Raw genomic sequence first — 57,238 nt, forward strand, 5'->3', positions numbered from 1 at the left:
GGACACGACCACGCCGGCCGAGGTCAGCTCGGGGCGGTCCGATGCGGCAACCTTGTCTTCGACCCATTCGGACAGGCCGGGGTTGTCGGCAGCACCGATGGTTTCGACTGCGGCCGAGCCGCCTTCGCCAGCGGCATCAAAGGTCGAGGTGCGGAAGGTGATGACCTTGGTCGTATCCAAAGATTTGACGGTTTGCACGGCGTTGCCGGCATAGATAGGGCGTTCGAACGTGTCTGCATCGACAACGCCAGAGGCGTCCGAAATCACCATCACGTCCAGCAGCGCAGCAACGCGCGGCATGACGTTCTTGGCGTCGGTCGTGGCGGGTGCCACGATGTGCGAATAGTCACCGGCCAGCGACACGATCAGCGCGGCGGTGGGTTCCGCCATGCGGTGACCCAGCGACGCATCTTCAGCGACCAACACCTTGGCGACACCGTCGATCTTGGCGGCGGCTTCGCCAGCTGCGGCGGCGGAAGCACCCGCGGCCAGAACGGTCACGTCGCCCAGTGCCCGGGCGGCGGTGACGGCTTTGGCGGTGGCGTCCAGCGCCAGTTCACCATTGTTGACTTCGGCGAGTAGAAGAACAGCCATTACACAGCCCCCGCTTCTTTGAGTTTCGAAACCAGCTCGTCAACCGAGCCGACGATGATGCCGGCGGCACGTGTTGCCGGCTCGGTCGTTTTGACCACTTCAAGACGCGGCGAAGTGTCGACGCCGTAATCGGCGGCGGTTTTTTCGTCCAGCGGCTTCTTCTTGGCCTTCATGATGTTGGGCAGCGAAGCGTAACGCGGTTCGTTCAGGCGCAGGTCCACGGTGACGATTGCAGGCATGTTGACCTTGATGGTCTGCAAACCGCCGTCGACCTCGCGGGTCACCACGGCCTTGTCGCCGTCGATGTCCAGTTCCGAGGCGAAGGTGCCTTGCGACCACCCCAACAGCGCCGACAGCATCTGGCCGGTGGCGTTCATGTCGTTGTCGATGGCCTGTTTGCCCGCGATCACCAGACCGGGGTTCTCCTCGGCGATGACGGCCTTGAGGATCTTGGCGACGGCCAGCGGTTCGATGTCGGTGTGGACGTCATCAGCGGCGTTAACCAGAATGGCACGGTCGGCGCCCATGGCCAAAGCGGTGCGCAGGGTTTCCTGCGCCTGCTTGACGCCGATCGACACGACGACGACTTCTTCGACCTTGCCGGCCTCTTTCAGGCGGATCGCCTCTTCGACCGCGATTTCGTCGAACGGGTTCATCGACATTTTGACATTGGCGAGATCGACACCGCTTCCGTCCGCCTTGACGCGGACCTTCACGTTGTAGTCGATCACGCGTTTGACAGGCACAAGCACCTTCATCTACGTTCTCCTTTGGTTCTTCGATATGGTTTCCACCGACCTATCGGTCATTGAATTCGGGGTTTCTTTTCTCTGAGAACGCTTTCATGGCCTCTGGAAAATCATGCGCGCACAGCAGAACGCTTTGGGAATCGCGTTCGATGTCCAGAGCCTCCAGATAGCTGCACTCCGCCGTGGCGCGCATCACGCGCTTGGTTGTCTGGACACCGAACATCGGGTGTGGTGCGATCTCGCGGGCAATTTCCAGAGCGCGTTGCTCGACCTGGTCGGCGGGTACGCATTCTTCCACGACGCGCAGTTCCTTGGCGGTGCGCCCGTCTATTTCACGACCTGTGAGAACAAGCATCCGCGCCACGCCCGCGCCGGCACGTTGCTGAAGCAGCCAGCTCGAGCCGGTGTCGGGACAGCCGCCGATGCGGGCAAAAACCTCGCACAGCCGGGCATCTTCGGCCGCTACGACGATATCCGCCGACAGGGCCAGGCTGAGGCCGGCACCAAATGCTACTCCGCATACAGCAGAAATCAGAGGCTTGCGAAACAGATAGGCCGCGCGTCCGCCATCGTGAACCCGGTCGACCATTTCCGATGTCGCCCTTGCGCCTTTCGCGATTTCAGCCTGAAATCCAACGAGATCGCCGCCGCTGCTGAAATGATCGCCACCGGTCATGACAACGGCACGGATCGTATCGTCCCGTTCGGCTTCGCGCAGGAGTGTCACTAATTCCTCTACGAATGCAATGCTGTAAGGGTTGCGTTTAGTTGGCTGAAGAAAACGCAATATTCCGACATGGCCATCCCTGTCCAGACGAATAAGTTCAGTCATTCCAGTCTCCATCAGGTTCCAGTCCAGACCGGTGCGCGTTTTTCGGCGAATGCCCTGGGGCCCTCAATCGCGTCGTTGCTGGCGTATACAACCTCGTGCAGGCGCTTACCCTCTTCGAGGCCACCCGCACAGCCCAGGTCCATGGTCGCGCGAACGCCGCCCTTGGCAGCGATCACCGAAAGCGGGGCCCCGCTGGCTATGCGTTTGGCAAGGTCGAATGCCCGTGCGCGAACGGCATCGGGGGTGTCCTCGATATAGTTGGTGAACCCGTATTCGTGCAGACGCTCGATCGGCATCAAATCGCCGGTCAGAACGATTTCCATAAGGATGGGCTGCGGCAGCATGGACAGCGCCGGCGACGCCCAAGGCGATCCACGACCGATCTTTACCTCGGTAATGCCAACCTTGGTCCCCTTGAGACCGACCCGCAGATCGCAATTCAGCGTCAGCATCATGCCGCCCGCCATCAGCGACCCCGTCATCGCCGCGATGATCGGCTTCTTGCAGGCGCGCATGGTCTCGTGAAATGGATCGCGCATCTTTGACAGGATATCGACGCCTTCGTCGCGCGCGATTTGCGTGGCTTCCTTGAGGTCCAGCCCGGCGCTGAAAACACCGCAATCGGCCGAAGTCAGAATGGCCACACGAACGCTGTCATCCGCCTCAATCTTTTCCCAGGCATCCGTCAGCCCGTTCGTCGCGGCCACGGAAAGCGCATTCTTGCGTTCGGGCCGGTTGATACAGACGGTTGCAATGCCGTCTTCGATTTTCACATCAATAGGGCTCATGATACCTGCTTCGTTTTAACTGGGGAAATTCTGATGCGAAGCTTCCCCGCGACATGTTTGCCGCGGGGAAGTTCCTGCTTATTCGACAGAGAACGACTTGGAACTGTGCTTGATGACTTCCCACACAACGTCGAGATAGTCGGCGCTCCAGTCGGTCAGCGGAACCCAGGTTTCGCCATTCCACTGTTCGACTCGGGTCTTGCCGCCGCCGCCGTGGTCTTCACCGGTTACGGTCACCGGGGCCATGACGCCGTCGCCATCGAAGTTCTCGATCGATTCATAGGCAGCCTTCATGCTTTCCGGTGTGATCGGCCAACCGTTTTCGGTAATCGCGATACGTGCAGCTTCAAAGCCGACCGAGTAGATGGCCATGCCGGTGTTGTAGTACACGTCGCGAACAAGGCTCTCGGGACCGCTGCCCTTGCCATTGGCATAGTAGGTGTCCAGCATCGTCTTGACGATCGGAACTTCCTGGCCACCGGCCACGTTGGTCCCGCGCAGGATGCCTTTCGCCTCTTCGGCACCGATATTGGCGATGTCGACTTCGTTCAGCCAGTTGACCGACAGGTAACGGTCGATCGGGAACCGATTGCGGCGCATTTCCTTGGAGGCGACCACGTGTCCGCCAGCAAGCAGCCAGCTGATCACGTAATCTGGCTTATCACGGCGGATATTGCTCCATGCGCCGGCTTGATCCGACCCGGGGAGCGGCACAGGATAAAGCTCCAGCTCAAACCCTTCCCTTTCAGAAAGTGTTTTCAGGATCTCGATCGGTTCCTGACCGAAGGGATAGTCCAGATAGATGAACCCGATCTTTGCTTTGCTCAGATCACCGCCCATCTGGCCTTTGATGAAGGCAACATCATTTGCCGCCTGCTGCCAGTACGTCGGACCGACCGGGAAAACCCATTCGAACACGTCGCCGTCAACCGCGTCGCCGCGGCCAACGAAGGACTGCATCAGAACGTTTCCGTCCTTCATGGCCCGCGGCAGGACCGCGTTCGTGACGGGCGTGGAAAGAAAGTTGAAAAGGAAAACACCGTCACGCTTGAGCTGCTCATAGCATTCCACGCCACGTTGCGGTTCGTTGCCATGGTCGCGAATGATGATTTCAACCGGATGGCCTTCGATTCCACCGTTTTCGTTGGTGTACATCGCCAGGTCCTGGGCTGCCTGGGCCACCTGCGGTGAAATGAACGTGTACGATTTACTGAGGTCGAAGCAGAGTCCGAAGCGGATCGGCTCCTTGTCCTGCGCCGCAGCCACCGTCGCGCTTGTTGCCAATGCGGCAGTAAGGGCCACCGCCTTGATGTGCTGTTTGATTTTCATATTCTCTCTCCCGTTGGTTGAGTTTAGGGCGGCTAAACTGTTTTGTGAGCGCCGCCGCCCTGTACAGCGCCACCCTTCCTGCTATCAGTCTGTCACTGCTCGTATTTTGCGGAACTTTCCTTAACCACGTCCCAAACGACATCGCCGTATTCAGAAATCCATTCGGTTTGCGGCACCCAAGCCTCTCCGTCCCACATTTCGATGCGCGTCTGGCCACCGCCGCCATGGTCTTCGGCCGTTACCGTAATGGGGGCCATCAACCCGTTGGCGTCATAACCCTTCAACGACTCAAGTCCCGCCTTGTAGGATGTCGGAGTGATCGGCAGCCCTTCGAGTTCGACCGCGTTGCGCGCGGCTTCGAACATGATCGAATACATGGCCAGCCCCGTATTATAGAAAACGTCCTGCGTCTTCTCAATCGGGCCCGAGCCCTGTCCGTTGTCATAAAGCTCGGTCATGATCTCCTTGAACAGGGCGACATCCTGACCGCCCACGACATTGGTACCGCGCTTGATGCCCTTGGCCGCATCAGTGCCGATATTGGCAATATCGACCTCGTTCAGCCAGTTGACCGAAATGTATTTTTCCATCGGGATGCGATTGCGCTGCATCTCTTTCGATGCGACCACATGGGCACCGCCCAGCATCCAGACGATCACATGATCGGGCTTGTCGCGGCGCACCTTGGACCATACTCCGGCCTGGTCGCTGCCGGGCAGCGGAACGGGGTAAAGCTCAAGCTCGAAACCCTCTTTCTCGGACAAGGTTTCCAGAATCTCGATTGGCTCCTGTCCGAAGGGATAATCGAAGTAAACAAACCCCACCTTCACGTCCGACAAGTCGCCGTCGTGCAATTGCTTGATGTAGGCGACGTCGTTGGCGGCCTGCCCCCAATAGGTAGGCCCGATCGGATAGACCCAGTCAAAGACCGTGCCATCCACGGCATCGCCGCGGCCGACAAGCGATTGCATCAGAATGCGCCCATCTTCCATAGCCCGTGGCAGGATGGCCAGAGACACCGGGGTGGACAGTGTATCGAAGACGAACACACCCTCGCGGCTGAGCTTGGAGTAACACTCGATCCCGCGCTGCGGTTCGTTCCCATGATCGCGCACGATAACCTCGACCGGTTCTCCTCCGATACCGCCCTTCATATTGACCAGCTTGGCGAGATCTTGTGCCGCCTGGGCAACCTGCGGCGTGGCAAAGGTATAGGCTTTGCTGAGGTCGTAGCAGACGCCAATCTTGAATGGCTCAGCCAGCGCCTGGGTGCCGAACATCGCTCCGCCAACCATTGAAAACACGGCCAACGCTTTGGTAAGTTCCTTCATTTGATCCTCCCTGAACAATTTCTGAATAGTACCTCAGCTCAGCCAACGTTTGCGTCGGCTGTAGTGCTTGACGTTGTGGAAATCGGTTTCTTCTCCGCCGCCCAGATAAAATTCCTGAATGTCGGAGTTGGATTTGAGCGCCTCGGCCGTGCCGTGCATGACAACGCGGCCGTTCTCAATCAGATACCCTTGCGAAACAATCTCCAGAGCGGCCAGCGCGTTCTGCTCCACCAGCAGGACGGATACGCCCTCCTCCTGATTGATCTTTTGCAGGATGCCGAAGATTTCCTCGACCAGGAACGGGGCAAGGCCGAGACTTGGTTCGTCGAGCATCAACAGTTTCGGCTGCGTCACCAGCGCCCTGCCGATGGCCAGCATCTGTTGCTCGCCACCAGACAAATAGCCTGCTTGCGAATTGCGGCGTTCGGCAAGTCGTGGGAAATAGTCGTAAATCTTTTCTTTTTCCGCATTCAGCGCCGATCGGGACATTCCGCGCGGCGCAGCAGCGGTCAGGTTCTCGTCGGGGGTCAGGTGTTCAAAGACCCGCCGCCCTTCGATGACGTGACAGATACCCATCCCGACGCGGTTTTGCGCGAGCACTTCGGTTATTTCTGTTCCCTGGAAGGTTATTTCACCTCGGCTGATGCGTCCGCGCTCTGCCTTCAGAAGACCGCTGATCGCTTTCAACGTGGTGCTTTTGCCCGCGCCGTTCGAGCCCAAGAGCGCGATCATCTCGCCTTTTGGCACCTTGACCGAAACACCTTTGATCGCCAGCATTACATTGTCGTACAGCACCTCGACACTGTTCATGGACAGAATGTGCTCGGCTTCAACTTTTTCTTGCATCGGCATTTCCCTTATTTCTTGAACTGATCGAAGGGCCAGACCATCAGATAGTCTCTGATGTTGCCGTAGAGTTTTCCCAAACCGAGCGGTTCGATCAGAAGGATAATGACGATCAGTGCGCCATAGACCGCATTCGGGATGTGAGCGAGCGTTTCAACATTGATCTGCATACCAAGCCCCTCGCTCACCGTGACGACGAGACCGTTCACCAAACCGGGGACAAGAAGGATCAGAGCAACACCGAAATAGGATCCGATTACGCTGCCGAGGCCGCCAACGATCACCATCGCAAGAACCTGGATAGATACGGTGACCGAAAACTGCTCCGGCGCGGCAAGAAAGAAGAAGGTGGCGACAAGCAAAGCACCACTGACGCCCGCGATGAAAGACGAAGTCGCGAAGGCTAGGATCTTGTAATAGAAACTGTTCACACCCAGGATCGCGGCAGCAAAGTCTTTTTCGCGTACCGCGACCAGGGCACGACCAAGCCCAGTGCGTTTGAGATTCAGCATGAAGATCGTCACCAACACACACCATCCGAAGGCGACATAGTAAAAACCGGTATCAGAGGTAATATCCTGCCCAAGAAACGCCAAAGTTGGTGACTGGAGCGATGCGTGCGAGCCCCCTGAAATCGCCGGCGAGTGGGTCAGAACCCAGTCCATCACGAATTGCATCGCAAGAGTCGTGAGTGCGAGATAGAGACCCTTGACCCGCAATGCGGCAAAGGCGAACAGGCTGCCGATCACAGATGACGTCAACCCGCCAATGATCAGGGCGAATTCCCATGGCACGCCGAAACGCGCCGCGTGGATCGCCGAATACGCCCCGACGGCCATGACCGCAGCATAGCCCAAGTGAAGTTGGCCAGCCCAACCTGTCACCAGGTTAAGTCCAAGGGCGGCGGCCGTCCAGATCAGCCACGGAAGCATGTAACTGTTCAGGTAGAGCGACGGTATGATGAATGGCGCGGCAAGTCCAATCAGGAAGATGAATACAGCCAGGTTCCGGTCAGCAGGTACCTTGAAGATACGACTATCGGATACATAGTTGGCGTGATGGACGCCGGAAAGTCTATAAAACATCCCTTAGACCCTTTCGATGTCGTGACGGCCGAACAGCCCGTGCGGACGGATCATGACCGTAAGAATGAGCACGGCGGCGACGATAAGCTCGCGGCTTCCGCCTCCGACAAGCGGATCCAGAAGATCGGCACCAACGTTTTCGACGACGCCCAGAATGATGCCCGCGATCACTGCGCCGAGGATACTGTCGAGTCCACCAAGAACGGCCACCGTCAGACCCTTCAGAAGCAACAGCGACAGCGCCTGATCGACACCCTGAATCTCGCCCCAGATGACGCCTGCGGCGACGGCAACAACTGATGCCAGTGCCCAGGACAACCCTACGCCGCGCTCAACCGAAATGCCGACCGACCACGAAGCCATGTAATCATCCGCGATCGCCCGCAACTTGATCCCGGTCCGGGTTCGGAAGAACAGCATGAAGGCGACAAAGAGTGCGAGCGCAACACCGGCACCGACAAGATGGATGCGGCTGACGAAGATGTCGCCCAGGAACAGCGGTTCATAGCTGACCCCCAAATCAACCGAACGGGATGTCCCACCCCAGATTGCAAGTGTTGTCCCCCGCAGGAAGATGTCCAGGCCAAGTGTCAGCATCAGGATCATGACGACCGGACGGCCCGCGAGACGGCGCAGGGCAACACGCTCAATGCCAAATCCCAGGCCGAACATGATCACCGCAGCAAGCGGAATGGCCAGCCACAGCGGCAGACCCGCGTCATGTGAAAGGGCAAGAACCACATAGGCCCCGACCATTGTCAGCCCACCCTGCGACAGATTGGGCACCGAGGACGCTTTGTAGATCAGCACGAGGCCGATAGCGAAGAGCGAATACAAGAGACCCGTCAAGGCTCCATTGATCGCAAGTTCAGATAGAAAGACCCAATCCATTTATACCTCCCTGATGGGAAGGCTTCTTTCGACCTTCCCTATTTCCCCTGTCTCGTAAGTCACCTGCGCGCTTACGTGGACATCTTTTGAACCGTCGTAGAGCGCCGCGATCACGTCGGCATAGCGTTCCTGTACAACCTTGCGTCGCAGTTTTCGGGTCCGCGTGATCTCACCATCGTCCGGGTCGAATTCCTTCGGCAGGCTGACAAAGCGTTGCAGGCGCAACGGCTCTGTGACGGCCTTATTTACCCGTTCGAATGCCCCGTGCAGCAGCGCCGCGACCTCGTCACGTTGCGACAAATCGGAATAGGACACATAAGGCACGCCGTTCACTTCGGCCCAGTGTCCCACTGCCTCGAAATCCACGCAGACCATGGCGGTCAATTCATCCAGGCCGGCACCGATAACAGCCGCATCCTTGATATAGGGGCTGAACTTCAACCGGTTCTCAATGTAGTTTGGCACATAACGCTCGCCTCCGGCTGTATGCATGACCTCGGAGACACGGCCCAGAACAACCAGGTGTCCGTCATTCTCCAGATAACCGGCATCGCCGGTATGCAGCCACCCGTCCTCAAGCGCTTCGGCGGTCGCTTCGGGTTTGTTGAAGTACCCCTCAAACACGCTGTCCGAACGCACCAGGATCTCTCCGTCTTCGGCAATTTTCACCTCGACGCCAGGCGCGGGTTTGCCAACGGTATGGAGGCGCACCTCGCCCGGAGACTGAATCGCATTGATCGCGCTATTTTCGGTCTGGCCGTAGAGTTGGCGCAATTTGATTCCCAGGGCTCGGTAGAAAACAAACGTGTCTTCGCCGATTGCTTCGCCGCCAGTGAACGCGTTCTTCAGACGACTCATCCCGAACTGGTCCTTGATCGGACCAAAAACGATCGCCTCGCCCAAAAGTCGGCCCAAAGGCTCTAGTGCACCGCCGCTAATGCCATTCAGCTTGCGTGTCTCGGCGGCAATCGCCCGGTCCATGAAGAAATGGTACAGCCATTTTTTGACCGGGGTCGAGTTCTCGATACCCACTTGGATCGTCGTCAGCATCTGGTCCCAGCTTCTCGGCGCCGCCAGATAGAATGTCGGAGCGATTTCGCGCATGTCGCGAACGACGGTTTCCTGACGTTCAGGCACGTTCACGGTGAACCGGCAGAGCAGCGCCGCCGCGACGGTAATGGCGAAGTCGCCCACCCAGGCCATCGGCAGATAGGCGAGGATTTCCTCATTGTCGTCGAATGCACCCGCTGCATGCCCGTTCCTGGCCGCAGCAAGAACGTTCTTTTGACTCAGAACGATACCTTTCGGTTTTCCCGTGGTCCCTGACGAATGCATGAAAATGGCCGGATCGCCGGGCTTTGCCCGACCAAAGAGATCTTCGCGCAAGCCCGGGGTTTCATTAAGATCGTGCTGACCGACTTCGATCAGGTGATCCCAGGACATCAGCCCTTCAACCTCATAGAATCCGAGGCCTCGCGCTTCATCATAAATGATGTGGTCGATACCCTCGGCGCCCGCGTCCTTCAGTTCCAGGATCTTGTCTACCTGCTCCTGATCTTCGGCGATGGCCGCGACGATTTCGACTTCGCCAAGAAAGTGCCGAAGTTCTTCGATTGTCGCGCCCGGATAGGCAGGCATTGCATAGGCGCCCAGCAACGAAACAGCCAGCATGCCGCCGTACAACCGTGCACGGTTATCGCCCAGAATAAGTACTGCCTTGCCCGGCTTTACGCCGATTTTTTCAAGTCCGGCCGCGCAGGCAAGCACCTCTTCGGCGTATTCCGCCCAAGTGGTTTCTTTCCAGATCCCGCGTTCCTTTTCGCGAAGCGCGATATCCTTTCCGTGGCGCGACGCGTTTTGCGCCAGCAGTGCACCAATCGTATCGCCGCCCGAAGACTGTTTTTGCGTCAAATCAGTCATGCGACCCTCCGATATATGCCTCGATGACCCGCGGGTCTTTTACAACGTCCTTCGGGATGCCGCTGGCGATCATTTCGCCATAATTAAGCGCCAGCATCCGATCACAGATGCCGGTGATGACATCCATATGATGCTCGATCAGCAGAACGCTGACGCCGCGTTCGGCACGGGCATCCAGAATGAAGCGGGACATATACCCCTTCTCTTCCTGATTCATGCCTGCCATCGGCTCATCGAGTATCAACATTTGCGGCTCGGCCACCAATGCCCGCGCAAGTTCGACCCGTTTTTTCAGCCCGATCGGAAGACCATCGACCAACTCATGTCGGATGCTTTCAAGCTGTAGAAACTCGATCACCTCCTCGACGATCTTACGGTTCTCGATCTCTTCATGCCGCGCCGCCCACCAATAAAGCGCCGTGCGTAAGACGCCCGGTTTCATGTGGATGTGCCGCCCGAGCAGGATGTTGTCCAGAACGCTCATCCCGTTGAAAAGGGCAAGATTCTGGAACGTCCGCGCAACCCCGAGCTTGGCAACCTTATGAGGCGCTGTGCCCGTGATGTCTTTTCCCGCCAGCCGGACAGTGCCTACGTTTGGCGGATAAAACCCGGTAATTGCGTTCGTTAGCGTTGTCTTGCCGCTACCATTCGGTCCGACAAGCCCAAAGATTTCACCTTGCCGAATGACGAGATCAACTCCGGTGACAGCAACGATGCCGCCAAACCGTCGTTCGACCCCGTTGCACTCCAGAAGCGCCCCGCCATCGGTACCAACTGCTATTTTATTCTTCGTTGTCATCTGGATCTTATTGTCCCCATTAAGGTTCATGGCTTTCATCAGGAAATCAGGAAATGGTCCGGTCGACCCGTTGGCCATGGGTCCCCCCACAATTGCTGCCCACCGTCGATGTTCAGAACTTCACCGGTAACAAACTTTCCTGAGTTGGCCGCCATATAGACAACACCTTCAGCGACATCCCATTCGTCCCCGGCGTGCCGCATCGGATTGGAATCCTGGAAAGTTGCGGCACCCTCTGGAGGGTAGTTCCCGAAACCGTTGCTTTCGCAGCAACCCGGTGCCACGCAGTTCACGCGGATATCATGCGGCGCCCACTCCACCGCCACCGATTTGGACAGGTAAATCACCCCCGCCCGAGCTGCACAGGTATGAGCGATGCCAGGCATCCCGCGCCAGATATCCGCCACGATATTTACGATGGAACCCGGTTGCTTGTTCTCAACCCAGTGGCGCGTCGTGGATTGCATCATCCACCAGGTTCCGTTGAGGTTGGTGTCAATGACGGCGGTCCAGCCTTTCGGGGAAAAATCCAGCGCAGCCTGTGGAAACTGCCCCCCCGCATTGTTCACCAGAACGTCTATGGAGCCGAATTCCTGATTCGTCTTAGCGACAAAATCCTCGACCTGTTCAGGGTCACGGATGGTCATGGGCACGGCGAAAACTCTGCCCCCAAAACTCTCGAGGTACTCTTTGGCCGAGGCCAGCTTTTCCTCGTTGCGTCCATTGATCGCCAGATTGGCGCCCAGCCTGGCGAACAGAGCCGCAATCGCCAGCCCCAAACCTCCGCCTGCGCCGGTTACAACGACGGTTTTGCCCGCGAACAAATCATGTGCGTAAACGGTTGTGCGTTTTGACAGGTCTTCTCGCGAAGACCCGAACTGCGTCTCACTCATGACGCCTCCTCCCTTTTCCCCTATTGCGGGGCTTTGTCTGATAATCTAACGGACGTTAGAAAAATAATCAAGTAGGGAATACGCGCTATCCCAATCCGTGTCTCGCGGTCAGTAAGACTTTGGAAGTCCTAGCGCTTTTTCAGCAATGAATGATAACAACATCTGCGGCGTCACAGGTACAATGCGGAACAAGAGCGCTTCTCTGACCAGACGCTCCACGTGATATTCCTTTGCGTAACCGAATCCGCCAAAGGTGATCTGTGCGGCCTCGGTCGCCTCAACCGCGGCGTCGGCGGCCAATAGCTTGGCTGCGTTCGCCTCGATGCCGCAGGGCTCCCCCGCATCGTAAAGGGCGGCGGCGTGCATCACCATGAGATTGGCCGATTCCACCCGCGCCCAAGCCTGAGCGAGCGGATGCTGAACGCCCTGATTCTGACCGATGGGCCGGTCGAAAACCACTCGTTCATTGGCATATTGCGCCGCGCGGGTCAGAGCGTTGCGTGCGATGCCGATGCATTCGCCCGCCACAAGGATGCGTTCTGGATTCAGCCCATGCAGAATTTGCCGAAACCCTTTGCCCTCTTCTCCGATCAGGTCTTCGGCAGGTATCGGCAACCCGTCGATGAAGACCTCGTTCGAATCGACAGCCTTGCGCCCCATCTTTTCGATCTCTCGCACATCAACGAAATTACGGTTGAGATCGGTATAGAACAGGCTCAGCCCTTCGGTCGGGTTAGTCACATCCTCAAGCCGCGTTGTTCTGGCCAGAAGCAGCATCTTGTGGGCAACCTGCGCGGTCGAAATCCAGACCTTCTGACCATGCACGACATACCTGTCTCCCTGTCGCACCGCCATGGTCTTCAGCTTTGTGGTATCCAGCCCCGTCGTCGGTTCGGTGACGCCGAAACAAGCCTTTTCATCACCTGCGATCAGGGGGCTCAGCATGCGCGCGCGCTGTTCATCGGTCCCGAACTTCACCACCGGGTTGAGCCCGAAAATGTTCATGTGGATGGCCGAGGCCCCGCTCGCGCCAGCCCCTGACTCAGCAATCGCCTGCATCATGATCGTCGCTTCAGTGATCCCCAGGCCGGCGCCGCCGACCGCTTCAGGCATGGCGATGCCAAGCCAGCCGCCATCGGCCATTGCCCTGTGCAAATCATGGGGAAAACCACCGTTGCGATCCCGGTCCAGCCAGTAGTCATCGTCGAATTGTGCACAAATCCGCAGAATCTGGTCGCGGATTTCCTGTTGGTCGGTGGTCATTCTAAATGTCATGGCGTCCCCTTGCCTTCCAGTCTCACGAGTCCTGCCTCACAAAGGGCAGAGATTTGCTCATCGTCAAAACCAAGATCGCTTAGAATACTTCGGCTGTCTGCGCCGGGCGGTCGTCCCAGCCAGCGAAGTTCACCGGGCGTCGCGCTTAGATGCGGGATCGGACCGATGACCTGGGTCTGCTCGCCCTCGACCGATACGATGTCCCCGCGATGGCGTATCTGCTCATTGGTCGTGATCTCCTCGACGCTCAACACCCGAGAGGCAACCGCATCATGTCGTGCGAATACAGCCGCAACTTCTTCAGCGGTGTGCTGCGTGACGAAATCATTGATCGCGTCAAAGACCACCGCCATGTGCTGCGACATCTCGCCGAGTGTCTCGAACCGCGGGTCATCGGCCAAAGAGTCCCCTCCGACCGCGCGCAACAGGCGTTGCGCAGTTTCCGCGCTACCTGCCGAGACGGTCAGCCAAACCCCATCGGACGTGCGGAACATGCCCCCCGGCGCAAAGTCCATCGGCTGGCGCAGCCCGTTGCGCCGCGGTGAATGGTTCGCACCTGTCATTGCGGGAACAGGATAGTCCATCAATCGAAGCAGCGCTTCGAACACCGCAAGATCGACAACCTGACCCCGTACTATCCCCTTTTCGCGGGCAAACAGCGCAATCATGATTCCCAATGCGCCCATCAGGCCTGTCGTGCTGTCGGCCGCCGGAAATCCGGGGTGCATCGGCGGCCCGTCAGGGAAACCGGTCAGATGTGCTAAACCACTCATGGCTTCTGCCGCACGACCAAACGCAGGTACGTCCCGCATCGGACCTTCCTGTCCGTAACCCGAAACGCGCAGAACAATCAGATCTGGGTTCCACTCATGAAGGGTTTCCGGCCCGATACCAGCACGTTCAAGCACGCCCGGCCGGAAATTTTCGATAAGAACATCGGCACCTTCAACCAATTTGCGCAGGATGTCCCGGCCTTCGCCGGACTTCCAGTCTAGGCTCAGAATCTTCTTGTTGCGGCCCAGCGTCTTCCACCAAACGCCCGCTCCATCCTCTGCCTTGGGCCCGAGGTCGCGCATCATATCCGTTCGGTTGGGTGCCTCGATCTTGATGACATCTGCACCGAAATCCGAGAGCAAGGCTGCCGAAAAAGGTCCGGCAATTACGTGGCCAAGTTCGATGATTTTCAGGTGATCAAGGGGTCCAGGCATTCGTTCTCGCCGCCAGTAATCTAACATTTGTTAGAATAGTAGCCTCGTGGACGGCAAACCTCAAGACTTGAGATTGCGAAATGGGGGTCTGATGCCGCAGAGTGCAAAATAGTACGCTACAGCGCTTCGATCTAAGATTGAATAATTTGGTCTCTTTCTGCTCCCTTCGGTTGAGTGCGAGAAACGATAAGCCATGTATCAATCTAAAGTCGAAACGCTTCAGTTATCCAACGAGCGCTATTGAATTGCGCCGTTTGGACCATGGACTCTACTTCGAAACTCCGCACGAGCCGCCCTGGGATCGTCGGACTCCCGGAGCTTCGCGACGATTCTCTCCGGTTTTGTTTTTTCTGGGCCATCCCGCTATCCTCAAATTGGCTCGAAATCCTATTTTTGGGGAGGATCGTTGCGTCAGGCGGTCGCCGCTAGGCCGTCCGACTGTGCGTCCCGTTTCGGTGGCCGTATCCGGAACAGAAGCGCATAGAGCACCGGAACCGCGACGAGCGTCAGGACCGAAGCAAAGGCGAGGCCGCCCATGATCGTCACCGCCATCGAGGCAAAAAACGCATCGGGCAGAAGCGGAATCATGCCAAAGATCGTCGTGCCGGCGGCGAGCACCACAGGGCGAAGACGGCTGACTGAGCCGTCGATCACCGCCTTGTAATCGGGCACACCCTGTGCACGTAGAAAGTCGATCTCTTCGATGAGAACGATTGCGTTCTTCATCAACATTCCCGAAAGCGACAGGAAGCCGAGCAGGGCCGTAAATGTGAAGGGCAGACCGGTGAACAGCAACCCCAGGACCATGCCCGTCACGGACATTGGCACCACGAGCCACAGGATCAGCGGTTGGCGGACTTTGTTGAACATCAAAATCGAAATCGTCAACATGACCAGGAAGCCTAGGGGAAGCTGCTTGCCAAGCGACTCCTGAGCCATCTGCGCACTTTCGAATTCGCCACCCCATTCCATTGCATAACCGTCGGGAAGCGGGATGGATTCGATCTCGGTGCGGACGCTTCGGAAGGCCTCATCCGCGGTGAGATCGCTGCGGGCACCGCCGAGAGCGGTGATCGTCCGCTCCCGGTCGCGCCGGTGAATGAGTGCCTCGACAAGACGGGGGTCGAACCTTTCGACAAGGTTGGCCATGGGTACATAGGACCCTGCCCCATCGGACCACACCGATAGGTCACGAAGGCGGTCAACTCCGTCGCGTTCGCTCTCGGGAAGCCGGAGATGGATTGGAATCAACACGTCGTCCTCGCGTAGGTCGCCAACGCGCAGTCCGGACGTTCCATAGCGGATGGTATCCGCGATCGCTCCACGCGTTGCGCCAGCCAGCCGCATTCGTGCCTCATCGACGATGGGTTCGACGAGGATCTCACGCTGCCGCCAATTGGTGCGCGGATTGGTGATGGTTCCTGCCTCCTCGTAAATCCTCATCGCATCATCCGCGAGCTGGCGCAGGATGACCGGATCGGGTCCCGAAAAACGAACTGCAACATCGGCACCGGAGGGCGGTCCGAACACGATCTCTTCGACACGGATCAGAGCGTGGGGGAATTCGGCGGGCAAGTCCTGGTTAAGTCTGCTCGCGATCGTCGCGATCGTCGCGGCGTCCGCAACCCGGACGATGAGTTGGCCATAGCTGGCATCCGCCTGCTCGGGGTTGTATGTCAGCATGAATCGGCTTGCCCCGCGCCCGACGAGGGCCGTTACCCCGGTTACGGCATCCTCATCCATGAGAATCCGCTCGAGCCGCTGCATCTCTTCGTCGGTCGTGTTGATATCGGTTCCCTGCGGCATCTGGAACTCAACGTAGAAAATCGGCGTGTTCGAGGCGGGGAAGAAGGCCTGCTTGACCTGTCCGAAAGCCATAACGGACCAAACGGTGATGCCAATGATCGTCAGAACAACCGGGATGCGGACGCGCAGCGCCATCCACAAAATCCCGCGATATGTCGCGTAGAACACGCCCTTGTAGGGATTATCCGAAATGTTTTTGGGGGTCTTGAGCAGCAGCTTGCCGAGATACGGCGTCACCGTGACTGCCAGGACCCAGCTTGTTAGCAGCGAGATGGCGATCACCGCGAAAAGCGAAAACAGAAACTCGCCCGTGGCGTCAGGCGACAGCCCGATACCGGAAAACGCCATGATCCCGATAACGGTCGCCCCCAGCAAGGGGATTGACGTGGCGCTTTCGGTCTCGGCAGCAGCGTCTTCTGCGCTTTTTCCTCGCGCCATGCCGATCACCATCCCTTCTGTGATGACGATGGCGTTGTCGACCAGCATCCCCATCGCGATGATCAGGGCGCCCAGGCTGATCCGCTCCATCTGTATCCCGAACACTGACATGAAGAACAGTGTAGAGAAAACGGTGAGCCCGAGGGTCGCGCCCACCACGAGGCCTGCGCGCCAACCCATGGTCAGCATCAGCGCACCGACCACGATCGCGACCGACTGTCCGAGGCTGACGAGAAAGCTTGAAACGGATTCGTCCACCACGACATGCTGCTCGTAGATCGGAATGATCTCGACACCTTCAGGAAGCCCCAACTTGAGCCGTTGAAGCCGTGCTGAAACCGCCTGACCGACTTCGACCACGTTTTGGTCCGTCAACGCGGAAACGCCAAAGGTAAATGCCGCCGTGCCGTTCTGCCGGATGATCTGGCTAGGCTGTTCGGCCGCCTCGCGGGTCACGCTGGCGATGTCGCTGACAGCGATCTGGCCGACATTTCCGGCCGTGCCCAGCCGCAGCTCCTCTATCCCTTCGGGGCTAATATAGCCCGGCGGAACCGATAGGCCGATCCGGGCAGGGCCCTCGGTGATCTCGCCGTTGGTGAACACCTGGTTTTCGTCTGCGAGAATGCCCAGGATCTGGGTCGGCGGAAGGCCCAGCATCTCGAGGCGTGCAGACGGGATCGAGATGGTAATTACCTCTTCGGAGAGGCCCTGAACCTCGACCTTGGCGACGCCATCGACAGTGACCAGTCCGAGCCGGAGCGTCGTGGCCAAATCCCTCTGCTCCGATGGGCTCAGACCTTCGGTCGTTACCGCATAGAACATGCCATAGACGTCGCCGAAATCGTCATTGATGATGGGCGGTAGCGCCCCTGCGGGAAGGTCCCCCTCCACGTCGCTGATGCGGCGGCGCATTTCGTCCCAAACCTGCGGGATCTCGTCCGGGCCATAGGTCATCTCGATCTCGACGGTGATCTGCGCCATGCCCGGCATCGACTTCGATTCCACCCGGTCGAGCTGCTTCATTTGCTGCAGCGCATTTTCGACGACGTCGGCGACCTCCTCTTCAACCTCCAGAGCCGTGGCGCCGGGATACGGTACGAAGATGAGCGCCGTTTTGAGCGTGAAGCTCGGGTCTTCAAGGCGACCGACCGTGTTCAGCCCCCAATAGCCGCCGAGGAGACAAAAGATGATGGTGAGCCAGACCGCCACAGGACGCTCGATGCTCGCTCGTGAGATGCTGAGTGCCATGGTTCTATTCTTGTCCTGTCAAAAAGAACGGGATCAGAGCCCCGAAACTGTCACGGTCTGATTGTCCCTGAGCCGCCACCAGCCACCGGAAACAATCAATTCGTTGCCCTTCAGGCCATCCAGAACGACAATCTCGTTGTCGATCGGAAGACCCAGACGGACCGCCCTGCGCGTGACCTGGCCGGACGTTTCTTCGTAGATCCAGATGGACGGTTCGGTTCGGCTCGTCGTATCCACCGCCGAAACCGGAACGATCACTGATTGCGGGGGATCTGCTTCTGCGGCGATGGCGATGCGCACATCCGCAGTCATCCCGGGCAGAAGACGCGAGTCGATATCACCCGTGATCGCAAGTTCCACGTCGTAGGTCTGCGCCGTCCGGTCGGCATCGGTCGCAAACGAGCGAAGCACCAGAGGCGCGGTGTAACCCGGAACAGCCGGAAAAGTTGCAACGATCTCGAAGGCATCGGGTGCCGACCGGGCAATGGCCGCAAGTTCCTCTGGCAGGGAGATCACCAGCCGCATCTCGCTGACATCCTGTAGACGCGCGACAGGCGCGGCCGACGTGACGTTGACGTATTCTTCAACGAAGGTGCGCGCCACAATCGCGTCGAATGGCGCGACGATTTTCGTTTGGGACAGGCGCCGCTCTGCCTCGCGGAGCGCGACTTCTGCCTGGACGAACTGCGCGCGGGCCGTGTCGAGGCGCGCGTCGGACGCCACGCCACGATCGGCGAGGTCCGAGGCGCGCGCAAGTTCGGAATTCGCCAGGTCGTAGGACGCCTGAGCCCGGTCGACGGCGAGTTCGAAATCGATTTGGTCGAGCTCCGCGATCACCTCGCCCTCGCGAATCGTGTCGCCGGGCTCAACCTCAAGGCGAATGATCTGCCCGGGTATCTGAAACGCAAGGTCCACCGTTCGAGCAGGTTCGACGCGGCCTGCAACGGTGCGAGACTGACTTACGACGCGATTGAGCGCACGGGTCACTTCGACCGTGACTGGTCGCTCCACGTTCGCTGCAGGCCTTGTATCGACTTCTGCCTCCAGGGTGTCCGTCGCGGTCTGGGCCAGCACATCGGTCAGGAACGGCGAAACAAACGGGACGGCAACGGCCGACACGGCCGCTACCGCAATAACAAAAACGATCCGCTTCAAACTTCGTGTCTCTCTATTCGAGTTCATTAATCATGGCCCTCAATTGCTCGATGACGCGTCCCCTGAGATCCGCGCCACCGTCGGGAAGGCCCAGAAGTTTCTGGAACCGAAGTCCCTGGATCGCTAGGACGACAACCATAGCACCCGGAGTGTCTTGTGTGTCGGACAGGATACGCTCAAGGTCGCCGGTCAGTTCAGCCCGTAGCGGATCGAGCAGCCGCGGATCTGACGCGGCAGCCGCGAGAATCGCCATCGAGAGGTCGTCATCGACGGCTCTGGCTTGCACGATTGCTTCCAGGTGCCCACGCAGGGTGCGGGATCTGCGATCTTCCGGGACTGATGCCAGGCGTTCGCGATGTTCTGCGAGCATCTCATCAAGCAGCCCGGCAAGAAGCGCTCTCTTGGTCGGAAAATTGTATAAGACCCCGCCTTTACTGAGATCGGCCTCACGCGCGACGGCGTCGATCGTAATCTTTCCCGCGCCCTCTCTGTGCGCAATTGCCCGCGCAGCGCCGAGGATCCTTGGTGACGCATTCTTTGCCTGCATTTTGGATTGTATGGTCATTATTCACTGTCCATTCGGCAATTTTATTGAGAGATTTGGAGCACTGCCCCGTTGTCGGAAAGCAAGGTCAGTTCAGAGCTCTACTCTATGTCCGCTCCCGTAGAGTCGCAGGAATGCAGTGACTGCATCGGCCGCATGCTTGTCCCGCTCGACTGTTCTTTGCACGGCCAGCAGGCGTGGCATCAACAGTCCAGAAACGCAAAGATGTATGAAGTGATCCGCAACACGCGGGGGGTTGTCGATCTCAAGCGCGCCTTCCCGGGAAAGGCGTTCCAGAACTTTACTGATGAGTTCGCGTGCCCGTTTCGGTCCGGCACGAAAATACACCTCCCCGACCTCGGGAAGCATCTCGGTGGCACCGATACACGTCCGCAGAAGGCGGATGTAGGTTTCGTCCAGAACGAGATCGATCATGCGCAGGGCAAGTTTTTCCAACTGGGCGCGCGGCTCGGGACCTGCGGACAAGGGTCGGAGGATCTCTTCCGCAAGCCGACCGCATTCGGATTCCACGACGCTCAGAAACAGCTGCTCCTTGGTCGGGTAATACGAATACATTGTTGCCTTCGACACTTTCCCTTCGGCGGCAATGGCATCGACGGTGGCGCCTTCATAACCGCACCGGAAGAAGACCTCGCGCGCGCCGAACAAAACCTCGGCCATTTTTCTCTCGCGCATCTCGTTCTTCCTGTCGTGTGCAGCATTGCGGGATTTCAAACTTGACTGTACCGTCTAGTCGGTACAGTAGATTGATTTTTACGTGCCGGCAAGTCGCAAACCTGGGCGGATCGTGCGGAGTGAGTGCCGCCTGTCAGGCATACCCAACGCGGCTTTCAATCCGTCATGAGCTTCGGGCCGTGCTCCGTTCGCGGTGCTTTCTGGCGCGGGATTACTCCGCGAACAGGACGGACGTTATCATTCCGCCGAGCGTGCTGTCCCGTCGAAAGCACCCTCTGCCTCCCAGCGGCGCGCAATGGATCCAAGGGTGTCCAGCACACCGCGCAGCTCCGCGCCGCGTTCAGTCAGCCCGTATGTGACAGCGGGCGGGATGGTCATGGCCTGCTCGCGCCAGACCACGCCGGCATGTTCCAGCATTCTCAGCCTCTCAGTCAGGACCCGGGTGGAAATTCCAGGCACCAGCCGTTTGGTCGCGCCGAAACGCTGTGGACCCTGTTCGGACAGAACCCAAAGGATATAAATCGTCCAAGGTCCCGTGATGACACGCAGCAGCGCCTCCATCGGGCAGGAAGCTGGTTGGACGCTTTTCATTTTGGATAGCCCTCGCAGTCCACGAAAGTAAGTTACTTTTAAGTGCCTACTTTAACTGATGAAGCAAGGCACCTAATGATACTATATGGAAAACGGCAGCCTAACAACCCGCCGAAAACCGGGAGAGCGGCAGTGAGTGACAACGTGGCAAAATATGTCTACTGGATCGCGACCGGCCTTGTGGCGCTGGTCTATCTGGGTGCGGCGGCCTTCTACATCTCATCCCACGACATGGTCGCGGGCATGTATCGCGAGGTGTTGGGCTATCCCACATACATCATCTGGCCACTCGCAATTTTGAAGATCGTCGGTGCGGTTGTGATCCTCTGCCGCCCTTCGGCGGTGCTGGCAGATTGGGCCTATGCGGCAATGTTCTGGCATCTGGTGCTCGCCTTCGGGGCGCATGTGGGCGCAGGCGATCCGGGTTGGCCGCCGGCGCTGGCGACCTGGGTATTCCTGATCATCTCGTGGCTGACCGCCAATCGCGTGCGTGCGGTCAAGTCGGCCTATGCACCGGCAGTTCCGGCAGCGCCAACCTGATCTGCTGCGGAGTTGCCACGGCGCCGCCCATAGCCTCGGACTTTGGGGTACAAAGGGACGACAACATGACTGAAAAGCAGCCGACAGTGTTTGTTCCCCATGGGGGTGGCCCCTGTTTCTTCATGGACTGGAACCCGCCTGACGCCTGGGATCGGCACCGCAAATTCCTTGAGGACTTGCCTGCGAGCCTGCCGGCAAGGCCCAAGGCGCTCCTCGTGATCTCGGGCCATTGGGAAGAGCGGGTCTTTACCTTGCAGACCAACCCCGCCCCGCCTCTGCTGTTCGACTATCAGGGATTTCCGCAGCATACCTATCAGCTGACCTGGCCCGCGCCGGGCGAGCCCGCGCTGGCGACCCGCGTACGCGCACTTCTGGAAGGCGCGGGGTTCCAGACCGGGGCCGACGCTGTGCGTGGCTTCGATCACGGGGTATTCGTTCCACTAAAGGTGGCTTTTCCTGAGGCCGACATCCCCACCGTCCAATTGAGCCTGCGCGACGATCTCGACCCCGAGGCGCATCTTGCCGTCGGTCGCGCGTTGGCGCCCTTGCGCGACGAAGGGGTGCTGATCATCGGATCCGGCAATACCTATCACAACATGGGCAAGATGATGCGGGCGATGAGGGGCGGACCGGACCGCCCGGTGAACGGCGGAGACTTTGACCGATGGCTCACGAGTGCGGTGACCCATGAGGACCCCGCAGTGCGCCATGCCATGCTGGCCGAGTGGGATCAGGCGCCCGGCGCCCGCGACGCCAATCCGCGCGAGGAACATCTGATCCCGTTGCACGTCGTGGCCGGGGCCGCGCTTGCGGATCGGGGGGAGAAGACCCTCGAAGATGACGTGTTGGGCGCGGTCGAAAGCGCGTTTAGATTTGGATAGGACCAACCATGAGCTTCGAACTTCCCCCGCGGCAGGGCCCGCGCCCCGACACCACCGATTGCGCCCCGCATGAGCAGGTGTCGCAGACCTCCTCGGCAGAGATCCACGCATTGTTCAAGGAGAAGGCCTTCGCCCTGCCCTTCGTCGAGCGCTGCCGGTCGGGCATCTCGGTGCCCGGCGCCGAAGCACTGGTCTTGCCGGTGGCGCATGCCTGCGGCCCGCGTGAAGCCTTCATGATCGGACGCGAATTTGCCCATGTGCATCCCTCCTATGACGGTTCGTCGCACATGATGCTGCCTCTGGCGGCGGTCGAGGAACTCATCGCCAACGGCTGGGGCGAACCGCACCCGATGGCGTCGGCCGGACACATCCCGGCAAATGCCGTCATGGCCTTTGCGCCGCGCGATGGGTCAGAGGTCGACGTCATGATCAAAATCCTGACAACGAGCTGGGACTTCGCCCGCGGCAAGCTGGCCAACCCCGCGCAGGTTCACATCCACGGCTGACTCTCTCTCAAAGAACAGGAATACGCCCATGGCAAGCTTTCAGAACGGACCATTTATCGTCACAGGCGCCTCCGGCCAGCTTGGACGCCAGGTAATCGATCAACTGATCGAGGCGGGCGCCGGTCCGATCATCGCGGTCACGCGCAACGCCGACAAACTCGCCGAGTTCAGGGACAAGGGGGTGGATGTTCGCCAAGGCGATTTCAACGCGCCCGAAACACTGGGTCCGGCCATCGCGGGCGGCAAGCGGATCCTGATCATCTCCACCGAGGATCTGGAGCCGGGCAAACGGCTCGCGGCTCATTCCAATGCGATCACCGCCGCACGCGAGGCGGGTATCGCCCACATCGTCTATACCTCGCTTGCCAGCCCGGTACCCGAAAGCCCCATCACTTTCAGCAAGGATCATCAGAATACCGAGAAGCTGATCGAGCAAAGCGGCGCCAGCTACACGATCCTTCGCAACAACCTTTACACGGATCTGTTGCTTATGAGCGGACCGCAGGCGATCGACATGGGGCAGCTCTTTGCCGCGGCAGGGGACGGACGGGCGAGTTACGTCACGCGCGCCGACTGCGCCCGCGCCGCCGCTGCCGCGCTGATGAATGCGACCGACCGCGAGGTCCTGGACATCACCGGGCCCGAATCCACCGGCCAGGCCGATATCGCGGCGCTTTTGTCGGACATCGCCGGCAAGGACATCCCCTACGTTCCGATGCCGGCCGAAGACATGGTGCAGGCGATGATCGCAAATGGCCTGCCCGAGTTCATGGCGCGTGTTTTCGTCTCTTTCGACCAGGCAATCGCCGAAGGCTACCTTGATGTGGCCAGCGACGATCTCAAGACGCTCACCGGCAAGTCCGGACAGTCGGTTACCGATTTCCTGACCGAAAACCGGGCGGTGCTTCTTCGGGCGCCGCAGTAACTATAGAGGCGGACAAAATCATGAAACTCTACAACGCGAATTTCTCGCCCAATGCGCTGCGTGTGCGGGCGGTGGCACACGAACTGGGCGTGGACCTCGAAATCGTCCAGGTCGACATCCGGGCCGGGGACAACCGCGCGGCGGAATTTCTCGCTCGCAATCCCAATGCAAAGGTGCCCGTTTTGGAGGACGGGAATTTCGTGCTTTGGGAATCCCGGGCAATTTGTGCCTATCTGGCGGGGCTTCGGCCCGAGGCGGGCCTCTATCCTGAGGGCCGCAAGGCGCGGTCCCTCGTCGATCAATGGACCTGGTGGCAAGCGATCCACCTTGGCCCGGCGATGCAGAAATTGTCCTTTGAGCTGTTTCTCAAAGAGAAATTCGGCATGGGCGATCCCGATCCGACCGTGGTCGAAGCGGAACGAAAAGCCACAGATCAGTTCCTTGCCGTTCTGGAAACCGGACTCGACGGCAAGGACTGGATCGCAGGCGCACTCAGCCTTGCCGACTTCTATCTTGCGACCACCTTCATGTATCGCGATCAAGCGGGGATTTTACTGGACCAGTACCCAGGAGTTGCGAGTTGGATCGACCGGCTAGAAGCGCGTGACAGCTGGCAAGAGGCTGTGGCACCCCTAAGGGCGCTTTTCCGCTGACGTCGTGATCCAGGGGGTAACATACCCCTGACGAGTGCCGAGGTTGACGATACGGTCGGCCGTTGTCATCGCTTTGATCTGATCGTGGGTCAGAAAGTCAACTGACCCAGCCTCCCGATCAGGTCATCCAGTTCGCGGATCATCCGCTCACCTGACAGTGAGCGATCCACCACAGTGGCCGCCAAGGCTTCGCGCGTGCAGTCATCCACGATGCACAACACACGGAACCTTTGGCCATTAGCAAAGGCATCGGACACGAAGTCCAACGACCAACGCTGATTGGCGCGATCCGGCACTAGGATGGGCCTGCGCGTACCCAGTGCGCGTTTGCGTGATCACCTGCGGCGCACGGCCAGCCCTTCCTCGCGATAGAGACGGAAAAGCTTCTAATGGTTCACTTCAAAACCCTCTCTGGCCAAAAGGATGCCCTAACTACGATATCCGAACCGGCGACGTTTATTCGCCAGTTCCCGCAGCCATTGGCGCAGGGCGTGGTCGCTCCGATCCTGATTCCGATATGACTGGGAGTTCCATAAGTCCTTGATCCAGGCCTGTGGGTCACAAAATCTGTTGTCGCTTCATGCAGTTCTTTACGAAAAATATCTGCGGTACCAGATGTTGGTTCTTACATACCGTGGGCAAGAAGCCGTGGAAGAACATCGAAAAAGGCCTAGTCCACATGCTTGCGGCCTTCTGACGTTCTGCGAACTTGGCTGGCATGACCCCGGGTCCGACGCGGATAGCGGACTTAACTCTTGCTGCGGGTCTTAGGCGCGCCGCTTTCGCCCGAGAAGTATTCGTCCCAGGTGCGCCCGAGTCATGCGCACTCTTGGCCAAGAGCCAACTTAACATATGCTTGCTTATACGTTTTTGAGCCGTCACCCGGCAGATACTAAGCTGCAATCCGCCACATCCGGAACCGCCCCTGCCCTGTAACCTCGCGGATCAAGCCTTTCTTTTCCATCCACGCGAGGTTTCGTTGCATCGCCGCGCGACTGGCACCGATCTGAGTCTCAGCCATCGGCGCGGACACCAGAGGCCATTCCGCGAAGAGAGTTAGCAAAGCAGGAGGCGTCTTGCCTGATAGTTTCGCCAGTTCGCCCTCTGCCTGAACCGTCCAAGTCTCAACCAAATCCAAATGCCGCATCGCCGTTAGTATCGCGCTGTTCATCCCGTCCAACCAGCGGGCCAAGCGTTCAGGTGGCACGCCCGAGGCCCGCAGCCCCCCTGCCCCGCCCATGGCCAGCGGCGCAAAGATGGCTCCATTGCCGTCGCTGGCCGCGATCCTACCAGCAGTTACAGCGGCCTCAATACGGTCTCCATATTGGCCGAGGCCAGCCAGACTCCAGAGGTGAAACCCCATGCAAGCGCTCGTGATCGGGTGGAGGTCAACCGCTGCTGTCATCACGTCCAGCCAGCTCCCTGCACGCTCGTCAAAGCGCTCGGCATTGTCCTCGAACTTCTCAGGATCACGCCGATCCAGGAAGGACGCCAAATCTACCATTGGCTCCGGACCACTTGTCAGGCGTCGCACGGCCCATCCGGCCCGGGCCAGTGCTTCCGAGTCATCCTGCACTCCAGACAAACGCATGGATATCCAAAGCGCCAGCCGATCGGGGCTCACACGATCGCCTGCGAACCAGCTGAGATCCGCCGCCTCTATTAGAGCCAGTCTGTGCCGCCAGCCCTCCGGGCCGCGCAGCAACCGGTCATCCAGAGCACCCAGGCGTCCAGCCACCTTTGCCAGCCGCGCAGTATGAGCACCCTCTGCCTTTGCCCAATCTTCGATGACTACGGTATCAGGCGGTTCCGCCCGCGGCCCGGGAGGCAGATCATCCGGTTCCTCTTCGAGCGGCCCGGGCAGAAACCAGAGGTCTTCTTCGTGAGCCTCCTCATCCCCTCGGTAATGATGAGAGGGTCATCGAAATCATCACTAAAAGTAGATGCTTGCGGCGTCATGTGTGCAAAATACCACCTTTATGCACATTACCCAAGAGATTTTGTGGCCATTGCCCATGCTCTTTACATAGTATTCGCGGGCGACTGCCGGAGGAACCTCTCTGATCGCGTTCAGGATAAGGAAACCAAGGGGTTCTGCACCAGCACGACGAGAGAGCACTCTCTTGCATTCGTTTACAAACGGTCGTTTAGTAGCGATACATAAAACTGCAAAAAGACTGTTTTGATGCCTTTGATAGGCTACGCGCGCGTTGTCTAATCGAGGCTCTCCGGTCAAGTGCTTCTTTCTTCCTTCCCGGCATTTTCCAGCAGATCACGCCCGGCCGACTTCAGAGACCCGTCGGCATGCAGGTAGTGGTAGAGCGTTGACGGCCTGATCTCTCCGAGTTCCTTGCATATTTCCGGAATGGATCTGGTTCGATCTGCCATGAGGTGCTTGGCGTACCGCAGCTTGTCAGCGGTCATGATCCTGGGGCGCCCGCCCTTGCGGCCCCTGGCACGGGCAGCGATCAGCCCTTCGTTCACCCTCTGGCGGATGATGTTGCGCTCCATTTCAGCAAAAGCAGCCTGAATCTGCAGGAAAGCGCGCCCTGCAGGCGTTGTCGTGTCCATCGGTGCATTCAGCGCCCGGAATGCGACTCCCCGCGTGGCCAACTGGTCGATGAGAGAGATCAGCTCGCCTGCAAGCCGCCCGAGCCGGTCGAGATCAAGCACGACAAGCACGTCGTCCTTGCGCAAAAAGTCCAGACAGGCCGAAAGACCGGGGCGCTCGGCTTTCGCGCCGGAGGCACGATCCTCGAATATCCGCTCGCATCCGGCAGCGTTGAGGGCGTCAAGCTGTCGGTCGAGCACCTGTGCGCCCTCTATGGTCGAAATCCGTGCGTAGCCGATCAGTCCCACGGCAGTATCCTTCGAAGAGATCACGATAAACCTATTTCGATACATTGTTTTCGGCAATTGATTTATATGGGGTTGTCATAAAGCGCTGGTCGCAGATGCCATGCCCCGGCCTGAACTGGGAGAACATCACGACAAACATGTGTTTATCGCAAGGCGGAATACTTGCTCTGAAATGCTGCTTGGTGTCGAATGCGATGTGCGTGGCCGGCGTCAGGGTTGTCTTCGCGGTCAGTCGTACCACTGCCGCATCATGAGGTTCGAGACGGACCCCGCTATGTCTCCAAGCGCAATTCGGCGTCAGCCGTTGCCGCGCGCATATCGCGGTGGTCCTCATGTCTCACGTCCCGGTGGACGCACCCGCAGCTTCACAGCAGCGGATCTCTTTGCGGCCCCTACATCGTGGGGCCTTTCTTGTTGCGACAGGTCATGCCGGGACAGACCCTTCTGCTTCGAATGGACGACCGCTACGCCAAATCGCGTGCAGGATCACCGCCAGCTTGCGCGCGACAGCCACATTCGCCCGCTTGAACCCGATGCGTTCGCGCAGTTTCAGGCCCCAGCGACGGAGCGCACTGCCGGTCTTCGCACGGGTCAGTATATGGGCGGCTGCCTCGTAGAGATAGGCTCGCAACAGCTTGTCACCTTGCCTGGATATCCGTCCTTGCTGGTTCATGGCGCCGGACTGGTAGCGTCTTGGGGTCAATCCGATCCAGGCTGCAGCCGTTCGCCCGGACTTGAATGTCGCGGGATCGCCGATGGCGCCAACATAGCCTACAGCTGTCAGATAGCCGACGCCGGGGACCGTCATCAGCAACTGACAGCGTGGATCATTGCGCACGATCCGGCGAATGGCGCTTTCCTGCCGCGCTACCTGTGCCCGGCCCGCTCGCCAGGCTTCGAGCAACGGGCTGACGATTACATCCAGGTCCGGTCGTTCGACAAGATGGTCGACCACTCGTCGCTCGAAGGTTTTTGCCCCGCCATTTCCAGACCCTGCAGGAAGCGAGATACCGAAGGTGCGCAGCGCCCCTCGGATTGCATTGGCAAGGTCCAGAACACAGCGCAACATGGTGGCGCGCGCACGCAGCAGTGTCCGTTTCTGCATGTCCTCCCAGCTTTTGACCCGGACCTCCCGATAGAGACCCGTCCGCAGCAGATGTGCGAGCCCTTGTGCATCATTGGCGTCCGTCTTGTTAATGCTAATCGAAAGCGCCGCATGCGCCTGACGGGCATCCATACAAACCATTGGAAACCCTCGATCCGTCAACTCATGCCAGAGCCAGGTTGTCCAGCACCCGGTTTCCAGCCCAACCAATGAGAGGGCGTCCGCGAACGGTGAAAGCGCTCCAGCAAGGACATCCGGATCGGTGAGCGTCTTTCCCCGCCAAAGACAAACCCCCTTCTCATCGACAATGTGTATCGACGTACTCTTCTTTGATACGTCCAGGGCAGCAAATGCAGTCATGACTTCCTCCTGTGAAAATTGCAGGATCGCAGAATGCACCAAACGTCCGAAATTGCGCGCCCGCGATTACGTCATGTTTCAACCGAGGATCAAACCCCCCTGCCCCAGTCGCAGGCCCTGAAATCTGCAGGCTGCGCCGAGATCCATGAGGAGCAGGCCTCTGGCGGCAATCGTGCGCGGCCGGTGTTGGCGCGCGTGCTGGAACGCGTCGCCAAGGGCGACACGCTGGTGGTCGTGCGGATCGACCGGCTGGCGCGGTCGCTTTCGCATCTCCTCGAGGTGATCGAACGGCTTGAAGCCAAGGGTGCTTTCTTTCGTTCCATTCAAGACCCAATCGACACGGCATCGCCGCAGGGCAAGTTCACGTTGCAAGTGCTGGGGGCTGCGGCCGAGTTCGAACGCGCCCTGATCCGGGAACGCACCAAGGCCGGCCTTGCCAGCGCACGCACAAAGGGCCGCGTTGGCGGGAACCCTGGGCTGCGGGCCAAAGACCCTGCCGCTCTTCGCAAAGTGCGGCTGGCGCGACAGGACGGCTACATGGAGCGCCTGAACGAGACGGCACAAGACTGGGTGCCCCATGTGCGCCGGTTGCGCCCCGACTTGGCTTGGGAGGACGTGTTGCGCATCATCAACGGCCCCTTGCCCGAAGCGCGTAGCTGGACCCAAAGCCGCCTGCAACGCGCTGTGAAGGCCTATGTCCGCGACGGCTTCCTGCCTGTCGAGGTGCTGGCCCGCGCCGGGCGCCGCGAAACGGACGACCGCCTGCCCGCCATTGTCGCAGGCATCAAGGGCGCCAAACCCGACATGACCCTACAGGCCATCTGTGATCGGCTGGAGACTATGCGTGAGCGGACACCGCGCGGAAGGTCCAAGTGGCAGCCGTCATCGGTGAAAATGCTTCTGGAACGCGCTGAGAAACTTGGGTTGCTTGACTGAATTGAGTAGTGCCTGCGCTTGTGTCTGTGTGGTTGAACCACACCATATCTAGAAAGAGCTTGCACGAATCTGATAGCTCGGGCAATAGTCTCGATAAATAACGCGCGGTCACATAAAAAACGCGCCCACGAATCGAGGCAGAGATGAGCGAAGCTGAGCAGGACCTGGACATTGCCATCGGGCACTACGCAGAGCTTCTCGCGTCAAACCTTCATGCGCAACGTGCGGCCCACTTCCCTCCCGACGCCAAGAAAGTCATGCGCAGCCTGACTAGCGGCGAGGCGGCAGAGTTGCTTGGTGTCGATCATACCTACCTTCGCAAGCTTCATCGAGAAGGAAAGATCGCTGACGTCGAAACCACCGCGGGCAGCCACCGTCGGTATACACTCGATGATATCTGGGAGATCCGCCACGCCCTAGAGGCAAACGCGAAGAAGCCTGGGACCTACGTGCCGGGGCGTCGTGCCGGTGACGAGCTTCAGATTGTCTCCGTTGTGAACTTCAAAGGCGGCTCGGGGAAAACGACAACATCAGCTCACCTTGCGCAGCGCTTGGCTCTTAAGGGATATCGTGTCCTTGCGATCGATCTGGACCCCCAAGCATCCTTTTCCGCGCTGCATGGCATCCAGCCTGAGCTGGACCTGATGGAGGGTGGAACGCTGTATGACGCAGTTCGCTATGATGAACCGGTCCCGATCTCGGAAGTAATCCGTAAAACCTACATCCGAGGCCTCGACCTTATCCCCGGGAACCTAGAGCTCATGGAATTCGAACATGAGACGCCGGCTGCCATCCAGCGAGGCGGCGCCCGCGCGTTCTTTGCCCGTGTGCGTGATGCGCTCGATAGTGTTGAAGCAGACTATGACGTCGTCGTCATCGACTGTCCGCCGCAGCTTGGTTTCCTGACCATGTCTGCCTTGTCGGCGTCCTCCGGGGTGCTTGTCACCGTTCACCCACAGATGCTCGATCTCATGTCTATGTCGCAGTTTTTGCGCATGACTGCTGATCTGCTTGGCGTCATCCGGGACGCCGGCGCAAACCTTCGCTTTGACTGGCTGCGTTTCCTGCCAACCCGCTACAAGGTGGGCGACGCACCGCAAACTGAGGTCATTGCCTTCATCCGGGGTCTTTTCGGCAGGTCAGTCCTGACCAACCACATGGTCGAGTCGACTGCGATCTCTGATGCAGGGCTGACGAAGCAGACGCTCTATGAGGCCGACAAGAAGGACTTCACGCGTCAGACTTTTGATCGTGCAATCGAATCCATGAACGCCGTCAACGACGAGATCGCGGCGATCATCCAGAACACGTGGGGACGCAATGGCAAGAAAGCCTAAACTGGGACTGCCACTGCAGACACTGCGCAACGCGCCCGACGCTCTTGAGGGGCGCAGGCTGCGCGGCGGCGTCTTTGAAATTGAGCCTGACCAAATCGAGACCACAGGTCGCCTCGATGACCGGCTGCAGATCGAGACTGAAGGCCTCAAGGCGTCGATTTCCAAGAACGGACAGCGAGTACCAATCCTCGTCCGGCCGCTTGAGGGCGATCGCTACAGCCTGATCTATGGCCGTCGTCGGCTGGAAGCTTGCAGAGAACTTGGAATCAAGGTCCGCGCCATTGTCACAGAGATGGAGGGCGATCAGGCGCTTCGCGATCAGCTGTTAGAGAACCAGGAGCGGCGGGATCTAAGCTTCATCGAACGTGCGCTTGTTGCCGCCGCCTTGCTCGACGGTGACCATTTGAGCGCATCCGAACGCACCAACAAGGGTGTTGCCGAGGTTCTCAATCTGACCGAGGCAGGAGTGTCGCAGCTGTTAAGCGTGGTCCGCACCGTTGGGGAGGATCTGGTCCTCGCTATCGGTGCCGCTCCGGGCATCGGGCGGCCCAGGTGGGAAGAGCTCAAGAAGTTGCTAGGGGCTACGGATGCCGATCGCGAACTGCTTGCAGCTTTGGCCGGTGAGGCCAAGACATCTTACCACGGCGGTATTGACGAGAAATCCGATCATGCATTTTTGGCCGTCCTCTCTGCTGCAGGGAAGCCCGAACAGACCACATCTTCGTCTCGCCCTCGCGGGCGGCCCGGCACGGTGATTCCGGGGGTCGGTGCCGCCACTGTCACGACCGGACGTCGTGGAAAGCAACTCAAGCTCGAGTTGAAGGCTGAGGAGAGCGATTTTGTCAGCTGGCTTGAGGGCAACGCCCCGCAGCTGATCGCCGAGCTTCACGAGCGCTGGAAGCGTTCGGAAGACTGAGAAAGAGCAACAATCAAAAAGGAGGCACGAGACAGGCAGAAAAGAAAAGGCCCCGAGAAGCAAGCTTCACGAGACCTTTCTTAGGTTTCGCACGGGACCAGCCCGCTACAAAACTTCAGTTTTCGCACCTCTGAATGTAGCGATCTGGCCCCTTTCCCGCAAGCGCAAAGCGATTCGCGGGCCAGGGAAATTTTGCCTTCGTGAATGACATCATGGATTACACACCGATTTCGCCGTTTATGCGGCCGATCTCGCACGCCCATCTGCGCGTGGTCGAGCGTCCTGAGGCGTCTGTTCCAGGCAAGCCCGTCAACAAGTGGGAGCTCCTCCGCGAGCTGTCCAAGGCGCAGGCAGCCTTTGGGGTTTCCGAGCGCGATCTGACTGTTCTTCAGGGACTTCTCAGCTTCTTTCCGGACGATGCGCTTGGCGGGAACACCGAAATGGTCGTCTTCCCATCCAACAAGGCGATCTGCGAGCGGCTGAACGGCATGCCTTGCTCGACGATGCGCCGTCACCTCGCCCGGTTGGTAGACGCAGGCTTGCTCATGCGGCGCGATAGCCCCAACGGGAAGCGGTATGTGCGCAAGCGTGGCGAAGATCGCGTGGCCTTCGGCTTCGATCTCTCCCCGCTCTATTGCCGGGCAGAGGAGATTGCACGGGCCGCAGAGGCTGTGCGTGAGGCTGAGGACCGCGTGCGGCGACTGAGGGAGGTGGTGAGCCTCATGCGCCGCGACCTAGCCGCTCTGGCGGAGTTCGGCGAGGAGATCCAGCCCGGGCTTGGCCTATGGGACCATCTCAGCGACACGGCCGCCCTCACAGCCCGCGCTCTTCGCCGCAAGCTTTCGCTTGAGGATTTGTCGGCATTTCGGACCGAACTAGAGACCCTTCTTGACCAGGCGCGCAATGTCATTGACGGCCCTGAAACAGAAGAAATGAACACCAATGATGCCCAATTTGAGCATCACCATCATAATTCAAATAAAGAATCTATAGATCTTGAACCTGCCTTAGAAAAAGGCGGGGTGGCGGGCCGCGCGCCTGAAGATAACACGGGTGAGCCTGTGGCTGACGGTGAAGAGCCTGACACAAGGCGGGTGCCGAAAATCCCACTCCACCTCGTAATCGCCGGCTGCCCCTCGCTCAAGACTTTTTATCAGGGCGACGTTCGACATTGGCACCAGCTTTTTGACGCGGCGTGTCATGTACGGCCGGCCATGGGGATCAGTGTTTCGGCTTGGGAAGAAGCGCAGCGCTGCATGGGACCAGAGCAAGCCTCGATCGTCGTCGTGGCCATGCTGGAACGTTTTTCCGAAATCAGGTCACCGGGTGGATACTTGCGGGCGCTGACGTCCAAGGCCGCCGCGGGCGAATTCTCTTGCGGTCCGATGGTCATGGCTTTGATCGATCGGCGAAGTGCGGCTTAACAGCTGTTAAGTTTCGACGTCGTCGGTGCTCAGTTGGCCTGACTTAACAGCTGTTAAGTCGCCTCTTGGCAACCATCAGATCATCGAGAGGGAAAGGAGTGTTGGTTTGAGGGTGACGGGAAGTGAGATCGGGAGAGTGGCTTCCGGCGCCCGTCGTGGAGAAAATCTGATGACGAAAGCTGTCCAGAAAATCACCCTGTCCCCCTCGCGGGATGTCCCTTTTGACAAGCTGGTGCTGAGCCAGTCCAACGTGCGGCGCATCAAGGCTGGCGTGTCCGTCGAGGAACTGGCCGAAGACATCGCCCGCCGCGGTTTGTTGCAGAGCCTGAGCGTGCGGCCCGTGTTGGGTGATGATGGCACCGAGACCGGCAAGTTCGAGATCCCGGCTGGGGGTCGTCGCTTCCAAGCACTGTCCTTGCTGGTGAAGCACAAGCGTTTGGCGAAAACGACGCCCATTCCCTGCATCGTGCGGGATGGGGGGTCCGCGATCCTCGCCGAGGACGATTCCCTTGCAGAAAACATGCAGCGCGTTGCCCTGCATCCGCTCGACCAGTTCCGCGCGTTTGCGGCGCTGCGGGACAAGGGTCAGAGCGATGCAGAGATTGCTGCCGCCTTCTTCGTGACGCCGCAGATCGTGAAGCAGCGCCTCAAACTTGCCTCCGTCGCCCCTGCCCTGCTTGAGGTCTATGCCGAGGATGGCATGACGCTGGAGCAGCTCATGGCTTTCACCGTGAATCCAGATCATGCGCGTCAGGTTCAGGTCTGGGATGTGATCAATTCATCCTGGAACAAGGAGCCATTCCAGATCCGCAGGATGCTGACCGAAACCTCGGTCAGGGTTTCCGACCGGCGCGCGATCTTTGTGGGTGTTGATGCCTATGAAGCGGCGGGTGGCACGATGCTGCATGACCTCTTCCAGGGCGATGATGGCGGTTGGTTGGAGGACCCTGCCCTGCTCGATCGGCTGGTGACGGACAAACTTCAAGCCGAGGCTGAGACGGTTGCGGTTGAGGGCTGGAAGTGGATCGAGGTAGCACTTGACCTGCCCTACGGCTACAGCCACGGCCTGCGGTCTTTGTCCGGCGATCCGGCACCTATGACGGATGAGCAGTGTGCGACCCATGCCAAGCTGCTCGCCGAGTACCGGGCGCTCGAGGAGGAATACGCGGGTCAGGATGAAATCCCCGATGAAATCGACACGCGGCTTGGCGTGTTGGAAACGGAGATGGAAAAGATCGAGACCCGGCCGTTGATCTTCGATCCCTTGGAAATCGGACGGGCAGGGGCTTTCGTCACGCTCGACCGCTACGGCGCGCTGGCAGTCCATCGCGGGTATGTGCGACCAGAGGATGAGCCCGTTGAGGAGACCGCGGTCCAGGATGGTACTGATCCTGCGGTGGCGGGGCAGGGGGCTGATCGTGATCTCACCGATGGCCATGCCAGTGCCGCTCATGGCGGAACCGTCATCATGTCGGGTGGCCAGCCAATTGGTGGCGACCTGCCGGAGGATGAGGATGACGGGGCGTTGAAGCCACTGCCCGAGCGGTTGGTCATGGAGTTGACGGCCCACCGGACGCTGGCGCTGCGTGAAGCGATCGGGCGCTCGCCGGATGTCGCGCTGACGCTGCTGCTGCTGAAGCTTGTGACGGACAGCGTGGTGGCAAAGCTGGTCGACGAGCGTCACGCTGAATGGGAAGCCGATCTGCCGCTTGGCGACGATGCAGCGCTCTGGGACTATCTGACGGTCCTCGACCAGGGCAGTCGGCTGGCCTTGCTGGCGCATTGCCTCAGCTTCGGCGTCAACGCGCTGCATGAAAAGGTGAACCCCTACGGGGCAGGCATCTCTGCTGGCGGTCTGACCCGGCGTATGGCGCATTCCGATCTCGTGGCACAGGCAGTCGATCTCGATATGGTCGAGGCAGGCTGGGAGCCGACGGTCGACACCTATCTCAACCGCGTGCCCAAGACCCGGATCCTCGAGGCCGTACGTGAGGCCAAGGGGGAGGGGACTGCCCAACTCCTCGATCACCTGAAGAAAGGCGAGATGGCCAGTGAGGCCGAGCGCTTGCTGAAGGGCAGCGGCTGGTTGCCCGAGGTCCTGCGCCGTGTCGATCTCGTGGCGCTGGACGATGAGGACCATGCCGAAGGGCAGGGGCCGGATGTCGATGCCGAAATGGCCGACAGCGTCAGTGAGGCTGACCTTCCTGCATTCCTGACGGATGACTTGCCTGTTGAAAGCGCGTCGATGCTGGCCGCGGAATAGCGTGATCCAGCGGGGGGCGGAGATTCCGCCCCCCAATCACCCTATAACGCAACAATATCAATAGGATGAATGCGAATATTTGCATTCGGAATGAGGAATCATGTCTGCAATAACCATCATCGACACTGCACCCCTCGGGGCGCTCATTCGCTACACCGACGGCAGTCCCAAGCTACCGGCACGCTTTACCAAGAAGCTGGCGGCCTGGGAGCGCTCGAACGGTGTCGGCCGTCTTGTGAAAAAGGAACCACCCCGGTCCTATCCGACCTGGACGGCTCCCGCGTCGTTCACGCTGCATGAGGGCAATTTCGCTTCGGACGGGGTGATCCTCGTCACCATCATGCGCAGCCATTCCGCTGACAGCGCCGTCGTCTTCGAGGTGGCCGAGGACCCGAAGCCCGGGCAGGTGCGCGTGCTTCTCGACTTCGGCGGGAACACCGAGCTGCTGCATCTGGCGGAGTCCGTCACCGCAGCCGAGCTCTGGATCGCCAAAGAAGGATACCGAACGCGCGGCTTGAAATCGTCGGCGATGAAGAGGGCGAAAGGGCAGGGGGCGCGGACCTGGCCGCCTGAGCCCAACTGAAACCGAGGGCCCGCCTCAGCGCGGGCCTCTCACCGACCACACCCTCGTCCCGCTATGACGCGGGGCGCCAAAGGAGCCATCCCCAAGGAAGGACGTCTTCAACCAAGATCTTGGCCGGGAGGCTGGAGGCAAAAGCATCAGCGGGACAACCGGCTCCAGTCGTCAGGGCACCATCCCCCGCTCGCCATTCCCTTCCTTGGCCCAAATTCTGTCTTCGAGATCAACCCGCGAGGGGTCGGACTACATGTCGCATGCCATCCGAAAGCGGCTCGAACCCACGGATTTTCTGAAATTTGTCGGATGGCTGTACCAAGCAACCCTGACCCAGCTGCCAAGCAATTCCAACCCAGACCCGACCTTAGCTGCATGGCACATGTAAAGCCGCTGTGCGGGACTTGGGCTAAGCGGACGTTCGATGTGGTGGCGACCAATGTTTGTTTTTTGGTGGAAGCGGACACAAAGTGCGGGCAGGCGGTCAAACGGACATCCTCCTCAACTTGATCATGCTTGTCTTATGACTTTGCCTGTCTCCATGCGAAGGTGGAGCCTCTGCCAGCCACGCCATTTATGGCGGGCAGAGGCGGTGTGTGGATCGGGATATGCTTGGTCGTAGTGGACCGTGCTAGAGTGCGATCGCACACCGTCTTCTCATGAGGCCTGAAGGGATACCCGGGATTGCCGTCCCGGATGACAAGCATAGGACATGACGAAGATGACAGACGATAGCATTGGCATAGACATTTCCAAAGACAAACTGGATTGCCACCGATTGAGCGACAGGACTTTCGAGCAGTTTCCAAACACAAAGGCAGGTTTCCAGAAGCTGCGCCGGTGGGTCGGACCAGACCTGCCCGCCCGCGTGGTTTATGAACCAACAGGCCCGTATCACGGCGCGTTCGAAACCGCGCTGGCCGACCACTTGCCGCTGGTGAAGGTGAACCCGAAACACGCCCGCCGCTTTGCGGAAAGCAAGGGGCAATTGGCCAAAACGGACCGAGCTGACGCGCGTATTCTGGCGCAGATGGGTGCGGCACATGCGTTGGAGCCAGATGCGCCAGTCGCCAAGGACCGCCCTATTCTCAGAGAGTTACAAGCTGCCCGTACCGCGCTGGTCAAAGACAAGGTGCGCCTTCAGAACCAGCTGGATCGGCAGCAGCAAAGGCTGACGCAGAAGCTGACCCGACGCCGACTGCGCCAGGTCATTTCTGATATCGCTGAACTCGATCAGGCAATTCGGACACAACTGGAAACCTGCCCAACTCGCAAACGCGCGCTGCGTGTGATCCAAAGCATTAAGGGCATCGGCGCGGTCGCGGCCACGACGATCCTGATTGAGATGCCCGAAATCGGGAGCCTGCGAAAGAAGGCCGTCGCTTCACTGGCCGGTATCGCCCCGATCACAAGACAGTCAGGCAAGTGGCGGGGGAAGTCCTTCATCCAGGGCGGTCGAAAACCCTTGCGCGATGCGCTCTACCTGCCCGCCATCGTCGCGACCCGGTATAACCCAGATCTCAAAGCACAATACGAACGCATGAAGGCCGTAGGAAAACCCTCCAAGGTTGCCATCACAGCAATCATGCGCAAGCTTCTCATCCTTGCAAACACACTCGTTAAAGAGGACCGAGAATGGGTCGAAATCAGAGCTTGATCAAAAGGGATACTCAAGCATTGAATCCTGACACTCAGAACCAAAGATATTCATCCGTTGACCTATCGAGGTCCGGTGAGCGGAACGAAGCCGTCGTTTCTAATGAGCGTCATGCTTGCGAGCTGAGCTCGCGCCGCGCTACCGTGAGAATTGACCGGGACAGTTCGTGTAGCTGATCGGCGGCCAGCCGGTTGATCTGCCAGAACAAGCGCCGCTCCAGCATCTGACCGGGGGCCAGCTCGACCAGATCTCCGCGCTCGAGATCGCGTCTGGCGAGCTGCACCGGATTGAGCGCCCACCCCATGCCGGCGAGGCTGCCTTCGAGGAAGCTCTGCGTGGAGGGGAGCCAGTGCGTGGGAAAGGACAGGTCCTGCCCGAAAACCTCGCGCGCCCAGACGGTCTGGAGCCGGTCCTTCTGGTTGAAGGTCAGAGCGGGCGCGTTTTGGAACGCCTCCTCCGTGAGACCGTCGGGGAAGTATCGGGCAACGAAGTCGGGGCTTGCCGTCGCCTGGTAGCGGAGCGCACCGAGCGGCGTGACACGACATCCCTGCACAGGGCGTTCCAGCGAGGTAACGGCGGCAAGCACGCGACCGCGGCGTAGCCAGTCGGCGGTATGGTCCTCGTCGTCGATCGCCACATTCACGAGATAGTCGGTGGCCTTGGTGAAGGAGGCGATGGCCTCGAGAAACCAGGTTCCGAGGCTGTCGGCGTTTGTGGCCACGTTGAGGGTTACCTGTCCGGCACCTTCAGCCCCGGAAAGTTCGGGCAGATGTTCCATGAGATCCTTCTCGAGCATCCCCACGCGGTCCATGTGCCGGCAAAGCGCAAGGCCCTTGTCCGTGGCGGTGCAGGGTGTTCCTCGCTCGATGAGCACCGCGCCGAGGCGTTCTTCAAGGTGCTTGATGCGCTGCGAGACAGCCGACGGGGTCACGTTGAGAGAAGCGGCGGCCCTTTCGAAGCTACCGGTCCTGACGACCGTGGCGACGGCGCGGAGAGCTGCATAGTCCACCGCCATTTAGTTTTCCTTTATTGGCATCAGCGTCTTCAATTTGTCTAAGCCACTGCGACCGAATAGTCCAAGGGCAGTTTTTTGGATCAGAGGCCCACATATGGATATCGCAGTCTTCTTCACCGGCATGATGATGAGTCTCAGCCTCATCGTGGCCATCGGCGCGCAGAACGCCTTCGTGCTGCGACAGGGGCTGCGTGGTGAGCACATTCTGGCTGTCTGTCTCACATGCGCGGTCTCGGACGCGATTCTGATCACCGTCGGCGTGACCAGCTTTCGGAGCGTCTCGGAGTGGTTGCCCTGGCTCGAGCCGGTGATGCGCTACGGCGGCGCGGCCTTTCTGATCTGGTATGGCGTGAAGAGTCTTCTGTCGGCGTTGCGCTCGAACGAGGCGTTGGCCGCGGATTCCTCGCTGCCGATGACCGACCTCTTCCGCACGCTGATCGCCTGCCTCGCCATTACCTGGCTGAACCCGCATGTGTATCTTGACACGGTCGTTCTTCTGGGGACGATCTCCACGCAGTTCACCGACAGCCAAGGGTCTTTTGCGATCGGCGCGATCCTGGGATCGTTCGTGTTCTTCTTCGCTCTCGGCTACGGTGCCACCAAGCTGAGACCGGTGTTCGAGCGGCCAGCGTCCTGGCGCGTCCTGGAGACGCTCATCGCGCTGGTAATGTGGCTCATCGCCTTCAAGCTGCTGGTCGGAACCTGAGAGGACACACGATGGAGAACCTCAACCACCTGATCGTCGTCTTCACCGCCTACGTGATCGCGGCCGGAAGCCCCGGCCCGAGCACCCTTCGGATCATGGGTGTTGCGATGAACCACGGTCGCCGGGCCGGTCTGGCGCTGGCGGCGGGCGTCATCTCCGGATCGCTCTTTTGGGGGCTGTCCGCGGCCACCGGCGTTTCCGCGTTGCTCGCGCGCTATGCCGAGGCCCTGACCGTCCTGAAGATCTTCGGCGGCCTATACCTGCTCTACCTTGCGGTGCGGGCGGCCCGAAGCGCGTTGACGTCAGACTGGACAACCTCAAACGGACCGGCGCGAGAAGAGACTCCTCCGTCCTCGATCGCGCTCTACCGCCATGGATTGATCATGCATTTGGCGAACCCGAAGGCGGTGCTGGCCTGGATCGCCCTGGTCACGCTCGGCCTCGGTGCTGAGCCATCCTGGCGTGACGTGGCCACAATTCTGGCAGGTTGTGCGGTCCTGAGCGTGATGATCTTCGCCGGCTACGCGCTCGTGTTTTCGACGGCACCGATGATCCGCCTCTACCGGAAGGCCCGGCGCGGGATCGAGGGCGTTCTGGCCGCCTTCTTCGGGTTCGCCGGTCTCCGCCTGCTTACGTCACGCTTTTGAAGGAGATATTCGCATGACCTTGTTCACCGGCCTGTCGGCCTTCCCGCTCACTCCCACTGATGACGAGGGGCAGCTGAAACCCGAGCTTCTGCAACGGTTCCTCGAGCGGATCGTGGCTGCGGGAGCGGATTCCATCGGACTGCTCGGCAGCACCGGCGGATACGCCTACCTGACACCGGAAGAGCGCAAGCGCACGCTGCGGGCTGCCGTGGACTGCGTGGCAGGACGGACGCCGCTCATCGTCGGTGTCGGCGCTCTAACAACCGATGTTGCCGAGAACCTTGCGCGAGACGCCCGACAAGCCGGCGCAGACGGCCTGCTTCTCGCGCCCATGTCATATTAGCCGTTGACCGATGATGAGGTCTTTCGCCATTTCGAGGCCGTCGCCGCGGCCGGCGAGCTGCCCCTGTGCATCTACAACAACCCGGGCACCACGAAGTTCACCTTCAGCCCGGACCTGATTGCACGCCTCGCCGAGCTTCCGAACGTGGCCGCGGTCAAGATGCCTCTGCCGGCGGACAGCGATTACGCGGGCGAGATGCGGCGTCTGCGGGCCATGACGCCGGATGGCTTCGCCGTGGGCTATAGCGGCGATTGGGGGGCGAAGGACGCGCTGCTCGCCGGAGGTGACTGCTGGTATAGCGTCGTGGCTGGCCTCTTGCCGGAACCCGCTCTCGCACTCACCCGCGCGGCTCAGGCGGGGAATACGGGCGAGGTCGAGCGCATCGATCACGCTTTCGCTCCCCTTTGGGCGCTGTTCCGTGAGTTCGGCAGCTTCCGCGTGATGTTTACTATCGCGGAGATCCTCGGTCTCGGGCCCATCACCCCGCCCCGTCCGATCCTGCCGCTCGAGCCAGCATCCCGCGAAAGGGTCGAGGTGGCGCTGCGTCCGCTGCTCCAGGACGCCGTCTGATCAGGGGACTGTGCTTACGCAGCGTATCGCCGGAAATAACCTGGAAGGGCTCGGAACTGCCGACCGCCGCGCCCGCCCTGCGGGCCGGACCGCGGGACAAAGCTGCGAAATGCTCCGTATACAGTCATTGGCTGTTCGCCATAGTTCCCGGCGGCGGGGCGCATCGCACCGCCGCCGGTCTTCCATGCTGTCAGATCGTGTAGGTTTCGCCGTCTCCGGGGGTCAGCAGTTTGTCCGAGAACCCCTCTTCGGCTGCGAAGGCCCGGAGTTCTGCGCGCGTAAGGACGCAATGATTGATCGCTTCCATGTGCGAAGCGATCAGTCGAGCCTCGGGCGCGGCCTGGTGAACGCGCAGGACATCCTCGGTTCCCATGATGATGCCTCCGTCAATGCCCTGGACCATCGCGTAGCCCGCGTTCAGGATCGCGATTTCAGGTGCGTGCGCAGACAGGACAGCGTCGACGTTCTCGTTCCAGATCGTGTCCCCGGCAAGATAGATGGTCTTCTCTTCGGGATGGTTGAACACCACGCCGCAGACGTCACCCAGAAGCTCTGCCATTACCTCGTAATGTGCCTGGGTTCCATGCCGGCCCGCCGTCTTGATCAGACGCACACCATCGAACTCGGAGTTCTCGGACAGCACGCGGACATCGGTAAAGCCTTGACCACGGATAACTTCGGCATCGGCGTCGTTCTGGGCGAAGACCGGCAGATCCTTGGGCAGCGCGTCTCGCGCCGCCTGGTCCCAGTGGTCTTCGTGCAGATGGGTGACGATCACGGCATCGACGTCGACGATGTCGGCAATCGGCAGTGGTAGATGCACCATCGGATTGTGCTGCTCGCTGTTCGCGGTCCCCGGGAACCCCGGGAAACTGTGACGATCCGCCAGCATCGGATCGACGAGAAAGCGGACGCCGCCGTAGTCGATCCGCAAGGTGGCATTGCGGATCTGGGTGATCTTGCTCCTGCTTTCGGAGCTGACGTCATTTCCCTGGGCTGATGCAGAGACAGCGCTTCCGACGATGGCGGAGGCGGACATGGCGAGCATTTGTCGGCGCGTGGTCATGAGATCTCTCCTCTCGCCGGTTCAGCGCTTGATGAAGTCGTCGGTGGCAACAACCTCGCCGTAGGTGAATGCGAATGCCGCCATCAGTGCCGCATGGACATGCGCCGCCGGAACGGTCGCGCCATTGAACTCTAGGCCGCGCGTGGCGCAGGCATCGTGGATGGTCACGGTCTTGTAGCCGAAGTCGTTGGCGGCCCGGACAGTCGCGTCCACGCACATGTGGCTCATGGCACCGATCACGACCACTTCCTCGACCCCCTTCTCGTCAAGCAGGCCCTTCAGGCCAGTGTCGCGGAACGAATTGGGAAAGTTCTTGGTAATGACCGGCTCGCCCTCGCCGGGCGCGACAACTTTGTTGATCTCGGCCCCCTCCGATCCGGGGACGAAGACCGGTCCACCCGGCATCTCGTGGCGCACATTTACGACAAGGTCCCCGGCTTCGCGGCCATGAACGATGACGCGCGCCGCATTGGCGGCGGCGGCATCAATGCCTTCGAGCGGCAGGTTACCGTTCGGCCAGTATTCATTTTGCAGATCAACTGCGATGATTGCACGTTTGGACATGGTCTTACCTTTCTGGGACTGGGCTTCTTGACCTCAATCTGGCGTATGCCCACATTCCTCACCATTGGCGTAATCGACATAAAGAGGGGAGATATCGACATATGGAGGATTTAAGGATTGGCATCGTCCTCTACCCCGGCGCGCAACTCTCTGCCGCCCTTGGGCTGACGGACCTGTTTCTCATCGCCGGGCGGATAGCAGAGCGGTCGGATCAGGGCGTCCCGCGGTTGCGGGTCCAAACCCTTCAGGCCTGCGAGCCGGCACCACCGATGCCTGCTGGTGATCCCGAAGCGTCAGGCCATGACAACGCTCCCTGTCAGGTCCTGATTCTGCCTCCGTCACTCGAGGCCCCCATCCAGCCTGATGTCGCAGCGCCGCTCGCGGCTTGGTTGCGGGAACGTCATGGTGAAGGGACGATGCTGGCGTCCGTCTGTGGGGGCGCCTTCCTGTTGGCTGAGACGGGACTATTGAGCGGACGAGGGGCCACCACGCACTGGACCTATGCCGAGGATTTCCGGGAGCGGTTCCCCGATGTGGCGCTGGATACAGATCGCCTGATCATCGACGGCGGTGACATCATCTCGGCAGGTGGCCTGATGTCGTGGACCGATCTCGGCCTGAAGCTGGTCGACCGCTTCCTCGGCCCCGTCGTCATGGCGCAGACCGCCCGGATGATGCTCGTAGACCCGCCGGGGCGTGAGCAGCGCTATTACAGCGGCTTCGCGCCCCGCCTAACCCATGGTGACGCGGCCGTCCTCAAGGCGCAGCATTTCCTGCAGGCCAACGAGGGGCGGGATGTGCGGCTCGCGACGCTAGCAGAGGAAGCAGGGCTGGAAGAGCGCACTTTGCTGCGCCGCTTCCAGAAAGCGACCGGCCTGACCACGACCGAATATGCGCAACGCCTCCGGGTCGCGAAAGCGCAGGAACTGCTGCAATTCGGTCGCCTGCCGGTCGAGCGCATTTCCTGGGAAGTCGGCTATTCCGATGCCGGTGCTTTCCGGAAGATCTTTCATAGGTACGTGGGCCTGACCCCGGGCGAATACCGGCAGCGCTTTCATGCATGAGTGCATTTGGAGTAGAGAAGCCTACCGCAAGGGGTCGTTTGCTGGACGGGGCGAAATGACACTCCAAGCGATCTGTCAAGACCGTCCCAATTGAACCCCCTTGGCTTCTGACCTTGCAAGTCGCTGATTTTGTTGAGCTGGTCAATATCTCAATCTGGCAGATGTTCGAACGGGACAGCAAACATTGTTTTTGAAGCCATGCATGGCGGCAGAGCGGACGAAGCTGACTTTAACTCCGCGAAGATCAATGGCCGCATTTAATGGGGGCATATTTAGAGAAAGCACCTCGGGTGGGAACTGGGCCTCCGAGTCGAAAGTCACTTTCCCTTTTGGTCCATTTAAAGTCCCCACTTCGGGGAACCATTTCAATCGGCAGGACTTCATCCCAACGACAGAACAGCCCAAGAATTTGAAAAAGGAGGGCGTCAAAATTTCTTGGCGCAATGAGCCCCACTGGCAGTGAAGGTTAGGACAGTAGTCGACAAACCGAGACCAGCGCGTCTTAATGATGCTGTAGGGAGAGCAAAATGACACCAAAGGCATCGCATGCTGATATTGTGATGGAGGCAACGCAGTCGACATCGGCTGCGGCAAAGTCGCGGGTTGCTGCGAGTTGGCACCGTTCTGTCATTAAGCATGGACTGGACCCTGATGAGCATCGGGCACCTGACCGAATAGAGCAAAAAAGTCTGCAATTCAGGATGGAGACGCTCGAAAAATTCATGACCGTCGCGAGCCCGCGTTTGGACGCGCTTTTCTCTCTGGTCGGGCAATCGGGTTGCGCGGTTTTCCTGACCGATACAGATGGCATCATCCTAGATCAACGTCTCTCTGATGCTGACGCTATGGCATTTGAAGGTTGGGGCCTCACAACCGGTGCCGACTGGAGTGAAGAGAAAGAAGGCACGAACGGCATTGGGACCTGTCTGACCGAGCAACGTCATGTAATCATTCATCAAGACGAGCATTTCTATACGCGCAACACAGGCATGAGTTGCATCGACGCGCCGATCTACGGCAGCAACGGTCAACTTGTGGCGGCGCTTGATTTATCATCCGCGCGTGCAGATCAAACGGAGGCCTTCAATCGCCTGATCGCGGCCCAAGTGGCCCAAACCGCACGCGCGATTGAAGCCGCGAATTTCAGGGCCGCCTTTTCATCCGCGCGGATCATTGTGGCCGAGAGCGACGACGCCGAGGCCTCAACGCTACTTGCCATTGACGAAAGTGATTTGGTGATAGGGGCCACCCGCGAGGCCCGCCGTGTCTTTGGGCTGCAACGGACGGGTGATTTAGTCGCGCGCCCTGCAACAGACATACTGGGACGTGAAGATGGCCCTACAGGATTTGAGAAGGCCGAAAAGGCCGCTGTGATTCGTGCGTTGGCACGGGCCGGAAACAACGTATCGCAGGCCGCGCGCCAGCTTGGGATCGGTCGTGCGACGCTTTATCGGCGGATGAAGCGGCTTGGACTTGAAGATAGTTAGGGGAAACTGTCTCATTGGTGAGACACCTTTAATCCCGCGACACCTTCCTGCCACAAGACGTGGCGCACGACGCAAGTCACACTCTTTGTAATCCGGGAGGAGAAGCCGGATAACAATGGAGGATTTCAAATGAACGATATGACCCACACCGAGGCAGGCACATATGTGTCGCCGTTTAAGCTGCGCTACGACAACTATATCGGCGGCGCGTTTGTGCCACCCGTCAATGGCAAATACTTCGAAAACGTGACGCCCATTACCGGTGGCTTGATCAACGAATGCGCCCGCTCTGACGCGGCGGATATTGAGCTCGCACTTGATGCAGCCCACGCTGCCAAAGACGCTTGGGGCAAAACATCTGCCACGCATCGCGCGAATATTTTGCTTAAAATTGCGGACCGGATCGAAGAGAACCTAGAACTCTTGGCCACTGCCGAAACATGGGACAACGGCAAGCCGATCCGCGAAACGATGAACGCAGACGTGCCACTTTGCGCCGACCACTTCCGCTATTTTGCAGGTGTTTTGCGCGCGCAAGAAGGCAACATGAGCGAGATCGACAACGACACCGTCGCCTATCACTACCACGAGCCCTTGGGCGTTGTCGGCCAGATCATTCCTTGGAACTTTTCTTTGCTGATGGCGGCATGGAAACTGGCCCCTGCTTTGGCTGCGGGCAACTGCGTCGTAATGAAACCAGCCGAACAAACGCCTGCCGCGATCATGGTCTTTGCAGAACTAATCAACGATTTGTTGCCAGCCGGCACATTAAATATCGTCAACGGCTTTGGCGGAGAAGTCGGCGCAGCACTTGCCAGTTCCTCGCGCATTGCAAAAATCGCCTTCACTGGGTCCACCGTCACGGGACGCAAAATCATGGAAGCGGCGACCAAGAACCTGATCCCCGTCACGCTTGAACTGGGTGGCAAGTCGCCAAACATCTTCTTTTCTGACGTGATGGCAAAGGATGATGCGTTCTTGGACAAGGCCGTCGAAGGCTTCGTTCTGTTCGCCTTCAACCAAGGCGAAGTCTGCACCTGCCCTTCACGTGCGCTGATCCAAGAGGACATCTACGAAGAGTTCATCGCGCGCTGCATCAAACGCGTCGCTGCGATCAAGCACGGCGACCCTCGCGACCCCGAGACGATGGTCGGTGCACAAGTCAGCAAGGCCCAACACGACAAGATCATGGGCTATTTCACGATCGGTCGCGAAGAAGGCGCCGAAGTGCTGGCTGGTGGTGGTTCAGCGCGGTTCAACGGTGAATTGTCAGGCGGGAACTACATCCAACCGACGATCCTCAAGGGTCACAACAAGATGCGGGTTTTCCAAGAGGAAATTTTTGGGCCCGTCGTGTCGGTAACGACGTTCAAGGATGAAGCCGAAGCTTTGGAAATCGCGAACGACACGATGTATGGCCTCGGCGCTGGCGTTTGGTCGCGTGACATGAACACCTGCTACCGCTTTGGGCGTGCCATCGAGGCTGGCCGCGTGTGGGTGAACAACTATCACGCCTATCCAGCCCACGCAGCGTTTGGCGGCTATAAGCAATCGGGCATTGGCCGTGAAAACCACAAGATGATGCTGGACCACTACCAGCAAACCAAGAACTTGTTGGTGAGTTATAGCCCCAATAAGTTGGGCTTCTTCTAAATACTTCGAAAGGCGGCCTTTGCAAATACATGCAAAGGCCGCATCGCAGACCTCGTCAGTTCAAGCTTTGTAGCTATTCCATGAATTCCAATTGAAAACCTTGCTCTGGCAGCGTGTCAGTCATTCAAGGTATTTCTGTTAACCTAATTGACCGCTCTACCTACCGATCGAGAAACGCTCTCAGAATTTAGTCTATTGCTCCGCTTTGGGCTGGAATTTCGGGGCACGATTTCCTTGTTTCCCTTATCAAGATTTAAGCCGCTCCTCAGGTGTTCGGTTCATTCGGCACATTTCATAACCTTTAACCTAGGTTCACTCGAAGTCGGAAATTGCAACTGCTACTTTCAGTTTTCCGATTGCGGACATTCGCGGCAATGCAGAAAATCGGTAAAGAGGGCTCGTTGCCGACCTTCGCCGCGTGGAGCACGAGTGATCGGTCTGAGTTCTGCACCGGTGATCTGGGTCAGTGCAGTTACACAAAAGTCGGTTTTGTCTGACATCTGACGCTACGGGCAAGTCCGTGCCGCCGAACGCACCCGGTGATGTCATCCAGTCTTCGGGCCTGCGGGGTCCTGTCGCGCGAGGGATGGTCCCCCGCCTCCAAGACGGGAGCCAAACAGATGTCCCGCAAAGATGCACACGCCTTCGCCGCCTCCCTCGCCGCCACGCTCATGGTTTCGATCGTCGTCTTCCAAGTTGGGGATGGAATCTTCGGCGCCGTCCCTGCCGATGAAATCGACGGCGACGAAGTTCAGGTACTGGTTGAGGTTGACCCGTGGGCTTAGGCCCACGGTTTCCGCCAAGGTTCAGGTTCGGCGCAAGGGCGCCGACCTGAGTTCTACGCCTGCCAGTCGCCGCAGCTGAACGAGACAGAGTGCCGATGCAGGCCGGCAGATCGTCACCTTCCTCGAATTGTCAGGCTAGTCAGAGTCCTACGGGCCGCCCGAGACGTCTAGGAAGAGTTTCACCAAGGCGACGTTGATGAAGTAGTTATTCTTCCCAGACCGGTGCTTTTCCACAAAGCCCCGCTCCGCCAAGGTGTCGAGATACTTCGCAGCGGTTTGTCTGCTGACATCCAGATCCTTCTGCAGGTATTCGATCCGCGTGTAAGGGTGGCGGAAGAGATTGTTCAGCAGTTCCTGGCTGTAGATCTTGGGCAACTCATACCGCAGCCGATGCTTGACGTCCGCCATTTGCTGCCGGATACCGGTAACAATCTCGAAGGTCGTCGCAGAGGTCTCTGCAACGGCCTCGAGCATGTAGATGACCCAGTTCTCCCAGTTTCCGGTATCACGCACGTCTTGCAGGTGCTGATAGTAGTCCGCCTTGTTGCGAGTAATGAAACGCGACAGGTACAGCACGGGGATGTCGAGCAACCCGGTGCGGGTAAGGTAGAGGACATTCAGAATGCGGCCGATTCGCCCGTTTCCGTCTGGAAAGGGGTGGATGCTTTCGAATTGGTGGTGGATGAGCGCCATCTTGATCAGCGGATCAAGGTCGCTGAGACCGTCATCGTTGATAAACCGTTCCAACGCGGTCATGTGGGTGACGATCTCGCGCGCATCCTGAGGCGGCACAAAGACGATCTCTTCGGTCTTCTCGTTCTTTAGGGCGGTTCCCGGTGTTACTCGAAACCCATCACTACGCCCTTTCAGCAGACGAAACATGTCGATGATCGCTGAGTTGGGGATCAAACCGCCGGTTTCACCCAACCGTGCATAGCCAAGCCGGAGAGCATCGCGATAAAGGGCGACCTCTTTGGCCGCAGGGGATTGCGGATCGTCGGGGAAGATGTCCGCCTGAAACAGCTCATCTTGCGTCGTGACGATGTTTTCGACTTCGGAGGAGGCCTTGGCTTCCTGGAGTGCGAGGGTATCGATCAAAATGCCCTGATTTGGGATGGTCTTTGCCTGCCCCTTCAGGTCCGCAAGCGCACGGCTAGCGCGAGCGAGCGCTTTGAGCACAGGAATAGTTTCGATTTCCGCCGTCGGGGGCAGAGTGGGGATGATATAGGTCGGCTTTAACATGTTCCCTGCCTCGTGTTAAGAAAGTGTCGCTTTGCTAACATGATCTTCGTGTCATGTCAGTAAAAAGCTGTTTTCTTAACTTGGGTCTGTGCCCGCCTTGAATGCGTCAACGAACCACTTCGGGTCACGCCCACGGATAGACCGGATGAGCTGTAGGGTTCTTAGGTGGTGAGGATTTCGCAGCGGATTGCACAAGGGTGGTTTTCACCTTGGAGCCGACAAGTTCGGCAAGAGAGTAGCCCAGTTCCGGCGCAGACTACCGCCTTTTGTCGATCTTGATAGGTGGAAGCCGCCTTCGACATCCTTCTGCATTTTCTTCAGCTCGCTGAGCGACAGGGCCTCGAGATCGAAATCAGCCATTGGTGCGGTCCGTGTCCTGAATGTTCCGATATTGATAGCCCGTTGCAGCATAGGCCCGAAACTTCCGGCAGGCAGGGGCAGAAGGGGCGAGTCGATGATCGTCACTTTCGTCACCGCCAGAGAGGTGCAGGGATTAGGTTCAGATAAGTTCGACTGGCAAGGTGACAGGGTCTGGCATGGGCTCCCCGTGCCTCTCTGTCCTCTGGGTCCTTCGTTCGACTGACAATCCCCTAATCCCGTTCGGTCTCCTGCGCCCAACCCCGCGTCAGTCCGGGCCGTGTTGGCCGCCTGTGGCGTCCTGCCCGCTCCACCCCGGTCCTTTGGAGGGATTCCGGCGTCCGTGCCGTCCGCCGTGCACGCCTCACCCGACGGGCTTTTTCGGGTCTTGTCGAAGGGACGGTCCCGAAGACAGGAAACACAGGAGCTTACCCATGCAGAGCATCGTCATCCTCGCCGGCAACATCGGTCAGAACCCCGAAGCCCGCACCACGAAAGGCGCGAGCACCCAGATCACCAACTTCAGCCTTGCCACCTCGCGCTCCCGCCTCTCGGAAGGTCGCGTGATGCGCGACGACAACGGCTACCGGGTCATGGACACGGAATGGCACCGCATCACCTGCTTCAACGGTCTCAGCAAGACGGTCACGGAGCATTGCGAAAAGGGCATGAAGGTCCTCGCCCACGGCCGTATCCACTACAGCAAGTGGATCGATAGCATGGGCATTGACCGCTACGGCTGCGAGATCATCGCCGAAACTTCCTTAGCCGTCCGAAATCAGCCGAGGGCCAAGACCCCGAGCTGGTCGACCGCGACGACGAGATCCCGTTCTGAGGGTGGGTTCACCCGCCGGGTCTCCCCCTCGGGCCCGACGGGACAACCCGCCGGGTTCGGGGAGCGCCGTAGCCGGTTAGGTCCAGTCTGGCGCTGGCGCACTTATTGACAAACTTTGGCAATCTATGCCATCTTCATGACAAAGGAGATCAAGACCATGGCCACGATGAATGTCTCATTGCCCGATCCGATGAAGATCTGGGTCGAGGCGCAAACCAAGGATGGGCGCTACAGCAACGCCAGTGACTACGTGCGCGATCTGATCCGACGAGATCAGGACCGCCACCGCGCCATTGCGGAGCTGCAACAGCTCGTCGATGAGGGCATCGCCAGTGGTCCCGCAAGGCATTTGGATGTCGAAGCATTTCTTGCCGGCAAGCGAGAACATAATGCCGACACCACCGGTCACTGAATACAGGCTGTCCCCCGCAGCTTTGAGCGATCTGGACGCGATCTGGGATTATACCGTGCGCATCTGGTCTGTTGGCCAGGCCGAAACCTACATCCTCGCGATTGCCAGCGATATGTCCCTGCTGGTCCGACACCCGGAAATCGCGCGCGAACGGCTCGAAATTCGCCCACCGGTGCGGGTGTACCGCTCAGGGTCCCATCTCATCATCTATCGGATCGAAGCCAGCTGGGTAAGCGTGCTGCGTATTGTGCATGCGCGGCAAAATTGGACGGCTTATCTCAACGAATGATCCTGTCCTTGTGTCACACAAGCCGACAGTCGATATTTATCTACCACATGAGGATTTGACCATGAAACCCGCTGACGAAGACCGCATCGCGGCCAATCTTGCGAAGATCATGGCCATGATCTGCATCCGCAATTCGCGCCTCGAAGACCTGCACGCAGGCACGGTGCCAACAACCAAGACGGGGGATTATTCCGATGTCCTCGTGATCGATGCGGAGGGCCGCGAAATACCATGGCTTGAGGCCGCCCATATCGACGACGCCCAGATGGCAAGCCTGATGCGGGACATCGTCAACCGCCTGTTCACGTTTCACATCAAGAGCGATGATCCGGGTTTCCGGGAGGACCTTGATCGCTGGATGGCCGTCGCTGGCAGATGGGACGATCCGGTGCTGGATCAGGCCTTCCTTGATGCGATGGCCAGCTTGAAGTCTCGCCCGAACAGTTAGGTCAGCACCCGGTGTCACTGTGCCTGCGCCGGGCTGCTTGCCAACAGGCGGTACTTCGACCTCGGCCTGCGTTTGAGAGTCAGAGAGGTGTTGGTTGATTTAGCGACCGGTGTGCTTCCTGTTCGGAGTGAGAGGCATTATCATTGGCAAATTCAATAGGTTGAATAGTTCATTGCCGACCTGTAATTCAAATGCCTTTATATCGGAGCAAAAATGCATTCTGCGCTCAAACTTGCTTTTGGAAGTCTTGTCGTTGGGAGCATTGTTCTAGCGTTAAAGACACTGGCATGGCTGATGACAGGCTCCGTGGCGTTGCTCTCGGACGCGCTCGAAAGCACTGTGAACCTCGCAACTGCGTTCGCCGCGCTCGTTGCGATACGGATCGCGGCGCGACCGCCGGACGCAAATCATCCCTTTGGTCACCACAAGGCGGAGTTCTTCAGCGCCGTCCTAGAGGGGGTGATGATCATCGTAGCGGCGATATTCATCCTGCGAGAGGCGTACGAAGGCTTCCTAAGCCCTCGCGCGCTTGGCGCTCCGATAGAGGGCCTTCTGGTGAACGGAACGGCCACGATGCTCAATGCGATGTGGGCCTTCGTGCTGGTTCGAAGAGGGCGTCTACTGAAATCTCCAGCGTTGGTCGCCGATGGGAGGCATCTATGGACCGATGTCTTTACGTCCGCAGGCGTCGCGATGGGAGTTCTTCTTGCACTTGCTACCGGATGGTGGGTCCTTGACCCGCTTATGGCTGCATTGGTTGCGATCAATATCATATGGTCTGGTTCTCGCGTCGTGAAAGAGTCGCTGAGCGGCCTGATGGATGAGGCGGTTCCAGAAGAGATTCTGGCCAGCATACGTGAAGCCATCTCAATCGAGGCGGCCGGAGCGGTCGAAGCGCACGATCTCAGGACCCGTCATGCGGGCAGTGCGACCTTTGTAGAATTTCATCTTGTGGTCCCAAGCGAAATGACGGTTTTCGACGCCCACGAGATCTGTGACAGAGTTGAGGTTGGTATCGCCAAAGCGGTTCCAGATGCGCGCATCACCATCCACGTTGAACCTGAGCATAAGTCAAAGCGCACTGGAATTGTCGTGTTAGAATAGAGCGCGTTGAATGACCATCACATCATCTCAACTGAAAGAATGCTTGGCATGGTGAGCGTTCGGCAAGCCACGTTTCGTCGCAAAAATTTTCCATCAAGCTGCGGAGTTAACAGTCAAAGAGGTGTTGGTTGCTTTCGCGACGGGTTAAAGGCTGGGAGAGTGGCTTCCAGCGCCTATCACGGAGGAATGCCGATGGGTGTTGTGGAATTCTTGGACGCTGTACTACCAACAAGGGCAGGTGGCTATAAGGTAGATGTCAGCCGGGGCGAGCGGAACGGGCGGATGTCGCCCGAATGATTCAGCCGACCCGATGACGAGCAGTATCTTTCACTGGACGATCTCGCAGCCAACGTGAAAGGTCGCTACGCGCGCAGCCGCAGCCGGGTGTTGCAGACCGGCGATATCCGGGTCGAGGCGGTGCGCGACGGCCCCGCCGGTTGCAGTTGATCCTGCCGAAGGGTAAAAAACTGCTGAACTTATTTGTGCAAAACGACATTACCGACTTCGCAACAGCAGTCTTCTTGTCCCACGAACTGATATTTTTGCTGCGTGTGGCCGGTTTCGCGGGCGGTGGGGCGGGCTGGTTTGCGCCGCGATATCGCCCGCGATCTGCCATCTCGATCAGCCGGTGATCTTTGCGGTCATCTCGACCAGGCGCTTCGCCTGATGGGCCACTGCCGCCTTGCCGGCATCGTCAAAGCCATTGGCGTTGGTCGAGAAGCCGTAGGGGTTGCCGCCGGTGTCATAGATCGACTGATCGGTAAAACCCGGCGCGACAATGATGGCGCCCCAATGCATCGCCGTCGTGTAGAGGCTGAGAATGGTCGCTTCCTGACCGCCATGCGGATTCTGGGCGCTCGTCGTGGCCGTGAAGGTCTTGTCGGCCAGCTTGCCGGCACCCCAGAGCCCGCCCAGCGTATCAACGAAGGCCCGAAGCTGGCTGGCGGCCACGCCGAACCGGGTCGGTGTCGAGAAGAAATAGCCGTCGGCCCATTCCATGTCGTCGGCCGTCGCTTCGGGGATATCGCCCATCTTGTCCATCTGCGCTTTCCAGGCGTCCTGGGTCTCGACAACCTCTTTCGGGGCCGTCTCGGGAACGCGGCGAAGGCGGACATCTGCGCCTGCGTCGCGGGCTGCCTCTGCCGCCGCCAAGGCGACGGCATGGTTGGTTCCGTAGGTCGAGTAGAAGATAATTGCGATCTTGGGCTGTGCCATTGTCTTTTCCTTTTCAGTTGGTTGGTTTTTCGTATCGGGCGGCATCCTCACGCGTGCTTTATGAAGGTGCCGTTGTTCAGTTCGAGGAGTGCCTGGCGCAATTCCTTCTGGGTGTTCATCACGATGGGGCCATGCCAGGCGACAGGTTCCTGAATCGGTCTGCCGGTCATCAGCAGGAAACGGATGCCTTCGTCGCCAGCCTGAACCGTGATCTCGTCGCCGGATCCGAAACGGACCAACGTGCGGTTTCCGGTCTGGTCGCGGATGTTCAACTCGGTCCCGCGATATTCCTTTTCAACCTTGATGCCTACAGGATCGCTGGCATCGCGGAACGTGCCGGAGCCAGCAAAGACATAGGCAAGCGCATTGGCCCGCGTGTCCACCGGAAGCACCTTACGCCGCCCGGCTGGGACCGAGACATCGAGCAGCATCGGATTGGCCGCGATCCCGTCCACCGGGCCGGTCTTGCCCCAGAACGAGCCAGTGATCACCTTGACCACCGTGCCGTCGTCATCGCCCTCGACGGGGATGTCGCAGGCGGTAATGTCCTGGTAGCGCGGCGCCGTCATCTTGAGCGACGCGGGCAGGTTGGCCCAGAGTTGGAAGCCGTGCATCTGGCCCTTGGCGTTGCCCGCAGGCATTTCCTGATGCACGATGCCCGATCCGGCGGTCATCCACTGAACGCCGCCCGGGCCGAGCAGGCCGCGGTTTCCAAGCGAATCGGCATGTTCGACCTGACCGTCCAGAACATAGGTGATCGTTTCGATCCCGCGATGCGGATGCCAGGGGAAACCCTTGGAGTAAAGCCGTGGGTCATCGTTGCGAAAATCGTCCATCATCAGAAACGGATCGGTCAACGACGGATCGTCGAATCCGAATACGCGCTGCAGATGCACGCCCGCACCTTCCAGTGCGGGTTGTGCTCTGCTGGTGGATGCGACCGGTCTGAACGTCATGAGAGGCTCCTTTGTCCTTATGCATCCAAGATGGGCCTTGGAGGCGAAATCGTTATTGGCGAGGATGTGACATCTGCTGTGCGATAACGCGCAGATCTCAATGCCGAGCAAGCAGGTGCTGTCAGTCGGCCGCGACTACGTCAAGCAAACGCCGGACATGCGCCGGGCCGGCCGGCCGGATGCCCGTCGGATTCAACGCCTTGATCGAATAATAGCCTCGCGTGATGTGATCCATGTTCACCGTTTCCGCGACGCCCGGCAGCCGCAGCACGCGTTCCATATGCGCTGAAAGATGCGGGTAATCCGCGATTTGCCGACGGTTGGTCTTGAACAATCCGTGATAGGCCGCGTCGAACCGGATGAGCGTCACGAAGGCACGAATATCGGTTTCGGTCAACTCGTCGCCGAACAGATACGGGCGGTCGTCACCGAGGCGCGTCTCCAATTGGTCCAGCATCGCGAACACCCCATCGACGGCCTCGTCATAGGCCTCTTGGCTGGAGGCGAACCCGGCCTTGTAGACCCCGTTATTGAGGCTTTCGTAAATCTGCCTGTTCAGCACGTCGATCTCGTCGGCCAAAGCGGCGGGATAGAGACGCAGATCGGATGGGGCGATCGCTTCGAAGGCGGTATCAAACATGCGCACGATGTCGGCGCTTTCGTTGTTCACCATGACGCCGCGCTTCATGTCCCACAATACCGGCACGGTGGCGCGGCCCGAAACATGCGGATCGGCACGGGTATAGAGTTCATGCATGTAACTCGATCCGTAAAGCGGGTCCTCATCCGCGCCCGGATAGCCGCCGAACCGCCAGCCCTGATCGGTCAGCGTCGGGTTGACCACCGTGACGGGGATCAGATCCGCTAGCCCCTTGAGCCGCCGTGCGATCAGGGTTCGCGAGGCCCACGGGCAGATCAGCGCGACATAGAGCCGATACCGCCCGGCCTCGGCCTCGAAACCACCCTCGCCCGTGGGGCCGGGACGCCCATCGGGGGTGATCCAGTTCCGGAACTCCGAAACCTGGCGCACGAAACGCCCCTGTTCATCGGCCTTCTGGACAGGCTGCCAGTTCTCGACCCATTTTCCATTCACAAGCATGTCTTGTCTCCTTTATTACTATCAGGTTCGCAAAGCACCTTACTGCGCCAGCGCGAAGGCGGTGCCCCAGGGATCTGAAAAGCGATCGCCGCCAAGGCGCTGTGTGATCGCCTGACGCGCTGTCGGATCGACGCCGAGGGTGATTTCGCTCAGCCCCGCCTCGGACGCGTCCCGCGTCCCGGCCTGGCGGCTGTTCCAGATGTTGCCGGCCAACTGGTGGTGATAACCGCCGCTGCCGTAGAAACTAGCGCCCGGATAGGTCGCCGCGATGTCGAAGCCGAGGGCGTCGCGGTAGAAACGATCCGCCTCTTTCGTGTCGCCGACCTGCAAGTGAACGTGGCCGACGATGCCGCCTATTGGGAAGCCGGTCCATGTCCGGCCCTGCGCCGTACGCATCAGATCCTGAAGGTCCAGCGGGTCAGTCGCCATGCGGATATCGCCCGCGCGATCGCGCCACTGGCTTGGCGGACGGTCGACATAGACCTCGATGCCATTGCCTTCGGGATCGGCCAGATAGAGCGCTTCGCTGACGATGTGATCCGATGCGCCCTGCAGCCGCACGCCCGTTTCGGCCACATGGCCAAGCCAGCGGGCCAGATCGCCGCGCGAGGGCAGCAGGAAGGCGGTGTGAAACAGCCCTGCCTGCCTGGGGTCGCGTGGGCGCAACGCCGGGTCGCCATCAAGATGGAGCAGCGGTGTCTCTTCGGTGCCCAGTGTGACGCTGCTTCCGGCCTCTGCCAGCGGCACCAGCCCCAGAACGTCCCGGTAGAAGGATGAAACGGCATCGAGATCCCGCACCCTGAGCAGAACGGTATCGATGCGGATCGGCGCGGCATTCATGTCGAATTTTTCGGTTGGATTGCCCATCGTGATACTCCTTTGGGGAATGGGCGCGGGGCTGCTTGCCCCGCACCATGAAGACGGAACGGATCAGGTCCGGCTGCGCTTGAGCGCATAGGCGCCGTCGCCCAGCAGAGCTTGCACGACCAGTGTGATCGCCCAGAATGCGGGATATTCCCAGCCGCCACCTTCATTCGAAAAGAAGAAGCCGGCCGCGCCATGCGGCGCGTAGATCGAGCCGAGCAGGACCGGCACCAGAGCGAGCGACACCCAGCGGCTCCAGACGCCGAGGATCAGCGCCACGCCGCCGGCAAGCTCCGCCGCCATCACGAGATAGGCAAGCGCACCCGGAAAGCCGAGGCTTTCAAAGAAGGCGGCGGTTCCAGCCGGCGTGAAGATCGCCAGTTTCAGCCAGCCATGGGCGATGAACAGTATTCCCAGAGAGACGCGCAGGATTGTGGCTGCTAGATCGGCATTTGCCACACCGGGAATCACCGGTGATTGAGGCGGGTTATGATGGTTTGCGTTGGACATTGTCTTTTTCCTTTGTTCGGGAGGTTGGATCAGGCGGAAAACTGCCAGCGCGG

Annotated in this window: 53 protein-coding genes and 6 pseudogenes (2 of these 59 running past the window's edge); 25 read left to right on the top strand and 34 right to left on the bottom strand. The window is 59.4% G+C overall.

The features are described from left to right. The 19 genes from AADJ11_RS16560 to AADJ11_RS16650 all read right to left on the bottom strand — a co-directional run. Positions 1-594 carry the 5' portion of an electron transfer flavoprotein subunit alpha/FixB family protein gene (locus tag AADJ11_RS16560; RefSeq protein WP_111368636.1) on the bottom strand. The gene continues 333 nt to the left of window position 1, outside the view, so only the first 594 of its 927 coding nucleotides appear in the window; it begins with the start codon at positions 592-594; the stop codon falls past the left edge of the window. Then, entirely contained in the window at positions 594-1,352 is a 759-nt protein-coding gene (locus AADJ11_RS16565; RefSeq protein ID WP_319828968.1) for an electron transfer flavoprotein subunit beta/FixA family protein, read from the bottom strand. Before AADJ11_RS16565 ends, AADJ11_RS16560 begins: the two co-directional genes overlap by 1 nt. A 40-nt stretch (positions 1,353-1,392) precedes the next feature. After that, positions 1,393-2,175: an enoyl-CoA hydratase/isomerase family protein gene (locus tag AADJ11_RS16570; protein ID WP_319828967.1), complete on the bottom strand. Its 783-nt coding sequence runs from the start codon at positions 2,173-2,175 to the stop codon at positions 1,393-1,395. 11 nt (positions 2,176-2,186) lie between these two features. Then, the gene (locus AADJ11_RS16575; protein ID WP_319828966.1) at positions 2,187-2,963 is read right to left on the bottom strand and encodes an enoyl-CoA hydratase-related protein; all 777 of its coding nucleotides are present in this window, start codon (positions 2,961-2,963) and stop codon (positions 2,187-2,189) included. Between the two features lie 78 nt (positions 2,964-3,041). Next, positions 3,042-4,292 (bottom strand): ABC transporter substrate-binding protein, encoded by a 1,251-nt coding sequence (locus AADJ11_RS16580; RefSeq protein WP_341235582.1) that lies wholly within the window; start codon positions 4,290-4,292, stop codon positions 3,042-3,044. A 92-nt stretch (positions 4,293-4,384) separates the two neighbouring features. Continuing rightward, the gene (locus AADJ11_RS16585; RefSeq protein WP_341235583.1) at positions 4,385-5,623 is read right to left on the bottom strand and encodes an ABC transporter substrate-binding protein; all 1,239 of its coding nucleotides are present in this window, start codon (positions 5,621-5,623) and stop codon (positions 4,385-4,387) included. 33 nt (positions 5,624-5,656) lie between these two features. Next, positions 5,657-6,469 (bottom strand): ABC transporter ATP-binding protein, encoded by an 813-nt coding sequence (locus AADJ11_RS16590; protein ID WP_027238719.1) that lies wholly within the window; start codon positions 6,467-6,469, stop codon positions 5,657-5,659. Between the two features lie 11 nt (positions 6,470-6,480). Next, positions 6,481-7,554 (bottom strand): branched-chain amino acid ABC transporter permease, encoded by a 1,074-nt coding sequence (locus AADJ11_RS16595; protein ID WP_027238718.1) that lies wholly within the window; start codon positions 7,552-7,554, stop codon positions 6,481-6,483. A 3-nt stretch (positions 7,555-7,557) separates the two neighbouring features. Further along, positions 7,558-8,445, bottom strand: coding sequence for a branched-chain amino acid ABC transporter permease (locus AADJ11_RS16600; protein ID WP_027238717.1), 888 nt, complete (start codon positions 8,443-8,445; stop codon positions 7,558-7,560). Further along, the gene (locus AADJ11_RS16605; protein ID WP_027238716.1) at positions 8,446-10,365 is read right to left on the bottom strand and encodes an AMP-binding protein; all 1,920 of its coding nucleotides are present in this window, start codon (positions 10,363-10,365) and stop codon (positions 8,446-8,448) included. Further along, positions 10,358-11,164 (bottom strand): ABC transporter ATP-binding protein, encoded by an 807-nt coding sequence (locus tag AADJ11_RS16610; RefSeq protein ID WP_027238715.1) that lies wholly within the window; start codon positions 11,162-11,164, stop codon positions 10,358-10,360. Before AADJ11_RS16610 ends, AADJ11_RS16605 begins: the two co-directional genes overlap by 8 nt. Positions 11,165-11,202: 38 nt before the next feature. Then, complete coding sequence (locus AADJ11_RS16615) at positions 11,203-12,057, bottom strand: SDR family oxidoreductase (RefSeq protein ID WP_027238714.1); 855 nt, start codon at positions 12,055-12,057, stop codon at positions 11,203-11,205. A gap of 108 nt (positions 12,058-12,165) precedes the next feature. Beyond that, complete coding sequence (locus AADJ11_RS16620) at positions 12,166-13,332, bottom strand: acyl-CoA dehydrogenase family protein (protein ID WP_180957746.1); 1,167 nt, start codon at positions 13,330-13,332, stop codon at positions 12,166-12,168. Then, a complete protein-coding gene (locus AADJ11_RS16625; RefSeq protein ID WP_101657225.1) occupies positions 13,329-14,540 on the bottom strand; it encodes a CoA transferase in 1,212 nt (403 codons plus the stop codon). The genes AADJ11_RS16620 and AADJ11_RS16625 overlap by 4 nt, the downstream gene beginning before the upstream one ends. A 411-nt stretch (positions 14,541-14,951) precedes the next feature. After that, a complete protein-coding gene (locus AADJ11_RS16630; RefSeq protein WP_027238711.1) occupies positions 14,952-18,032 on the bottom strand; it encodes an efflux RND transporter permease subunit in 3,081 nt (1,026 codons plus the stop codon). 33 nt (positions 18,033-18,065) lie between these two features. After that, on the bottom strand, positions 18,066-19,187 hold the full coding sequence (locus AADJ11_RS16635) for an efflux RND transporter periplasmic adaptor subunit (RefSeq protein WP_341235584.1): 1,122 nt from the start codon (positions 19,185-19,187) through the stop codon (positions 18,066-18,068). A 13-nt stretch (positions 19,188-19,200) separates the two neighbouring features. Next, entirely contained in the window at positions 19,201-19,752 is a 552-nt protein-coding gene (locus AADJ11_RS16640) for a TetR/AcrR family transcriptional regulator (protein ID WP_036784097.1), read from the bottom strand. A 72-nt stretch (positions 19,753-19,824) separates the two neighbouring features. After that, a complete protein-coding gene (locus AADJ11_RS16645; RefSeq protein WP_036784095.1) occupies positions 19,825-20,427 on the bottom strand; it encodes a TetR/AcrR family transcriptional regulator in 603 nt (200 codons plus the stop codon). Between the two features lie 237 nt (positions 20,428-20,664). Continuing rightward, entirely contained in the window at positions 20,665-21,018 is a 354-nt protein-coding gene (locus AADJ11_RS16650; protein WP_224556225.1) for a helix-turn-helix domain-containing protein, read from the bottom strand. Positions 21,019-21,150: 132 nt separating this feature from the next. Here AADJ11_RS16650 and AADJ11_RS16655 point away from each other — a divergent pair, with 132 nt between their 5' ends. The 5 genes from AADJ11_RS16655 to AADJ11_RS16675 all read left to right on the top strand — a co-directional run bounded on the left by AADJ11_RS16655 (position 21,151) and on the right by AADJ11_RS16675 (position 24,523). Beyond that, positions 21,151-21,558 (top strand): DoxX family protein, encoded by a 408-nt coding sequence (locus AADJ11_RS16655; protein ID WP_027238706.1) that lies wholly within the window; start codon positions 21,151-21,153, stop codon positions 21,556-21,558. Between the two features lie 65 nt (positions 21,559-21,623). After that, positions 21,624-22,439: a class III extradiol ring-cleavage dioxygenase gene (locus tag AADJ11_RS16660; RefSeq protein WP_027238705.1), complete on the top strand. Its 816-nt coding sequence runs from the start codon at positions 21,624-21,626 to the stop codon at positions 22,437-22,439. 8 nt (positions 22,440-22,447) lie between these two features. After that, positions 22,448-22,945 (top strand): luciferase family protein, encoded by a 498-nt coding sequence (locus AADJ11_RS16665; RefSeq protein ID WP_036784088.1) that lies wholly within the window; start codon positions 22,448-22,450, stop codon positions 22,943-22,945. Positions 22,946-22,973: 28 nt separating this feature from the next. Next, a complete protein-coding gene (locus AADJ11_RS16670) occupies positions 22,974-23,870 on the top strand; it encodes an SDR family oxidoreductase (RefSeq protein WP_027238703.1) in 897 nt (298 codons plus the stop codon). 20 nt (positions 23,871-23,890) lie between these two features. Beyond that, positions 23,891-24,523 (top strand): glutathione S-transferase family protein, encoded by a 633-nt coding sequence (locus AADJ11_RS16675; RefSeq protein WP_027238702.1) that lies wholly within the window; start codon positions 23,891-23,893, stop codon positions 24,521-24,523. 116 nt (positions 24,524-24,639) lie between these two features. Here AADJ11_RS16675 and AADJ11_RS16680 read toward each other — a convergent pair. After that, positions 24,640-25,011 (bottom strand): annotated as a pseudogene (locus AADJ11_RS16680) (IS3 family transposase); the annotation flags it as partial. Between the two features lie 25 nt (positions 25,012-25,036). Here AADJ11_RS16680 and AADJ11_RS16685 point away from each other — a divergent pair. After that, positions 25,037-25,186: pseudogene (locus tag AADJ11_RS16685) on the top strand (FCD domain-containing protein); the annotation flags it as partial. A gap of 229 nt (positions 25,187-25,415) precedes the next feature. Here the strand turns inward: AADJ11_RS16685 and AADJ11_RS16690 are convergent. The 3 genes and pseudogenes from AADJ11_RS16690 to AADJ11_RS16700 form a co-directional block, all read right to left on the bottom strand. Then, positions 25,416-26,482, bottom strand: a pseudogene (locus AADJ11_RS16690) (helix-turn-helix domain-containing protein). 273 nt (positions 26,483-26,755) lie between these two features. Next, positions 26,756-27,382, bottom strand: a complete 627-nt coding sequence (locus tag AADJ11_RS16695) for a recombinase family protein (protein ID WP_341235585.1) — start codon at positions 27,380-27,382, stop codon at positions 26,756-26,758. A 424-nt stretch (positions 27,383-27,806) separates the two neighbouring features. Beyond that, positions 27,807-28,847, bottom strand: coding sequence for an IS110 family transposase (locus AADJ11_RS16700; protein WP_341235586.1), 1,041 nt, complete (start codon positions 28,845-28,847; stop codon positions 27,807-27,809). A 33-nt stretch (positions 28,848-28,880) separates the two neighbouring features. On the opposite strand from AADJ11_RS16700, the gene AADJ11_RS16705 reads away from it, so the two are divergent. The 7 genes and pseudogenes from AADJ11_RS16705 (at position 28,881) to AADJ11_RS16735 (ending at position 37,954) form a co-directional block, all read left to right on the top strand. Then, positions 28,881-29,783 (top strand): recombinase family protein, encoded by a 903-nt coding sequence (locus AADJ11_RS16705; protein WP_341235587.1) that lies wholly within the window; start codon positions 28,881-28,883, stop codon positions 29,781-29,783. Positions 29,784-29,926: 143 nt separating this feature from the next. After that, the gene (gene repA / locus AADJ11_RS16710; RefSeq protein ID WP_121169129.1) at positions 29,927-31,120 is read left to right on the top strand and encodes a plasmid partitioning protein RepA; all 1,194 of its coding nucleotides are present in this window, start codon (positions 29,927-29,929) and stop codon (positions 31,118-31,120) included. Continuing rightward, positions 31,104-32,036, top strand: coding sequence for a plasmid partitioning protein RepB (repB, locus tag AADJ11_RS16715; RefSeq protein WP_121169128.1), 933 nt, complete (start codon positions 31,104-31,106; stop codon positions 32,034-32,036). The genes repA and repB overlap by 17 nt, the downstream gene beginning before the upstream one ends. 212 nt (positions 32,037-32,248) lie before the next feature. Further along, a complete protein-coding gene (gene repC / locus AADJ11_RS16720; RefSeq protein WP_341235620.1) occupies positions 32,249-33,460 on the top strand; it encodes a plasmid replication protein RepC in 1,212 nt (403 codons plus the stop codon). A gap of 169 nt (positions 33,461-33,629) precedes the next feature. Then, positions 33,630-35,723, top strand: a complete 2,094-nt coding sequence (locus AADJ11_RS16725) for a ParB/RepB/Spo0J family partition protein (protein WP_341235588.1) — start codon at positions 33,630-33,632, stop codon at positions 35,721-35,723. A 100-nt stretch (positions 35,724-35,823) separates the two neighbouring features. Continuing rightward, positions 35,824-36,296, top strand: a pseudogene (locus AADJ11_RS16730) (hypothetical protein). Positions 36,297-37,009: 713 nt separating this feature from the next. Then, positions 37,010-37,954 carry an IS110 family transposase gene (locus tag AADJ11_RS16735; RefSeq protein ID WP_341235589.1) on the top strand — a complete coding sequence of 315 codons (945 nt, stop codon included), beginning with the start codon at positions 37,010-37,012 and terminating at the stop codon, positions 37,952-37,954. A 109-nt stretch (positions 37,955-38,063) separates the two neighbouring features. On the opposite strand, the gene AADJ11_RS16740 is transcribed toward AADJ11_RS16735, so the two are convergent. Beyond that, positions 38,064-38,969 (bottom strand): LysR family transcriptional regulator ArgP, encoded by a 906-nt coding sequence (locus AADJ11_RS16740; protein ID WP_341235590.1) that lies wholly within the window; start codon positions 38,967-38,969, stop codon positions 38,064-38,066. 94 nt (positions 38,970-39,063) lie between these two features. Between AADJ11_RS16740 and AADJ11_RS16745 the strand changes: the two genes are divergently transcribed. The 3 genes and pseudogenes from AADJ11_RS16745 to AADJ11_RS16755 all read left to right on the top strand — a co-directional run bounded on the left by AADJ11_RS16745 (position 39,064) and on the right by AADJ11_RS16755 (position 41,235). Then, a complete protein-coding gene (locus AADJ11_RS16745; RefSeq protein WP_341235591.1) occupies positions 39,064-39,675 on the top strand; it encodes a LysE/ArgO family amino acid transporter in 612 nt (203 codons plus the stop codon). An 11-nt stretch (positions 39,676-39,686) separates the two neighbouring features. After that, complete coding sequence (locus AADJ11_RS16750; protein ID WP_341235592.1) at positions 39,687-40,322, top strand: LysE family translocator; 636 nt, start codon at positions 39,687-39,689, stop codon at positions 40,320-40,322. A 13-nt stretch (positions 40,323-40,335) separates the two neighbouring features. Beyond that, a pseudogene (locus AADJ11_RS16755) lies at positions 40,336-41,235 on the top strand (dihydrodipicolinate synthase family protein). Positions 41,236-41,425: 190 nt separating this feature from the next. Here AADJ11_RS16755 and AADJ11_RS16760 read toward each other — a convergent pair. After that, positions 41,426-42,301, bottom strand: coding sequence for an MBL fold metallo-hydrolase (locus AADJ11_RS16760; RefSeq protein WP_341235593.1), 876 nt, complete (start codon positions 42,299-42,301; stop codon positions 41,426-41,428). A gap of 21 nt (positions 42,302-42,322) precedes the next feature. Continuing rightward, a complete protein-coding gene (locus AADJ11_RS16765; protein ID WP_341235594.1) occupies positions 42,323-42,865 on the bottom strand; it encodes a cysteine hydrolase family protein in 543 nt (180 codons plus the stop codon). A gap of 101 nt (positions 42,866-42,966) precedes the next feature. On the opposite strand from AADJ11_RS16765, the gene AADJ11_RS16770 reads away from it, so the two are divergent. The 4 genes from AADJ11_RS16770 to AADJ11_RS16785 all read left to right on the top strand — a co-directional run bounded on the left by AADJ11_RS16770 (position 42,967) and on the right by AADJ11_RS16785 (position 47,854). Beyond that, on the top strand, positions 42,967-43,929 hold the full coding sequence (locus tag AADJ11_RS16770; RefSeq protein ID WP_341235595.1) for a GlxA family transcriptional regulator: 963 nt from the start codon (positions 42,967-42,969) through the stop codon (positions 43,927-43,929). A 527-nt stretch (positions 43,930-44,456) separates the two neighbouring features. Further along, a complete protein-coding gene (locus AADJ11_RS16775) occupies positions 44,457-45,416 on the top strand; it encodes a GAF domain-containing protein (RefSeq protein ID WP_089423416.1) in 960 nt (319 codons plus the stop codon). A gap of 129 nt (positions 45,417-45,545) precedes the next feature. Then, entirely contained in the window at positions 45,546-47,069 is a 1,524-nt protein-coding gene (gene adh, locus AADJ11_RS16780; protein ID WP_054540808.1) for an aldehyde dehydrogenase, read from the top strand. A 620-nt stretch (positions 47,070-47,689) separates the two neighbouring features. Further along, on the top strand, positions 47,690-47,854 hold the full coding sequence (locus AADJ11_RS16785) for a hypothetical protein (protein ID WP_185805163.1): 165 nt from the start codon (positions 47,690-47,692) through the stop codon (positions 47,852-47,854). Positions 47,855-48,001: 147 nt separating this feature from the next. Here AADJ11_RS16785 and AADJ11_RS16790 read toward each other — a convergent pair whose 3' ends face one another. Beyond that, the gene (locus AADJ11_RS16790) at positions 48,002-49,096 is read right to left on the bottom strand and encodes a Fic/DOC family N-terminal domain-containing protein (protein ID WP_166195016.1); all 1,095 of its coding nucleotides are present in this window, start codon (positions 49,094-49,096) and stop codon (positions 48,002-48,004) included. Between the two features lie 204 nt (positions 49,097-49,300). Then, positions 49,301-49,456, bottom strand: coding sequence for a hypothetical protein (locus AADJ11_RS16795; protein WP_240910506.1), 156 nt, complete (start codon positions 49,454-49,456; stop codon positions 49,301-49,303). A gap of 431 nt (positions 49,457-49,887) precedes the next feature. Between AADJ11_RS16795 and AADJ11_RS16800 the strand changes: the two are divergent. The 5 genes and pseudogenes from AADJ11_RS16800 (at position 49,888) to AADJ11_RS16820 (ending at position 52,541) form a co-directional block, all read left to right on the top strand. Continuing rightward, positions 49,888-50,288, top strand: a pseudogene (locus AADJ11_RS16800) (single-stranded DNA-binding protein). Positions 50,289-50,445: 157 nt separating this feature from the next. Beyond that, the gene (locus AADJ11_RS16805) at positions 50,446-50,700 is read left to right on the top strand and encodes a type II toxin-antitoxin system ParD family antitoxin (protein ID WP_263049305.1); all 255 of its coding nucleotides are present in this window, start codon (positions 50,446-50,448) and stop codon (positions 50,698-50,700) included. Further along, on the top strand, positions 50,678-50,989 hold the full coding sequence (locus tag AADJ11_RS16810) for a type II toxin-antitoxin system RelE/ParE family toxin (RefSeq protein ID WP_263049304.1): 312 nt from the start codon (positions 50,678-50,680) through the stop codon (positions 50,987-50,989). Before AADJ11_RS16805 ends, AADJ11_RS16810 begins: the two co-directional genes overlap by 23 nt. A 61-nt stretch (positions 50,990-51,050) precedes the next feature. Continuing rightward, entirely contained in the window at positions 51,051-51,437 is a 387-nt protein-coding gene (locus AADJ11_RS16815) for a hypothetical protein (RefSeq protein WP_120352567.1), read from the top strand. 213 nt (positions 51,438-51,650) lie between these two features. Beyond that, positions 51,651-52,541, top strand: coding sequence for a cation diffusion facilitator family transporter (locus AADJ11_RS16820; protein ID WP_120352568.1), 891 nt, complete (start codon positions 51,651-51,653; stop codon positions 52,539-52,541). 621 nt (positions 52,542-53,162) lie between these two features. Here AADJ11_RS16820 and wrbA read toward each other — a convergent pair. From wrbA to AADJ11_RS16850, 6 genes are all read right to left on the bottom strand, one after another. Continuing rightward, positions 53,163-53,756 (bottom strand): NAD(P)H:quinone oxidoreductase, encoded by a 594-nt coding sequence (gene wrbA / locus AADJ11_RS16825; protein WP_341235596.1) that lies wholly within the window; start codon positions 53,754-53,756, stop codon positions 53,163-53,165. A gap of 47 nt (positions 53,757-53,803) precedes the next feature. After that, on the bottom strand, positions 53,804-54,712 hold the full coding sequence (locus tag AADJ11_RS16830; protein ID WP_120352569.1) for a pirin family protein: 909 nt from the start codon (positions 54,710-54,712) through the stop codon (positions 53,804-53,806). 121 nt (positions 54,713-54,833) lie between these two features. Then, positions 54,834-55,811 (bottom strand): glutathione S-transferase family protein, encoded by a 978-nt coding sequence (locus tag AADJ11_RS16835; RefSeq protein ID WP_263049302.1) that lies wholly within the window; start codon positions 55,809-55,811, stop codon positions 54,834-54,836. Positions 55,812-55,850: 39 nt separating this feature from the next. Next, entirely contained in the window at positions 55,851-56,678 is an 828-nt protein-coding gene (locus AADJ11_RS16840; protein ID WP_341235597.1) for a VOC family protein, read from the bottom strand. Positions 56,679-56,741: 63 nt separating this feature from the next. Beyond that, positions 56,742-57,185, bottom strand: a complete 444-nt coding sequence (locus tag AADJ11_RS16845; protein ID WP_341235598.1) for a DoxX family protein — start codon at positions 57,183-57,185, stop codon at positions 56,742-56,744. Positions 57,186-57,214: 29 nt separating this feature from the next. Next, a protein-coding gene (locus tag AADJ11_RS16850) for a F420-dependent NADP oxidoreductase (RefSeq protein ID WP_341235599.1) crosses the window boundary here: on the bottom strand, positions 57,215-57,238 show its end. The gene runs 441 nt beyond the window's last position; the window shows 24 of its 465 coding nt (coding positions 442-465); the start codon falls outside the window, past its right edge; its stop codon occupies positions 57,215-57,217.

This window comes from uncultured Sulfitobacter sp. (assembly GCF_964021855.1).
Classification (GTDB): Bacteria; Pseudomonadota; Alphaproteobacteria; order Rhodobacterales; family Rhodobacteraceae; genus Sulfitobacter.

Coding starts and splice junctions, on each gene's coding strand:
- AADJ11_RS16610 (WP_027238715.1), bottom strand. CDS start 11,164: ATGACAACGAAGAATAAAATAGCAGTTGGTACCGATGGCGGGGCGCTT.
- AADJ11_RS16830 (WP_120352569.1), bottom strand. CDS start 54,712: ATGACGTTCAGACCGGTCGCATCCACCAGCAGAGCACAACCCGCACTG.
- AADJ11_RS16630 (WP_027238711.1), bottom strand. CDS start 18,032: ATGGCACTCAGCATCTCACGAGCGAGCATCGAGCGTCCTGTGGCGGTC.
- AADJ11_RS16615 (WP_027238714.1), bottom strand. CDS start 12,057: ATGAGTGAGACGCAGTTCGGGTCTTCGCGAGAAGACCTGTCAAAACGC.
- AADJ11_RS16705 (WP_341235587.1), top strand. CDS start 28,881: ATGCACCAAACGTCCGAAATTGCGCGCCCGCGATTACGTCATGTTTCA.
- AADJ11_RS16765 (WP_341235594.1), bottom strand. CDS start 42,865: ATGTCCAAACGTGCAATCATCGCAGTTGATCTGCAAAATGAATACTGG.
- AADJ11_RS16665 (WP_036784088.1), top strand. CDS start 22,448: ATGAGCTTCGAACTTCCCCCGCGGCAGGGCCCGCGCCCCGACACCACC.
- AADJ11_RS16785 (WP_185805163.1), top strand. CDS start 47,690: ATGTCCCGCAAAGATGCACACGCCTTCGCCGCCTCCCTCGCCGCCACG.
- AADJ11_RS16840 (WP_341235597.1), bottom strand. CDS start 56,678: ATGGGCAATCCAACCGAAAAATTCGACATGAATGCCGCGCCGATCCGC.
- AADJ11_RS16820 (WP_120352568.1), top strand. CDS start 51,651: ATGCATTCTGCGCTCAAACTTGCTTTTGGAAGTCTTGTCGTTGGGAGC.
- AADJ11_RS16575 (WP_319828966.1), bottom strand. CDS start 2,963: ATGAGCCCTATTGATGTGAAAATCGAAGACGGCATTGCAACCGTCTGT.
- AADJ11_RS16605 (WP_027238716.1), bottom strand. CDS start 10,365: ATGACTGATTTGACGCAAAAACAGTCTTCGGGCGGCGATACGATTGGT.
- AADJ11_RS16770 (WP_341235595.1), top strand. CDS start 42,967: ATGGAGGATTTAAGGATTGGCATCGTCCTCTACCCCGGCGCGCAACTC.
- AADJ11_RS16625 (WP_101657225.1), bottom strand. CDS start 14,540: ATGCCTGGACCCCTTGATCACCTGAAAATCATCGAACTTGGCCACGTA.
- AADJ11_RS16645 (WP_036784095.1), bottom strand. CDS start 20,427: ATGCGCGAGAGAAAAATGGCCGAGGTTTTGTTCGGCGCGCGCGAGGTC.
- AADJ11_RS16745 (WP_341235591.1), top strand. CDS start 39,064: ATGGATATCGCAGTCTTCTTCACCGGCATGATGATGAGTCTCAGCCTC.
- AADJ11_RS16650 (WP_224556225.1), bottom strand. CDS start 21,018: ATGAAAAGCGTCCAACCAGCTTCCTGCCCGATGGAGGCGCTGCTGCGT.
- AADJ11_RS16740 (WP_341235590.1), bottom strand. CDS start 38,969: ATGGCGGTGGACTATGCAGCTCTCCGCGCCGTCGCCACGGTCGTCAGG.
- repA (WP_121169129.1), top strand. CDS start 29,927: ATGAGCGAAGCTGAGCAGGACCTGGACATTGCCATCGGGCACTACGCA.
- repC (WP_341235620.1), top strand. CDS start 32,249: ATGGATTACACACCGATTTCGCCGTTTATGCGGCCGATCTCGCACGCC.
- wrbA (WP_341235596.1), bottom strand. CDS start 53,756: ATGGCACAGCCCAAGATCGCAATTATCTTCTACTCGACCTACGGAACC.
- AADJ11_RS16660 (WP_027238705.1), top strand. CDS start 21,624: ATGACTGAAAAGCAGCCGACAGTGTTTGTTCCCCATGGGGGTGGCCCC.
- AADJ11_RS16735 (WP_341235589.1), top strand. CDS start 37,010: ATGACGAAGATGACAGACGATAGCATTGGCATAGACATTTCCAAAGAC.
- AADJ11_RS16795 (WP_240910506.1), bottom strand. CDS start 49,456: ATGGCTGATTTCGATCTCGAGGCCCTGTCGCTCAGCGAGCTGAAGAAA.
- AADJ11_RS16590 (WP_027238719.1), bottom strand. CDS start 6,469: ATGCAAGAAAAAGTTGAAGCCGAGCACATTCTGTCCATGAACAGTGTC.
- AADJ11_RS16760 (WP_341235593.1), bottom strand. CDS start 42,301: ATGACCACGCGCCGACAAATGCTCGCCATGTCCGCCTCCGCCATCGTC.
- AADJ11_RS16835 (WP_263049302.1), bottom strand. CDS start 55,811: ATGCTTGTGAATGGAAAATGGGTCGAGAACTGGCAGCCTGTCCAGAAG.
- AADJ11_RS16810 (WP_263049304.1), top strand. CDS start 50,678: ATGCCGACACCACCGGTCACTGAATACAGGCTGTCCCCCGCAGCTTTG.
- AADJ11_RS16585 (WP_341235583.1), bottom strand. CDS start 5,623: ATGAAGGAACTTACCAAAGCGTTGGCCGTGTTTTCAATGGTTGGCGGA.
- AADJ11_RS16595 (WP_027238718.1), bottom strand. CDS start 7,554: ATGTTTTATAGACTTTCCGGCGTCCATCACGCCAACTATGTATCCGAT.
- AADJ11_RS16670 (WP_027238703.1), top strand. CDS start 22,974: ATGGCAAGCTTTCAGAACGGACCATTTATCGTCACAGGCGCCTCCGGC.
- AADJ11_RS16580 (WP_341235582.1), bottom strand. CDS start 4,292: ATGAAAATCAAACAGCACATCAAGGCGGTGGCCCTTACTGCCGCATTG.
- AADJ11_RS16640 (WP_036784097.1), bottom strand. CDS start 19,752: ATGACCATACAATCCAAAATGCAGGCAAAGAATGCGTCACCAAGGATC.
- AADJ11_RS16700 (WP_341235586.1), bottom strand. CDS start 28,847: ATGACTGCATTTGCTGCCCTGGACGTATCAAAGAAGAGTACGTCGATA.
- AADJ11_RS16570 (WP_319828967.1), bottom strand. CDS start 2,175: ATGACTGAACTTATTCGTCTGGACAGGGATGGCCATGTCGGAATATTG.
- AADJ11_RS16725 (WP_341235588.1), top strand. CDS start 33,630: ATGACGAAAGCTGTCCAGAAAATCACCCTGTCCCCCTCGCGGGATGTC.
- AADJ11_RS16845 (WP_341235598.1), bottom strand. CDS start 57,185: ATGTCCAACGCAAACCATCATAACCCGCCTCAATCACCGGTGATTCCC.
- AADJ11_RS16750 (WP_341235592.1), top strand. CDS start 39,687: ATGGAGAACCTCAACCACCTGATCGTCGTCTTCACCGCCTACGTGATC.
- adh (WP_054540808.1), top strand. CDS start 45,546: ATGAACGATATGACCCACACCGAGGCAGGCACATATGTGTCGCCGTTT.
- AADJ11_RS16790 (WP_166195016.1), bottom strand. CDS start 49,096: ATGTTAAAGCCGACCTATATCATCCCCACTCTGCCCCCGACGGCGGAA.
- AADJ11_RS16775 (WP_089423416.1), top strand. CDS start 44,457: ATGACACCAAAGGCATCGCATGCTGATATTGTGATGGAGGCAACGCAG.
- AADJ11_RS16620 (WP_180957746.1), bottom strand. CDS start 13,332: ATGACATTTAGAATGACCACCGACCAACAGGAAATCCGCGACCAGATT.
- AADJ11_RS16805 (WP_263049305.1), top strand. CDS start 50,446: ATGGCCACGATGAATGTCTCATTGCCCGATCCGATGAAGATCTGGGTC.
- AADJ11_RS16600 (WP_027238717.1), bottom strand. CDS start 8,445: ATGGATTGGGTCTTTCTATCTGAACTTGCGATCAATGGAGCCTTGACG.
- AADJ11_RS16675 (WP_027238702.1), top strand. CDS start 23,891: ATGAAACTCTACAACGCGAATTTCTCGCCCAATGCGCTGCGTGTGCGG.
- AADJ11_RS16815 (WP_120352567.1), top strand. CDS start 51,051: ATGAAACCCGCTGACGAAGACCGCATCGCGGCCAATCTTGCGAAGATC.
- repB (WP_121169128.1), top strand. CDS start 31,104: ATGGCAAGAAAGCCTAAACTGGGACTGCCACTGCAGACACTGCGCAAC.
- AADJ11_RS16565 (WP_319828968.1), bottom strand. CDS start 1,352: ATGAAGGTGCTTGTGCCTGTCAAACGCGTGATCGACTACAACGTGAAG.